Annotated in this window: 31 protein-coding genes; 15 read left to right on the top strand and 16 right to left on the bottom strand. The window is 36.2% G+C overall.

The features are described from left to right. Positions 1 to 215: hypothetical protein (locus tag F6K15_RS26990; protein WP_293066819.1), on the top strand; the 215-nt coding region annotated here is incomplete at its 5' end. A gap of 722 nt (positions 216 to 937) precedes the next feature. Further along, positions 938 to 1,759, top strand: coding sequence for an inositol monophosphatase family protein (locus F6K15_RS26985; RefSeq protein ID WP_293066816.1), 822 nt, complete (start codon positions 938 to 940; stop codon positions 1,757 to 1,759). 957 nt (positions 1,760 to 2,716) lie between these two features. Here the strand turns inward: F6K15_RS26985 and F6K15_RS26980 are convergent. Continuing rightward, complete coding sequence (locus F6K15_RS26980; RefSeq protein WP_293066832.1) at positions 2,717 to 4,513, bottom strand: N-acetylmuramoyl-L-alanine amidase; 1,797 nt, start codon at positions 4,511 to 4,513, stop codon at positions 2,717 to 2,719. Between the two features lie 987 nt (positions 4,514 to 5,500). Between F6K15_RS26980 and F6K15_RS26975 the strand changes: the two genes are divergently transcribed. Beyond that, the gene (locus F6K15_RS26975; protein WP_293066814.1) at positions 5,501 to 5,800 is read left to right on the top strand and encodes a hypothetical protein; all 300 of its coding nucleotides are present in this window, start codon (positions 5,501 to 5,503) and stop codon (positions 5,798 to 5,800) included. An 820-nt stretch (positions 5,801 to 6,620) separates the two neighbouring features. Here F6K15_RS26975 and F6K15_RS26970 read toward each other — a convergent pair. Beyond that, a complete protein-coding gene (locus F6K15_RS26970) occupies positions 6,621 to 8,318 on the bottom strand; it encodes a TrkA family potassium uptake protein (protein ID WP_293066812.1) in 1,698 nt (565 codons plus the stop codon). 1,365 nt (positions 8,319 to 9,683) lie between these two features. Between F6K15_RS26970 and thiL the strand changes: the two genes are divergently transcribed. Then, positions 9,684 to 10,709 (top strand): thiamine-phosphate kinase, encoded by a 1,026-nt coding sequence (thiL, locus tag F6K15_RS26965; RefSeq protein WP_293066811.1) that lies wholly within the window; start codon positions 9,684 to 9,686, stop codon positions 10,707 to 10,709. Positions 10,710 to 10,767: 58 nt separating this feature from the next. On the opposite strand, the gene F6K15_RS26960 is transcribed toward thiL, so the two are convergent. Further along, the gene (locus F6K15_RS26960) at positions 10,768 to 11,787 is read right to left on the bottom strand and encodes a type I glyceraldehyde-3-phosphate dehydrogenase (protein ID WP_293066808.1); all 1,020 of its coding nucleotides are present in this window, start codon (positions 11,785 to 11,787) and stop codon (positions 10,768 to 10,770) included. Positions 11,788 to 13,024: 1,237 nt separating this feature from the next. On the opposite strand from F6K15_RS26960, the gene murC reads away from it, so the two are divergent. From murC to F6K15_RS26940, 4 genes are all read left to right on the top strand, one after another. Next, entirely contained in the window at positions 13,025 to 14,695 is a 1,671-nt protein-coding gene (gene murC / locus F6K15_RS26955) for a UDP-N-acetylmuramate--L-alanine ligase (RefSeq protein WP_293066806.1), read from the top strand. A gap of 38 nt (positions 14,696 to 14,733) precedes the next feature. Continuing rightward, positions 14,734 to 15,705, top strand: a complete 972-nt coding sequence (gene murB / locus F6K15_RS26950; RefSeq protein ID WP_375341091.1) for a UDP-N-acetylmuramate dehydrogenase — start codon at positions 14,734 to 14,736, stop codon at positions 15,703 to 15,705. A gap of 577 nt (positions 15,706 to 16,282) precedes the next feature. Then, positions 16,283 to 16,630 carry a YbaB/EbfC family nucleoid-associated protein gene (locus F6K15_RS26945; protein WP_293066803.1) on the top strand — a complete coding sequence of 116 codons (348 nt, stop codon included), beginning with the start codon at positions 16,283 to 16,285 and terminating at the stop codon, positions 16,628 to 16,630. A 186-nt stretch (positions 16,631 to 16,816) separates the two neighbouring features. Beyond that, positions 16,817 to 17,293 (top strand): low molecular weight protein-tyrosine-phosphatase, encoded by a 477-nt coding sequence (locus tag F6K15_RS26940; RefSeq protein ID WP_293066800.1) that lies wholly within the window; start codon positions 16,817 to 16,819, stop codon positions 17,291 to 17,293. 68 nt (positions 17,294 to 17,361) lie between these two features. Here F6K15_RS26940 and F6K15_RS26935 read toward each other — a convergent pair whose 3' ends face one another. From F6K15_RS26935 to F6K15_RS26915, 5 genes are all read right to left on the bottom strand, one after another. Continuing rightward, positions 17,362 to 18,036 carry a DNA-binding response regulator gene (locus F6K15_RS26935; protein ID WP_293066798.1) on the bottom strand — a complete coding sequence of 225 codons (675 nt, stop codon included), beginning with the start codon at positions 18,034 to 18,036 and terminating at the stop codon, positions 17,362 to 17,364. 463 nt (positions 18,037 to 18,499) lie between these two features. After that, the gene (locus tag F6K15_RS26930) at positions 18,500 to 20,086 is read right to left on the bottom strand and encodes a glucose-6-phosphate isomerase (protein WP_293066795.1); all 1,587 of its coding nucleotides are present in this window, start codon (positions 20,084 to 20,086) and stop codon (positions 18,500 to 18,502) included. Between the two features lie 53 nt (positions 20,087 to 20,139). Beyond that, the gene (locus F6K15_RS26925; RefSeq protein WP_293066792.1) at positions 20,140 to 20,397 is read right to left on the bottom strand and encodes a cytotoxic translational repressor of toxin-antitoxin stability system; all 258 of its coding nucleotides are present in this window, start codon (positions 20,395 to 20,397) and stop codon (positions 20,140 to 20,142) included. A 37-nt stretch (positions 20,398 to 20,434) separates the two neighbouring features. Further along, the gene (locus F6K15_RS26920; RefSeq protein ID WP_293066789.1) at positions 20,435 to 20,677 is read right to left on the bottom strand and encodes a hypothetical protein; all 243 of its coding nucleotides are present in this window, start codon (positions 20,675 to 20,677) and stop codon (positions 20,435 to 20,437) included. 77 nt (positions 20,678 to 20,754) lie between these two features. Beyond that, positions 20,755 to 21,000: an HNH endonuclease gene (locus tag F6K15_RS26915; protein ID WP_293066826.1), complete on the bottom strand. Its 246-nt coding sequence runs from the start codon at positions 20,998 to 21,000 to the stop codon at positions 20,755 to 20,757. Positions 21,001 to 21,762: 762 nt separating this feature from the next. Between F6K15_RS26915 and F6K15_RS26910 the strand changes: the two genes are divergently transcribed. Together F6K15_RS26910 and F6K15_RS26905 are read left to right on the top strand one after the other, a co-directional pair. After that, on the top strand, positions 21,763 to 21,960 hold the full coding sequence (locus tag F6K15_RS26910; RefSeq protein ID WP_293066786.1) for an element excision factor XisI family protein: 198 nt from the start codon (positions 21,763 to 21,765) through the stop codon (positions 21,958 to 21,960). 91 nt (positions 21,961 to 22,051) lie between these two features. Further along, positions 22,052 to 22,357, top strand: coding sequence for a DUF4090 family protein (locus F6K15_RS26905; RefSeq protein WP_293066783.1), 306 nt, complete (start codon positions 22,052 to 22,054; stop codon positions 22,355 to 22,357). A 166-nt stretch (positions 22,358 to 22,523) separates the two neighbouring features. On the opposite strand, the gene F6K15_RS26900 is transcribed toward F6K15_RS26905, so the two are convergent. Continuing rightward, on the bottom strand, positions 22,524 to 22,793 hold the full coding sequence (locus tag F6K15_RS26900) for a KGK domain-containing protein (protein WP_363268793.1): 270 nt from the start codon (positions 22,791 to 22,793) through the stop codon (positions 22,524 to 22,526). 46 nt (positions 22,794 to 22,839) lie between these two features. On the opposite strand from F6K15_RS26900, the gene F6K15_RS26895 reads away from it, so the two are divergent. Then, positions 22,840 to 22,974, top strand: a complete 135-nt coding sequence (locus tag F6K15_RS26895) for a hypothetical protein (RefSeq protein WP_293066780.1) — start codon at positions 22,840 to 22,842, stop codon at positions 22,972 to 22,974. 436 nt (positions 22,975 to 23,410) lie between these two features. Here the strand turns inward: F6K15_RS26895 and F6K15_RS26890 are convergent, their stop codons facing one another. Next, positions 23,411 to 23,731 (bottom strand): hypothetical protein, encoded by a 321-nt coding sequence (locus tag F6K15_RS26890; RefSeq protein ID WP_293066777.1) that lies wholly within the window; start codon positions 23,729 to 23,731, stop codon positions 23,411 to 23,413. 553 nt (positions 23,732 to 24,284) lie between these two features. On the opposite strand from F6K15_RS26890, the gene F6K15_RS26885 reads away from it, so the two are divergent. Both F6K15_RS26885 and F6K15_RS26880 read left to right on the top strand, forming a co-directional pair. Next, a complete protein-coding gene (locus F6K15_RS26885) occupies positions 24,285 to 24,986 on the top strand; it encodes a glutathione S-transferase family protein (RefSeq protein ID WP_293066774.1) in 702 nt (233 codons plus the stop codon). A 528-nt stretch (positions 24,987 to 25,514) separates the two neighbouring features. After that, entirely contained in the window at positions 25,515 to 26,204 is a 690-nt protein-coding gene (locus tag F6K15_RS26880; RefSeq protein WP_293066772.1) for a glutathione S-transferase family protein, read from the top strand. A 2,381-nt stretch (positions 26,205 to 28,585) separates the two neighbouring features. Here F6K15_RS26880 and F6K15_RS26875 read toward each other — a convergent pair. The 4 genes from F6K15_RS26875 to F6K15_RS26860 form a co-directional block, all read right to left on the bottom strand. Beyond that, complete coding sequence (locus tag F6K15_RS26875; protein WP_293066770.1) at positions 28,586 to 29,584, bottom strand: J domain-containing protein; 999 nt, start codon at positions 29,582 to 29,584, stop codon at positions 28,586 to 28,588. 240 nt (positions 29,585 to 29,824) lie between these two features. Beyond that, positions 29,825 to 31,840: a molecular chaperone DnaK gene (gene dnaK, locus F6K15_RS26870; protein ID WP_293066767.1), complete on the bottom strand. Its 2,016-nt coding sequence runs from the start codon at positions 31,838 to 31,840 to the stop codon at positions 29,825 to 29,827. Between the two features lie 114 nt (positions 31,841 to 31,954). Further along, a complete protein-coding gene (locus F6K15_RS26865; RefSeq protein ID WP_293066764.1) occupies positions 31,955 to 33,130 on the bottom strand; it encodes a transposase in 1,176 nt (391 codons plus the stop codon). Then, positions 33,033 to 33,608 carry an IS607 family transposase gene (locus tag F6K15_RS26860; protein ID WP_293066762.1) on the bottom strand — a complete coding sequence of 192 codons (576 nt, stop codon included), beginning with the start codon at positions 33,606 to 33,608 and terminating at the stop codon, positions 33,033 to 33,035. The genes F6K15_RS26865 and F6K15_RS26860 overlap by 98 nt, the downstream gene beginning before the upstream one ends. A 517-nt stretch (positions 33,609 to 34,125) precedes the next feature. Here F6K15_RS26860 and pds point away from each other — a divergent pair. Continuing rightward, positions 34,126 to 35,583 carry a 15-cis-phytoene desaturase gene (gene pds, locus F6K15_RS26855; protein WP_293066759.1) on the top strand — a complete coding sequence of 486 codons (1,458 nt, stop codon included), beginning with the start codon at positions 34,126 to 34,128 and terminating at the stop codon, positions 35,581 to 35,583. After that, on the top strand, positions 35,567 to 36,505 hold the full coding sequence (gene crtB, locus F6K15_RS26850) for a 15-cis-phytoene synthase CrtB (protein WP_293066822.1): 939 nt from the start codon (positions 35,567 to 35,569) through the stop codon (positions 36,503 to 36,505). Before pds ends, crtB begins: the two co-directional genes overlap by 17 nt. Before the next feature lie 904 nt (positions 36,506 to 37,409). Here the strand turns inward: crtB and F6K15_RS26845 are convergent. Then, positions 37,410 to 37,883 (bottom strand): RNA-binding protein, encoded by a 474-nt coding sequence (locus tag F6K15_RS26845; protein ID WP_293066756.1) that lies wholly within the window; start codon positions 37,881 to 37,883, stop codon positions 37,410 to 37,412. A 1,331-nt stretch (positions 37,884 to 39,214) separates the two neighbouring features. Further along, complete coding sequence (locus F6K15_RS26840; protein WP_293066753.1) at positions 39,215 to 41,767, bottom strand: M48 family metalloprotease; 2,553 nt, start codon at positions 41,765 to 41,767, stop codon at positions 39,215 to 39,217. Positions 41,768 to 42,771: the final 1,004 nt, after the last annotated feature.

The raw sequence follows: 42,771 nt of genomic DNA, 5'->3' as shown, positions 1-42,771 counted from the left end.
TTTTAAAGGCTGGCCATGATATATTTGGCGATCGCCTGGGTTTTACTATTGATTTTGAGGAATGGTTTGAAGATTTTGAGTATGAGTTTCAGAAGAATTTGCCTTCGACAAAGAAGCCAGCAACCAGTAAATTAAAACCTTGGGGAAAGGAGGTAGCCAATAGACCCAAGAAGTTAAACCTGCTTACTAAAGAGCAAGCTAGAAAACAACGATAAAATGGACTATCACCTCCCCAATCCATAAATAAATTATTCTGGGGAATTTTTAGCTGTTGTTCCGATGGCTTTTTCACTCCACCAATACCTTCACTAAACTGAATATAAACCTGACCAAATAAAGAAGTTTCTACAGGAAAACCATATTCATAAGCTGCACCTCCAATACCTCCACCTATTCCTTCAATAGCAAAACAACTATTATCAACATTGCAGTAAATAATTCCATATTGAGGACCGAATCTACAAGTATTTTTAGCTGTTCTTTTTACTTCTGGTGGACAAGGTCATTTCAGTTATCAGTTATCAGTTATCAGTACCTCTGAAATAACGAGAGGAATATTATTTTTTTTATCCCCTTAAAAAGGGAGGCTTTGGACCACAATTTTTCGGTCAAATTGTTGGGCATTAGCAGGGTATAACATACAACTTACCCCCATAACTGCCAAAATAAAGTATAGAGAAACCCGCTTTTGATGATTCATAAATTTTATTTTTAATTATGCACTCTACCATTATAAAATATTGAAAATATTCATAGTTAAACTCCAGGTATTATTACTTAGGCATTATCTAGAAAATCTCAAAATGAAAATCTAAAAACTCAAGGTAGAAAATTCAACTAATAACTTAAGTTTAGTGACAACTGATAATTGAAATGACTGATTAATATTCTTTCAATAAACTTTCAAACAACAATCTAGTGGGATAAAAAAGCTAAAATGACAGAATTCTGGAATCAAGTTTTAAACTTCGCAGAAACAACAACTTTTCGAGTAGGAAATCAATTATTAAAAGACTTCGGAAATGTTACAGCAGATGAAAAAGCTGACGGTAGTTTAATTACTAAATCCGATAAATGGGCAGATAGAGAAATTAGAGAAGCGATCGCTCTTACTTTTCCCACTCATGGAATTTTAACAGAAGAAACTCAACAGATATTTCCTAGTAATGAATGGTGTTGGATTATTGACCCCTTAGATGCTACGACAAACTTTGCTCAAGGTATACCAATTTGGGGAACTTCTATCGCGTTATTGTATCAAGGTATTCCCATATTTGGCTATATACATTTGCCTCCATTAAACCAATCTTATTATGGTTTTTATTATCAAGAAAACCAGACTTATTTATCTAACCCACCTATCATCAGAGCATTTTTAAATCATCAACCAATTCAACCAAATCAAGACAAAATTAATAGTAATCATTTATTTAATCTTTGTTCCCGAAGTACCAAAATTTTACCTCAAATTCCCACAAAAATTAGAATGTTAGGCATAGCAAGTTATAACTTTTTACTTGTTGCTTGTGGTGCATCTATTGCAGGAGTTGAAGCTACACCTAGAATTTGGGATATTGCAGGATCTTGGGTAATAGCAAAAGCTGCAGGTGCAGTGTGGATACCATTAGAATCTACAGATATTTTTCCTTTAAAAATTGGCAAAGATTATTCAAGTCATCCCTTTCCTACTTTGGTTGTCGGAAATCAACAATTAGTGTCATATTTTTTGCCTTTAGTACAACCTTTAAGGAAGAAGTAAGAAGGAAGAAGGAAGAAGGAAGAAGGAAGAGGGAGGAAGGTTGATTACTGATATTCCGTTGTTTTAGATATTCCAGAAATCAAGAGTAGTAATGGCAGTTGCTATATACAGCAGTTTTCGAGTTGATAAAGTACAAACTTTTATGTTTTTAGGCAACTCTGAACAGAGAATAAAAAATGAATAAAAATTATAAATTAGTCTTAAACTGTACCTCACGCTTCCTGAAATTTGCTGTAATTAATAATCAACCCTCATTCCAACAATATAGAAGGAAAAATCGTTGAACTGATTAATGCTAAATCATACCAAAATACTCCATATTGCCAATTATATTAAATCCGTTTAATTGCACATATATCCAAATTAGACTGATATAGAATAGGGAATATTCAACAATTAATAATGAATAATGAATAATGAATAATTACCTCTCCTTGAAAGAAGAGGATTGACAAAGAGATGAAAATTTTTCTTTATTATCCCCTTAAAAGGGGAGGCTTTAAACCACAATTTTTCGGTAAAATTTATAGCAATACTAAACGTTTAAAGATTGAGTATCCTCTATTGACTCCTAATATCATGTCTCATTAAATAACTGTAATAAACAATCTTTGCTCAACCTGGTAGAGACGTTGCATGCAACGTTCCTACATTACGGTTAATTAATGTTACTTGATTATGACTTTTGACTACTTCTTCAAAGGAAATATTCAACAATTAATAATTAATAATTACCTTTCCTTCAAAAGAAGAGGATTAACTCAAAGGAAAAATTTTTTCTTCTCTTGGTCGATTGGATATGGCGAGGTCTCCTCGCCATCCCATCCTAACGGACTGTTCCGCAAACGACCGCTTTTTTCCCCTTAAAAGGGGAGACTTTAAACCACAATTTATCGGTAAAATTTCTAGCAATATTAAACGTTTAAAGGTTGAGCATCCTCTACTTATTCCTAACTCCTAACTCCTGACTCCTGACTCCTGACTCCTTCTTCTGACCCACTCAACAATTCCATCTGCTAATACCTTTGCTAACTTCTTTTGTTCTTGAGAATTCATAATCCATTCAAACTCATAAGGATTAATCATAAACCCTAACTCCAACAATACAGAAGGAGCTATTGTCGGACGAGCTAAAGCTAAATTATTCCAAAATACTCCATAAGAAGGTCGGTCTAATTTTTCTACTAAATAATTATGTAAAAATACTGCCAAACTATGAGCTTGAGAATGATACCAAAAAGTACCAATTCCCTGAGTTTTTAGAGCATCGCCATAATCAGGTAAAGCATTATAATGAACCGAAAGTGCTAAATCTGGAACTTGTTGATTAATCATTTCTACACGGTCTTTAGGATATAAATCCTCTTCTGCTTTTCGTGTCATATATACTGAAGCACCCCGTGCAATTAACTCATCCTGTAATAACTTCGACACAATTAATGTCACATTTTTTTCCGGATAACCAGTGGGACCTCTTGCACCTAAATCATTCTCACTACCATGTCCAGCATCAATCAAAATTTTCATTCCAGTCAGAGGTTTATTAATAGAATTAATCCCACTATTTACCGCCGGAGGATGTCGCAAAATTAATCGCAAAGTTGTACCAACATATTCTAATTTATAACCCCATTGTTGCTCTGTTTTTAAATAAAATTTATACCTAACTCCCTGCTCATTTTCCACTGTTGAAGTTAAGATTGGTTGCCAGTCTAATCGCTCAATTAAAGGGTCATCATCTAAACGAATAGTATCAGTTTGAGCCGTCGTATTATGCAGAATTAAAGTTAAATAACCATCTCCTTGTTCGACTGTAACTGGCACCGGTACTTGCAAAGGAAATCTGATTTCTGTTGCACCTTGAACTTGACGAGCAATAGCACCCCGAATTACCGAACGTGGTGGAGCAGCATCTGTAAATATCCTAGTTTCATCAGCTTTTATCCATCCACCATAGTCAAGACGTAAATAGTCTCCTTCCTTCCCTGTAATTAAAGCTTTTGTGCCTTTTGGCAGTGGTGTCAAACGAGAATAAGTGGTACTCGGTCCAGTTCTGGCCACACCTTCTTCTACTGTTACCTCTGCCACCTCAAATGTCGTGGGAGAAAGAATAGTCACTTTCCCCGGTGCTTTTTGAGTAACAGTTTGACCACTTACACTCAGTTTAAATTCAGGTTGACCTAAATCTCCCGATCTTTGCGCTTTAGCACAACCTTGATAATATTCTCCCGCAGAAGGAATTGGTTGATTTTCTCCTGTTAATACTGCTAAATTTCCTGGTAAATTTACTACTTGAGATTGGGAAAGTAAGGGAATAGTTTGTTCAGCTAATAACACAGAAATATTAGCATTTGGAGGAGCGATCGCCTGAAAACAAATTAATTCTCCAGGCATTCTAGAAATATCTTTTGCTGGAGTCAAAGAACCTTGACCAAAAGCTATTCCCACCGGTAAAGGTGGTTGGGTTGAATTGCGTGTTACCGTAATTATTTTTTCTTCGTCTTGATGGCGCACAGTAAATATATTTGCCCCCATTTGTAATGGAAAACTAGGGGCAAAATGACCAGACTTACTACGTTCATTAATTACTTTTCCATTAACAGTAACCTCTGCTTCTGGAGAAGCTGTACCAATTAAAAAAATTCGGTCTGAAGTAGTTTTTTTGTTTGCGGAAGGATAGGCAATAAATAGAGATTTTTTTGTGGTTTCTTCCGAGAGTTGAAGTGGATTTTCATCTCCATTGTTGTGTGACATGGCAAGAGGGCAAATACTTGTTATTACTCCTAAAAATACCATTAATCCTAGAGTTGATGAGCCAATCTTTTGACTAATTGCTTTAAGATTGGTAATTTTTTTTATCATTATTAGTAATTGATGAAAATTGCTAATATTATTTTGTTGTATTTTTGATGATTTATATTCTTTCATTGAACAAAATATAATCTTACTCAAGTTGATCTGAACAGTGATTTTAATGCCATTTAAAATATTTATGTAGCTAATCTTTATTTCTGCCAAAGTAGTAATTATAAAAATATCGACTTGACTTTACGTTTTTCTGTTTAAATCTTCATAGTTGCCGAATAATTAAGATTTAAAGCCTCTTCTTTCAAGAAGAAATAAAAGTCAAAAAAAAATTAGTCAATCCTATTCTTTTTAAAGAGAAGTAATTATTAATTTTTAAATTATCCTCCTGATTTTTGTCAACAGTTTTATCTAATTTACCGCAATTATGAATAATTGATCGACAAAATTAAAACAGATAAAAAGTTTAAAATCTTACCCATATTGTTTTTTTCTAGGATATTTTCTACATAACTCCAATAGGACTGCTATCTGTTATCCAATATACTTATACCCTAGCCCAATGTCACTATAGAAATATTTAAAAATAGCCTAACTTCTAATGATAACATGAAAAGCACAGTACCTCTAGAGATATAACTAAATCTATTTCATATTCAGACAATTTAATTTATTTAAGAGGTTGAGCAAAATAAATCTTGACATATTGTTATATATTGTTATGTATTATTGACAAAAATCCGAGCAATTATTAAAATTATACATAAATAAAATAGACAATATATATTCTTTCAGATTCTTAGTAGACCAGTTAACTAATCAGAGTTAGTTTTTCTGGAAATTCGCTAACTTTTAAATCTGCCTGACAATTCAAAGTATTAGTCTATATTTTCGATAAAAACATAGTTTTCAATTAAATCATATCTATTTAAAATTATGACAAATAAACCAGAAACAAAACAAGCCTACGAAGCTAAAACCAAAGCTCAACTTGATAAACTTAATGCTCAAATTGATGAAATGAAAGCCAAAGCTAAACAAGCTAAAGCTGATGCTGCGATTAATTATTACAAAAAGATAGAAGAATTGTCTACTAAGCGTGATGCAGTCAAAACGAAATTTAAGGAACTACAAAACTCAAGTGAACAAGCATGGGGAGATGTAAAAGTTGGTTTTGAAAAGGCTTGGAATGATTTGCACAACGCCTTTGATAGTGCAGTTTCTAAGTTTAAATAACTGATAGATAGTAGGTCAAACTAATCGGAGAGTATTTTTGACTACCCCCCGGACTAAAGTCACGGGGATTTTTAATGTGGCGTTGTTGAATCAAGCTATGAAACCTAAATTTAGCCAAATATAAAATGCTTTTCAGTTAATAGTTAGATAATTGCCATTAAAGCACAATCATAGCCACGCATCACCAACGCCTTTAATGTATATGTTAAATTAATTTAACATTTAGTAGAGTTAGAAATAAGGAACAGAAAATATACCTGAATACTGAGCATATAGCAGTTGAAGGAAAGGTGTTTGACAGTTCAAAAGTTTAAAACTCAGACAAAGTAAGACTTTTCCTTCTTTCCTCTTTCTTCTTCCTTATTCTATAAATAATACAAAATAAATAGGGCTTGCTGATTAAATCTAAAAGCATTGACATATAAAGACAAGTGCCTTTTTGGGGTCGAATTGCAGTGCCTGGTATCACATCTGAAACGCTCATGCATGGAGCGTATTTTAGGCGCATAGTTGGGTAGAAAAATCTTGGGACAAAACGCCCGCTCCTACCTCCTCGCTCCCGAGCCATTTCTCCTGTCTTCCCCTCCCCTCCTGGGAGGGGCTAGGGGTGGGTTGGGAGGGGCTAGGGGTGGGTTGGGAGGGGCCCGCGGGTGGGTTGTCTCCTGTCTCCTACCCCTACTAAAAGACTAGTGAAGCGCAAACCCTAAATAATTTTTCCTACCCACTTAATTAGGAAAAATTGAAAACTCCTGAGTTAAAACCCAGGAGAATAACAACGACATATTTCCAAAGCTCCCAATATATTCTGTGGAGAATTAAACTATTTAGTAGCATTACTTATTAGTTGTATAGGTGCATCTCTCCAGAGCTGGTCTAGTCTATTAGCTGGCATAGTTAAGTACAAAACATCACCAGAATTCAAGGTCGCATTTAACAATTCCCAACCATGAATTTCTCGACCGTTGCTTTCTATATACAAGGGTACAAAATCAGCACTGCTAGCTGCTTGTTGAACAATTTTCCCACAAAAAGGATGCCCCGGTGTAATTAAGGTAGCTAACGCTACCCACAAACTATCTGCCGTAATTCCATTACCAAGAATTCTACCGCCAATAGCTGCTGCTGCAAAAGCAGGAGAAGCTAATTCTGTGGGACTAAGTACAGACTCAAACTCAAAAACCTGTTGTACCATGAGAGCTAAGTGCGGGTCTTGACTTCTTACCACAACTGGCATTTTAGGAACAAGTCCTTTCGCACTCAGAGCAATTTCTAAATTAATAATATCATTACCAGTTACAGCTAAAAGTGCTTCAGCTTTTTCAATATTGGCAACTTCTAGAGTCGTAGATAAACTTGCATCCCCCTCAATCACAGGAATTTTCATAGACCTGGCAGTACTGAGAAATCGACAGTTAGGGTTACGCTCTATTACTACTACTTCATAACCACTATTAACCAGTTGCTGGGCAATATGTAAACCAATGCCACCAAACCCACAGATAATATAATGCTGTTTTAGTGGTATGCGGGCAGCATCCCAATACTCTTGGAAGCGAGTACCTAATACAAAATCATTCAGCAGCGCATAACAAATACCAACGATCGCCGTTCCTACAAGCATCATGATCGAAGTAAATACTTTGATACTACCTGGTGCTTGTTCGGCTATTTTTTCATTCCCCCCTGCTCCTGTAATCATCCCAACTGTAAAATAGAGAGAATCAACAAAGCTGTTATTCAGATTTATACTAATATAAGTAATAGTGCAGAATAACACAGTTACTAACAGAGCCAAGTTGAGAACTACTGCTGATTTACTGTGTCGCTGAAATTGCCTGAGTCTGCTAAATACCTTGAATAAGTAATAAACTAAATTTTGTCTGCGAGTTCGCACTTTTGGTTTGCTAGAAATAATCAGACGATCTCCTACCCGTAACTCTCGCTCTTCTACTACTGCAGAGACTAAATCTATTGGATTTGCCACTGGTATATAGTAGATCAACATTAGAGAGCGATCGTCCCACAAAGAACTCAGTTTACGACCTTTCCAAGGATGATTATGGCCGATAAATTCTTCTCGCATTGGCCAGGTCTGATTGTATATGTGTAGCTGGCCAATAGCATGATTTCCTAAAGCTGCAAAAGCAAACACTGGAGCTGCTAAAGCTGACACACTCATTGTTGTATGATCGGTTAGAGTGTGATCTAGGCGATCGCCTAAACTTGTATTAAATAGGCGATTAATAATCCGAATTTTTGGATTGAGAATTCTTGCTAACATTAAGACGGCCAAATTAACAGACTCATCTTTCCCTGCTAAAACCAGAGTATGAGCGCTTTGAATGCCTGCTGCTAATAATGTAGATGCTGAACGAAAGTTGCCGACAATAATCTCTGTACCCTCTCCACGGAGTGGGCGATCGCTTATACCTACAACTGTTGCACCCTGCTGTCTTAATAGACGGAATATTTTGTAGCCGGTACGACCCAAGCCACAGACTATTATTCTAGGTTTCATTAGACCGGGAAAGTTATTAAAGTAATGTTAAGAAGTCATCTTTTAGTTTTTCCTATAAACTATCATTTATTATTTATACTAAAAAAAATGTAACTTACAACACTGTTTATTTGCTGATATTGATCTTTAGTTTTTATCAATAGTTATTCTCTTTATTGATTTTTCTTAATTATTTGACACAAAAATTATTTTTTTTTATTTTGATAAATAATTAAATTTTGACTATATTTTTAGTTAGTTACACAAATCATTTTAAATTCAGCTATAGCAATATGATTTAAGTTGTGAGATATTGAATACTTCTAGGGAGCAGGGAACAGGGAACAGAGGAAAAGAAAAAAATGAATATATATGAATAAGATAACTGCTATATTGTATACTTTTAATGAAAAGTTAAATTCTCACATCTGATTCCTAATTGCTATATTTTTGTAAGCATTTCCTGCGGAATGCGCTCGCATTCAGCTATTAGCTGTCAGCTAGCCTCCTGGGGAGGAACTGCGGACTTCAGCAACAAGATTTTCTCTTTAAGAACAGTGTTTAAATTAACAACTGACTTTAAGGTCAAGGGAACCAACTTTTGTAGTAAAACAATTAATAAAGCTTTTATCGTCAACTAAAAGCAATAGCTGATAGCTGGGCGTTGCTGAAATGTAATGGTAATTAGCTGGAGATAACAATTGAAAAACTTATGTTTGGCGTTGATACTTAGTATCAAAATCATTACCATTCAGCAACGCCGATAGCTGACGGCTGAATGCTTACATATTTTTCAAACTAATCAATCTTGTTGATGAAGTAAGCATTTCCTGCTTCATAATTCATTCTCTAATAAAAAAAATTCTACTAAACTCATTAATATTATTACTAACTAATCCTAAATATGTCAGGATATTGATTAGTCAATCCTTTTTATGATTAGGAGGTAAGTGTTCATTAATGGATAATGGATAATGGATAATTACCTCTCCCTTTTAGAGAGAGGATTGACCAATAAGGGAAAAATTTATTCTCTTGGTCGATTGGATATGGCGAGGTTTCGGAACCATCGCTCAACCGCTTTTTTCCCCTTGAAAGGGGAGGCAGAGTCAGCTGAATTGTTTAATTATTTAATTATTTAATTATTAATTATTCGGTAAAAATTATGACTCATTTACCACTAAAAATTACTGATGACTTAAAGAGTAAGGTTGGAGATAATTACTGAATACATATTCTCCATATAACTAAAAAAAAAGTATTTTTTGACCGGTAATTATCCAAACATGATATAAAAACAAATAATGAATAAATTTGAGACTTTCAAAAGTAATTAGAGATGTCGATTTGAGTTGGAAATATAACTTTAGTATAGTATAGATTGCCATGACTACAGTTAAAGATATTAGCGAACAAGGACTTTTAAAAGTATTACACCGTTTTTGTCCCACAGAAGTGGTTGGGGATGATGCTGCTATTGTGCCAATTCAACCTAACAAGTCATTAGTAGTCACAACTGATACACTCGTCGATGGAGTACACTTTAGCGATCGCACCACTTCCCCTGAAGATGTGGGTTGGCGTAGCGCTGCTGCCAATTTATCCGACCTTGCAGCAATGGGTGCATTCCCTATTGGTATAACGATCGCTCTTGGTCTAACTGGCGATACTCCTGTTGCTTGGGTTGAAAAACTTTACCAAGGAATTTCTGAATGCTTACAACCGTACAATACTCCTATAGTCGGTGGAGACATAGTGCGATCGCCTATCTGTACTATCTCAATTACTGCTTTCGGACAAGTTGAAACTTCACAGACTATTCTGCGCTCAAACTGTCAACCCCAAAACGTGATCGTTGCTACTGGAGTACATGGAGCATCAAAAGCGGGGTTAGAATTATTACTGCATCCAGAATTAGGTCAATTTCTCACAGAAGCAGAACGTTCTTCCTTAATATTAGCTCACCAACGTCCTCGGCCAAGATTTGATATTTTAACAAATTTATGGAATTGCTTATCTTTAAATAGTTCTTATAGTCTAGAGAAAAACCAAAACTCGATCTTAGTAGGAGGAATGGATAGTAGTGATGGATTAGCAGATGCGATCGTTCAAATGTGTCAAGCATCTCACGTCGGAGCTAGGATCGATCGCAATCAAATTCCCATTCCTTCCTCTTTAACTAAACTTACCTCACCCGAACAAGCATTAAAGTGGGCACTCTATGGAGGAGAAGATTTCGAGTTAGTTCTGTGTTTGCCTCCAATTTGTGGCCAAGAATTAGTAAAAAAAATTGGAGTCGGTGCAGCCATCGTGGGTACAACCACAGACGACACCGACATCTTATTAATAGATAGCCAAGGAATTTACCCAAACGAGCAACTTACACTTAGCCAAGGATTTCAACATTTTTGAAAAAGTTATTTATCTTAGGTTTTTAATTCAATTGTCAGACAATCAAAACTCAAACAAACTAAGCAGTCCACTTCTGTGCGACAATTTCAGCCAAGTCTACAACACGCTGACTATAACCCCATTCATTATCATACCAAGCAATCACTTTCACTATATCACCACCCATAACCATTGTCAGACTAGCATCTACAATGGAAGATGAATCATTACCACGAAAGTCACTAGAAACCAAAGGCAGATCGCAGTATTCAATGATACCCTTCATTGGTCCATTAGCAGCTTCTTGTATAATTTCGTTAACTTGTTCAGTAAAAGTATTTTTCTCAACTTGAGCTACAAGGTCAACAACAGAAACGTTAGGAGTAGGAACACGCATCGCGATACCGTTTAACTTACCTTTCATTTCTGGAATTACCAGAGCTACCGCTTTAGCTGCACCTGTAGAAGTTGGTACAATATTTACAGCTGCTGCTCTGGCCCGCCGTACATCTCTGTGACTAGCATCCAAAATACGTTGGTCGCCAGTGTAACTATGAGTTGTAGTCATTGTACCTTTAATAATGCCAAAGTTGTCATTTATCACTTTGACCACTGGAGCTAGACAGTTGGTTGTACAACTAGCATTGCTGACAATATCATAATCATCATGCTCATAATCTTGATGATTAACTCCTACCACAAAAGTACCAACTTTTCCACCTTTACCAGGAGCAGTAATTACAACCTTTTTCGCTCCAGCTTGTAAATGCTTTGAGGCTCCTTCCTCAGTTACAAATACACCTGTAGCCTCAATAATTAGATCGACATTCCAGTCTGCCCATGGTAAATTTAAAGGATTACGGTCAGATACACACTTAATTGTTTTACCATTAACTGTGATGGAATTTTCGTCCGAACTAATATCTACACCCTTTAATGTGCCCAACATTGAATCGTACCTTAATAGGTGAGCATTGGTTTTAGGGTCGGAAGTATCATTGATAGCAACAACATCAAGTTGGCTATCTGTACGAGTGAGCCAGCAACGTAAAAAATTTCGTCCAATTCGTCCAAAACCATTTATAGCAACTCTAATCACTTTTTACCTCCTAATAACAGCAATAATCATGTATAATTAAAGTTTTTGACAGTTTTACACACTGAATTAATTCAGTTTCAGTGTTAACTAGCTATCAGCGCTTCAGCATTTTCCGTACCGGAATGCTCCGCAAACAGCTATCAGCTTTTTGACCTTGGGTTTATACTCCGGCAATTAATGCGCCGGATGCTTGAGTCGGGGTTGAAATCCTCGACTAGGGCATAAAAAAAACTCCTAAGGCTGACCGCTGACTGCTGAATTCTGACTTCTGACTGCTATTTAATTGAGCCTGGCCCCGTGCTGCCCCACTGGGTGCTTTTTGGTAGTTTCAGATATTGATTTCAGGCTTAAACTCTGCCATATCTTCATCTCAGATCCCTAACTTTTTCAGAAGTGATATGAATTTTAGAAAGGAGAGCTTAAAAGAAAATTAATCTTGACCATTATCATACAGCAAAATGGTAATTTAGTAATTTTTTTATAGGTTAATTACGATCCCTGCCATTAATCGAGTCAACTATGGCATTAAATTTAAGTTTTTGTTCACAGCTTGTTGTATAAAGGAACCTATGTGGATGAAGGTATAGAATTTGTGGCTATTTTTGTCAAGTGTCTAGCTAAGAAAGACATAAGTCTAAACAAGTCTGTCTTGGGATTCATTGAAGGAGAAAAATTTTTCTGCCCCACTAATCAACTCTGGGACAGTTTAAGTAGTAAGCAAATATAGAAGCTAATAAAAAACTTTTGTTTAATAGTTTTTATAGTAAGTTATTTACAACAATTTTTTTGGGATCAATAGCCTATACTTGACTGCTAACTATATCGGTGATTTTTACAAAAATTTTGCTGCTCAATTTAAGTAAGTTAGAATTAGCGACTTAATGAGTTATTAGTCAGTAATTTACTGTCCAATCACTAATGTTTGAATAGCAATCTCAACTGTGAATGATAATTAATAATTTATTTTTTCTCGTTAAGTTCCATAAATACTTATTCTTTTTTTTGTAAAAAATCCTGATGATTTATCCTTGATTAATTTTTCGAGGTATGTCCGGAAAAAGGTTGGCCAGTAGGTAAAGATTTGATAGAAAACAAACTAATTATTGCAAATGATAGAGCTTATTAACAAAGCTAACCAGTATTTTTGGTAAATTACTGCTAGACTCTATCTAAAAAAAAAAAATCCTGGTATGATATCGCGTGTTACGGGCGCAGTGTGGTTTATAAGGAGTAATTCATGTCTAAATATGTTGACTTCAGTGGTAGGCCGTTTCATTTTATTGGTATTGGAGGCATCGGAATGTCAGCTCTGGCTTACATTTTAGCCAAACGCAATTTACCAACTTATGGATCGGATATAAAATCAAGCCATATAACAAAGCGTTTGCAAGCAATAGGAACTCATATATTTTGGCGTCAAGATGCCAAAAATTTAGAATCATTTCAACAAGTTTCTCAACAGAAAAATGTATCTCCGTCAAACAACTTAAACTTAAATTTATCCCCTATAAATCTCCGTTTAAGTACAGAAACATTAATGACGGAAAAGCACAATAGTAGGATGGAGGATAAGCAAGAAATTTCGGAGCTGCCACAAGTAATTTGTTCAACAGCAATTAATAAAACTAACCCAGAGTATCAAGCCGCAATTGAACTAAAATGTCCAATTTTACATCGCTCGGATCTATTAGCAGCTCTAATTCAGGATTATCAAAGTATAGCAGTAGCAGGAACTCATGGCAAGACTACAACTAGCAGTCTCATTGGATTTATGCTTCTAGAAACTGGTTTAGACCCCACTATTGTTATTGGTGGAGAAGTAGATGCTTGGGAAGGTAATGCTCGTTTAGGTAACAGCACTTATCTGGTAGCAGAAGCAGATGAATCTGATGGCTCTCTGGTTAAATTATCTGCACACATTGGCGTAGTAACAAATATTGAATTAGACCATCCAGATCATTATGAAAGTTTAGATCAAGTAGTCGAAACTTTCAAAGTATTTAAAGAAAATTGTCAAACTTTGGTGGGTTGTATAGATTGTTCTACAGTCAAAAACTCCCTCCAGCCAACTATTAGCTATAGCCTTGACTCAGATAATAACTCAGATAATAATGCAGATTATACAGTCGATTGTGTAGATTATCAATCTCATGTTACCTTGGCTCGTGTTTGGGAGCGAGGCCAAATTCTGGGAGAGTTACAGTTGGGGTTATTGGGTAAACATAACTTAAGTAATGCTTTAGCTGCTGTAGCAGTAGGAAGATTACTAGGTTTAGAATTTGCTGCTATTGCTCAGGCGATCGCTAAATTTGAAGGCGCTCATCGTCGATTTGAACACCGCGGAGAGTGCAATGGTATTGTATTTATTGATGACTATGCTCACCATCCTAGTGAAATTAGCGCAACTTTAGCCGCAGCTGGCTTACGAAAAAACAGTCAAAAAGTGACTACAAAATCTCACATATCTAAAACCAGTTTATCTTTTACAAAACAAAATAACTCATTGCCGATCCAAAGAGTTGTTGCTATATTCCAACCTCATCGTTATAGCCGTACTCAAGCTTTTATTTCAGAGTTTGCTAAGTCATTTAATGATGCTGATATGGTGATTGTTACTGATATCTACAGTGCAGGAGAATCACCATTGGGTAAAATTAGTGGCCAACAAGTAGCTGAAGCAATTTCTGATGAGCATCAACAGGTTGACTATAAACCATCTTTAGAATCAGTAACTGCATTTTTACATGAAGTCTTAATACCAGGGGATCTGGTAATATTCCTCGGTGCTGGCAACCTCAATAAAATTATTCCAGAGGTTATGGCATATTATCAAAAACCTCACTATCCGGTTGTATCTAGTGAAACAGCTTATATAGAGAAACATTCAGTTGAGTTAGCTAACTCTTAAACACGATCTTCAAAATTACGATAATTCAAGTATTAGTTATGACCATGACTCTCTCTTATCACATAGCTAGTTCAGCTCAAAGGCCACAATATAAACCTATTCCACTACTTGGAACAGACTGTGTAATTAGGTCTAATGTTCCTTTGGCTCCTCTAACATCTTTCCGAGTAGGAGGACCTGCTGAATGGTATGTCACACCAAAAAAATTAGATCAATTACAAGCAAGTTTTCAATTTGCTCACTCTGAAGGACTACCAATTACTTTGCTAGGAGGAGGTTCTAATATGTTAGTTAGTGATAGTGGTTTACCAGGATTAGTTATTAGTAGTCGTAACCTTCGTCACATTAACTTTGAACAAGAAACAGGTCTTCTAACTGTAGGTGCTGGTGAATCATTACCACGTATTGCTTGGAAGGCAGCTAGAATGGGTTGGCAAGGTTTGGAGTGGGTTGTTGGTATCCCTGGTACTGTTGGTGGTGCTGTGGTAATGAATGCTGGGGCACAAGGTAAATGTATAGCTGATATATTAGTTAATGCTCATGCTATGTTACCTGATGGTCGGATAGAAATTCTGTCTCCTCAAGATTTGGAATATAGCTATCGTCATTCTAGCTTACAAGGTAAGTCTATTTTGGTTGCTCAAGCTACTTTTCAGTTACAACCAGGGGAAAATTCTGCTTTGGTGACTGCTATAACTTCTGAAAATTTTAATAAGCGAAAGACTAGCCAACCTTATCATTTACCCAGTTGTGGTAGTGTTTTTCGCAATCCTGGGCCAAAAGCTGCTGGTTGGTTAATTGAACAAACTGGGCTTAAGGGTTATCAAATAGGGATGGCCCAGGTAGCTCACCGTCATGCAAACTTTATTCTTAATTGTGGGGGAGCTACAGCTAACGATATTTTCCAATTGATATATCATGTTCAAGAGCAGGTGGAAAAGCAATGGTCTTTTTTATTAAAGCCAGAGGTAAAAATGATCGGAGATTTTTCAGGAGCAGCAACTTTCTAATACCAGTACACTTAACCTGTGCTTCTAGCTAGTTAAACAATCTAGTTAAGTACAAATTAGGTACACAAAATGGATAAATCAGCTTTAGATACCGAGTTTTTCTGTTAATTATTCAGATTTCTAACTACAAGTAAATTACCATCAGTTTCGATTAGTAATAGTCACTAAAGTTGGCAAAAGTTTCAGATTCCCCACCTTCTGAATTAATTACTATATTTTAGAGGCAGTCGATTGTCTATAAACAGCTTTTAACTAATATTATTGCCAATTATGGTATTGGGAAATCTTGAATAAATTAGGGCTGGAAATGGCAGGTTCGTCAAATTATTAATTTAATTAGGTACTAAAAATCTATTGCAGTGTTATGATTTTTATGTAAAGATGCCATGATGTTATATATAAGGTAGGTACGCATTTTGATCGGCTCCTACTAAAGCACAAAATCTAACTAGATTCTGCATAAATATATTGAGAATCTAGAAGAATTAAAATATGTGCTGCATAAATTATTAGGTTTCTAATGATTTAATGGCAACAAACAGATACAAATAAGACTTACCATAGAAGAGTAATCATTATGTCACAATCAGGAAAAGGCTTTGGCTTCGGGTTAGGTAAAATGAAAGAACTAACTGAGGCTTTTAAAAAAGCTCAACAGGTTCAAGAAGGAGCGAAAAAACTTCAAGAAGAACTGGATAAATTAGAGGTTGAAGGGGTAGCAGGTGGTGGTTTAGTTAAGGTTTTTTTGAGTGGAAACCAAGAACCACGGCGAGTAGAAATTTCACCTGATGCACTAGGAGAAGGAGCAGAAGTAATTTCTAAATTTGTAACAGAAGCAATGCAAGATGCTTATAGTAAGTCTACTGCTACTATGCGCGAGCGTATGGAAGATTTGACAGGCGGTTTAAATATACCTGGAATGTAATTTAAGTCTTAATAGCTAGGGCAGGTTTAAGTTAAGAACCAATTTATCATAGACTAATAACTAACCTGTATCCTAGTCTTAATCATATTTATAGAATTGTTAGAAGACTACTTCTAAAGTAATCGCTTCAATGTAAATTAATTTTCATTCTTAATTTATCGATATTTGCCTATTTTTGATTAATTTATGGAATATAAATTATTATTTGTTTGTCTTGGTAATATCTGCCGTTCTCCATCAGCAGAAAATATTATGAATCATCTGATAGAAAAAGCTAATTTGAACGATAGTATAGTTTGTGATTCTGCTGGTACAGGAGGTTATCATATAGGTAGTCCACCTGATTCTAGGATGACTTATGCAGCTAAGATGCGAGGAATTACCCTTAAAGGTGCAGCTCGTAAATTTCAAGTAGAAGATTTTGATAATTTTGACTTAATCTTAACAATGGATAAGGATAATTATCGGGATGTACTGCGTTTAGATACTGCTGGTAAATATCAGGATAAAGTCAAATTAATGTGCGACTTTTGTAGGTATTTTGATGTGCAGGAAGTTCCCGATCCTTATTATGGTGGTCAGGATGGATTTGACTATGTGATTGAAATACTTTTAGATGCTTGTGAGGGACTATTAGAGTATATTATTAATCAAAAAAAATAGCGGTCTATTAACGCTGAATTAGTCTGAATTTTTTGCAGAAAATCAACTAAAACTAACTAAATTTAAAATTAATTATTCAAGTAATTTTCCATTGTAAAACGAACTAATTCAGCTCGATTATTAGTATTAGTTTTTCTAAATAAACTGCTGACATATTTTTCAATAGTTCTATGGCTTAAATGTAGGCGATCGCCAATCTGAACATTAGAAAGACCGTTAAGCAGCAGACTCAACACTTGTTGTTCTCGCCCAGTCAAAATAATCTGAGTATTGGCTATTACTGACTGGGATGCTGCTTCTGAATAATGTGATTTTGATAGCTTTTCTGTCTCAGAATATTGGTTAAGCGTACTTGAAGCTTGGGCAATGAGAGCAGACCGCTCCAACAAAGACCGAACTATTGCTCCTAACTCTGGTAATTCAAAAGGTTTTGGTAAGTAAATATCACACCCCAAATTATAGCCTTTTACTCGTTCTTCTGTACTTGTACGAGCAGTTAAAAAAATTACAGGCAATAAACGAAAAATTGGACGCGATCGAACCTGTCGTACCAGGTCATAACCATCCATTTCTGGCATGGCAATATCAGTAATCATCAGATGTGGCCGAGATTTCTCTAATAAATCCAAAGCTTGTTGACCATTTTCAGCTTTGATTACCCAGTAACCTGAAATCTCCAGGTAATCACCAACACATAAACGAGTTCCCAAATCATCATCAACTACAAGAATTGTTAAGGGCATTGTTTAATGGGAATAGGGGAACAAATAAACATTGGGAGTAGGGAAATATCCAGACTATTAGTAACTAAATTTTTGTGCTTGTGAAGTTATTCCCTAGTGCAGGATAGCAGAAATAACTAGCCAGTTACAAAATCCTAAAAGCCTTACCAATCAATACTTTTGACTTTTAAATGCATGACTTTTGACTTCCGCTTAGAGGCACCAGTGACATCCTGATGATGCTGACCCTGGGTGTACGGCGCAGGTTCTCAAGATTATAATTATGTGGGTTCCTGTCCAACTCAACTTATGATCTGAGGTCAGAAAGCACCCACAAACTGACTTTACAGGCTATTTCCGTGCTCCAGAGTCCTTGAGTTACTAATTTTCTAGTCCACGAGTAAAAACCATATATGCTGCTGCACAATCTGGATGAGTCCAATCACCACCCCTAATGCTCTAGGCCAAATCACTACCTATAATACTACTGATAGCTTACAGCTAAATTAGCTGGTTGCCCAACATTTCCATGAAAAACAATATTCTGTTGGTTGGCTGCCAAATGGCGTAAAATCTTGTAGATGATTTCTATTTTGTCATCAGCACTTACTTTTTGGGCAATTTCTTCTAAAGATAGGGGAGAATCTTCTTGCTTGAGGACATTTACTACCTGTTGCTGTAACTCTAGCACTGTGGCCGCAGCTTTTTTACCTGCTTCTACTCCTGGTTGGTGATAGGCATTAATATTAACTAGAGAGCCATAAAAACTAACAGCTCTCTCATAAAGAGCAATTAAAGCTCCTACATTTTTAGGATTAACTTTAGGTATTGTAACTGTAATAGAATCTCGCTGATTTTCATACAGTGCTTGTCTAGTGCCTTGGAGAAAACCAGATAAGTAGTCACCAGAAGTTACTCCAGGTTCTACTTCGGGAGAAATACCTTGACGATCCTCTAGAACTTCGATAAAGGTAGTAAAGAAATTAGGTACACCATCACGCAACTGTTGGACATAAGCGTGCTGGTCTGTGGAACCTTTATTACCATAAACTGCAATACCTTGGTTGACTACATTGCCATCCAGGTCTTTTTCTTTGCCTAAAGATTCCATGACCAACTGCTGTAAATAACGGCTGAACATTAGCAGACTGTCTTTGTAGGGGAGAACTACCATATCTTTTTCCCCTCGTCCGTTACCTACGGCGTACCAACTCAAAGCTAATAGAGCAGAGGGGTTGCCTTTAATATCATGTTTGCGAGTGGCTATGTCCATTTCTTTCGCCCCATCTAACATAGCCTGGATATCAATTCCTTGCAATGCTGCTGGTAATAAACCAACGGAGGATAATTCTGAAGTACGTCCCCCTACCCAGTCTGCCATGGGTATAATATTTAGCCATCCTTCAGATTTGGCAATTTTACCTAGTTTACTATTGGGGGTGGTAGTAGCAACGGCGTGAGGGGCAAAATCTAGATTTTGAGCACCATAAGCTGCTTTGACTTCCATCATACCGTTGCGAGGTTCTGGGGTACCGCCTGACTTGGAGATTACTATGACTAGAGTGCTGTTGAGGCGGTCTTTGAGGTTGTAGAGTATGTGGTCGATACCTGCAGGGTCGGTATTATCGATGAAATGTATTTGCATTGGTGGGTCATTTGGACTCAGAGCTTCGGCTACAAATTGAGGACCGAGAGCTGAACCACCGATACCAATGGACAGAATATCTGTAAATTTGGGGGCATTGGGAGGTTTGATTTCTCCACTATGGACTTTCTTGGCAAAAGTCTCAATCTGTTCGATAGTCTGGACAATTTCTTGTTTGATTTCGGGGGTGGGCGCAAGTTCCGGGGATCTCAGCCAGTAGTGGCCAACCATCCGGTTTTCGTCTGGGTTGGCGATCGCTCCTTTTTCTAATGCTTCTATATCTTGGAAAGCTTTTTCAAATTTAGGCTTGATTGTTTCTAGAAAAGAATCGTCAAATTTAATGCGACTTATATCAACATAAAAGTTTAATCCTTCGTGGTAATAAAGCCAGTTAATATAGCGTTGCCAAAGTGCTTTTGAGTCCATAAAAATTACTGTATTTTTTGTTTTTTTTAGTCTGCTACCTATAGTTTAGAAGACTAAATTTGTGGCTTTGGTAAAATACGGATAAATTTAAGAATTTGACCTGTTACTTCTATTCCAATCAGATATTTGTCCACAGTAAATCTGTAGAAAATAGTACTGGTTCCAAGTTGTCGTAATTCTGGTAGTTCTTGTAAGTAATTTATTTGACTGAATTTGAGAAAAACAAAATCATATATTTTTTGGTAGGCAGCAGTTTCTAAAGTTTTGAGGTCTTCGATAAAAGACCGAGCATAACGCACTTCTAAGTTCACAATAATATGGTTTTTTTCTATACCTTATTTATTCTTATTAGTTATTTTTAGTTTGACTATCTTCTCGGTCAAAGTATAATATTTGTATAGCTTCTTCTTTGGTTAAGATATCTCCTGGTTTGTGAGTTATTTTAGATTTTTGAATAGCTTTTAACATGAAGCTATCATAATAAAGTGTTTGTAAATATTCCCAACCTCTTTCTAAGTCTACATCAGACATTCTACCTATTAGAGAGTACATTTTACTTTTGAGAAAGTTAATTCTTTTTGAATTTACCATATATTGCTCCTGATTTTATTGTGTTCTATTTTACTCAAAAATTGAGATTTTTCGGGGTTTAATAATTTTTTTTTGTCTTAGCTACTGAAGTTGCGTTTAAATCGTGGGTCGAAGTGATGTTTCTTTTTTTGATTACATTTATTACAGAGGGTTTGTAGATTACTAATATCATTACTACCGCCACTAGATAGGGGGATAATATGGTCTATAGTAAGTTGTGTTTCTCTAGTAGTTTGACCACAACTTTTACAATGGTAACGATCGCGCTCGAATACATATTTTCTGACTGCTAAAGGGATTTTTATTCGGGGAGTTTTGCTCAGAATTTATTTCTGATTAAATCTCTAGTTTTTGTTAATGAAGCATGATTAGATCACCAGTTAATAATTGATCAAAATACTAACATTATTTTACTGTGGATATTCAGTTATAATAAATCTTTAAGCATAATCTTTGATCGATTGAATAATGCTAGCAAAATATACTTATAAGAATACAGTTAAAATGTAAGCATTCAGCTATTAGTTGTCAGCTATCAGTAACAATACTCTCTCATATAGGACATTGTTTAAATTAACAACTGGCTTTAAGGACAAGGGAGGCAACTTTTGTAGTAAGACAATATATAAAGCTTTGATCCTAAACTAAAAGCAATAGCTGAAGTTCGCAGTTCCGACCATAGGAGGCTAGCTGATGGCTGACGGCTGTTTGCGCAGCATTCCGCAGGAAATGCTTACGTTAAAATGCTTTAATGAAAGATAGGTTGACTATTCTAGGCGCTTTTTATTTTCTACAATATTGAAGATACGGATGTCTTGACAGCTCTATTGCCAGAAAAGGTATTATTTGTCAATCAAAAAACTTCAAAAATTAATAATTAATAATTACATCTCCTGAAAATAGATAGGATTTTTTGCTTTTTTAAATCAGAGGCTTGATACGAAATTCATTTCTAAGCTGCATAGAATAATATATTAATCAGAGTTGATTGTAGATCGAGATAGACAAGTTAATAAATTTCATAATTCTGTGCTACTTCACATAAAATTGGTATAATACCAACACCTAAGACCTACGACCTACAAGTGATTAGTAAGGGAAAAAAGCTGAAATATACTCATGTTTATATTGAGATTAAAAATAAAAATATTTACATAGAAGAAGATTTTACTGAAGAAGGAATAGCTCATAAATTAATCATATTAGGTGTGATTAAAAGTGATATTATTTTTGCTTTTCAAGCTCCAGATATGAGAAAATTTACTGAGTTTACTATGACTTAAATTTTAATTGGAAAAATTTACTCCTATACAAACTTTTGAGGTGTGCCTTACAGGAGATAAAATAATCATGTAAACCCAACAATTTTTTGCTATGTCTTCAGAAAAAACTTCCACATCTGCATCAACTACTGGAGCAGATGCTGTGGATGAGGCGATCGCTAAAGGAATAGATTTAGATGGTTCTGTTATTCCACAAGAAAAGCTCGACCTTTACCACAAGGTAATGGCATTAGAAGGTCAACGACAACGTAGTGGGGTTAGTAATACAATGCGGTCTCGTATTGTGCGTATTGGGGCGAAGCATATTTCCCAGGAAGAGTTAAATCAAATGTTGAAAGATGCAGATTTTGCTCCACTTAAAGAGAAAGAAATTGCTTTTTATTATGGTGGCAAATAGAAATAGTTTCTAGAGAAAAGATAGGGGTTTGGTCTTCAAACCCTTAAAACAACCAAACTACTACCAAAAAAAATTCAAAAATATTGATTTTCATGTACTTCAGCTATTAAGCAAGATTTTTAATTATTGGCAGGTTTGATAGGAAATCATTTTGTTCTATTCTTTATTAATTTTCCTGATTAAATTTTTCTCGTAAATCATCTAGTGGGGATTCTGATTTACTGTTTTTAGATAATTGTTTTTCAGACATTTGAGAAGCTTCTTGTTCATCAGGGTAAAATTCTAAAGCCAGTTTTATTTTGCCTTTTACCCAACCACCGGAACCTAATCTTAATACTTGACAATCAAAACCATTAAAAATTAAATTTTCCTTGCTACTTATCCTTTCAGTCAATTTTTGCACTAACTCACTGACTTGGAAGGTTGTGCTTTTGATTATGTGTGGTTGATTTTTATGAAGCTCTTCTTCTACTGAGATGGTGGTGGTGCATAGTAATGGTAAAGGAGTGTGGGGAGATGGGGAGATGGGGGGATGGGGAGATGGGGAGATGGGGAGTATGAGAGAAATTAAAGAATATGTATCCTACCATTACCATGCAGGACTATCACTGAGATAACCTCATCATTTCTCAGGTGTTCAAATTTGTTTCCCATGTAATTTTTTCTTTTAACTCAACAATAGATATTATACCAGGTAGAAGTAATTTTTTGAGTATAAGTTTACTTTGTTATTACCTACTTAATTTTCGTAAGCATTCAGCTATTAGCGGTCAACTATTAGCTATTTCATAGATAATGTATATACACTTTCTCAGTCTAGAAAAACAAATTCTTGATTATCTGAATTTTCTGCCATTTTTAATTCTTCTCTTTCCAATAAATTATTTAGTGGGTATAGCAGTCGAAACAAAGGGCGCGGACATTTATAAAGGCTCAAACGAGCGTCAGGGATTACTTTTAACTTTTGACTTTTGACTTTTGCCTTGCGCGGAGCGCTATAACTGTAGGATGTCTCAACAAAACACCCTACATTTTTCTGAAATAAAACTACCCCTAACTATTCAAATTTATCTGCTGTCTTAAATCATCAAGTGGAGATACTTCTTCACTCTCCAATAATTTCTCATTTTCATCACTTACCACATCCAAATCATCCTCGCTTTTCCCAAAATTAAACCCAGAAATAATCGGTAATTGTCGCTCATTCAATAACATCGTCCATAAACAACTATTAATATTAGAAACCACCTGATTATAAATCCCCATCTTTTCCTCAACCTCAGTTTGTAAACGTAAATTTCGTTGAATTTTATCCCCAGCTTCCGTATCCAAACTTTTCTCTAAATATTCTCGTGCTTGATTATATTGCTGCATAATATCCTCTCCTTGTTTTTCCGCTATAGGTAATATGGGATTTATATTTTTTTGATTGTAGGAATAGAACGCAAATTAAGATGTAACTACCTTTTTTGAATTTGCTATGATAACAAACACTTATCAAGTTGCTATAATCGCCAAAAGTTTAGTTAATTATTGCTGTAAAAATAGCTCGATATTGACAAAAATATTATTTATTAACAAGCCAAAATATAGCAGGGAATAGGGAATAGGGAACAGAAAACAGTAGGAAAAGTATTTACCTTTCTCAAGATCGTTATCAGTCTATATCCTAATCGCTATGGCTATTGTTTTACAGCAGTTTTGGAGTTTATGAGGTACAAAATTTTAGGACTTTAGGGAGTAGGGAAAAAAAGATTAATCTTAAAACTGTACCTCACGCTTCCTCAAAAATGCTGTAAGTAGTAGAACAATCAAAGATTGCAAAAATTAGCTAATTATTGCTGTAAAAATAGCTGGATTTTGATAAAAATGTTATTTATTAACAAGCCAAAATACTGTTATATTTGATAGATAAGTTTCAAGTATTATGGCATCTATGAAAATCAAAATGTACGACCTAGTGGGCGCAGAAAATAACAGAGCTTTTAGCCCCTACTGCTGGAGAATTCGTATGGCTCTAGCCCATAAACAACTGGAAGTAGAAAGAATTCCTTGGCACTTTACTGAAAAAGAAACCATCGCTTTCTCAGGTCAGGAAAAAGTACCTGTAATTATTGATGGCGAACGAGTAGTTTTTGACTCTTGGAATATTGCCAACTATTTAGAAAAAACCTATCCAAATAAACCTTCTTTATTCGGCTGTTCTCAAGCACAAGCTCAAGCTTTATTTATCAAAAATTGGGATGAAAAAAATCTGACTCCAGCCTTACTACCAATGATCATCTTCAATGTATTTGAACATATAGATGCCAAAGATAAAGCTTATTTTCGAGAAACTCGCGAACAAAAATTAGGCAAACCACTAGAAGGATTTAAGGAAGTAAAACAATCTCAAATTGAGAATTTTAGAACCATCCTCTCTCCTTTAAGAGAAACTTTAAATCAGCAGCCTTTCTTAGCAGGACAAAAACCAAACTTTGCCGATTACATTATATTTGCTAGGTTTCAATTTGCCCGTTCTATTTCCCCCATAAAATTATTAGCAACCAACGATTCTGTTAATATGTGGCGGGAAAAAATGCTCGATTTATTTGACAGTCTGGCACGTCAAAGTATTGGTTACAATTAACTAACTATCAGCTATTAGTTAGTCTCCTAGGTCGGAACTACGTTAACAACTATCAGCCTAAAAATTTGCGCATATAATTAGGATTTGCTGATTAAATCTAAAAGCATTGACTTATATTGGTTGAGCGCATTTTTTAGTTAAAAAAAGTCCAAGCTTAATAGTTGTAATGGTTCAAAAAATTAGCATTTTAGGTAAAAGTTGCGCAGAATAATCCCTTGATTATTCTTCCTCCTACCTCCTCTATAATTCCCCGTTCCTCCTGTCTCCAGTATAGCTGTCTCCTACCCTTACCCATAAGACTTTTTCAACAAACCCTAATTAGGTATCTATTTGCGGAGTATTCCGGAACGGAAAAGCTTGGGTTTAAATCTCCGACTTCTATTAAATTGCTTAATTTTAGGAAAGTTTAAATCCCCTTATAAAAAGCTAACTGCTGATTGCTGAAGTGCTGAAGTGCTGTTTGCACAGCATTCCGCCAGGAAATCCTTTTTAATAGCAAACTCAAGAAAAATTGGAGCTTTTTAAACTATGACTATCGACTTATATTATTGGCCTACTCCTAATGGCTGGAAAGTTTCTATTATGTTAGAAGAAACAGAAACCCCCTATAACTTAATTCCAGTTAATATCACCGCCGGAGACCAATTTCAACCAGAATATCTGAAAATTAGCCCTAACAATAAAATGCCAGCCATTGTTGACCCCAATGGACCTAATGACAACCCTATTTCCATCTTCGAGTCAGGAGCTATTTTGCTTTATTTAGCTGAAAAAACAAGTCGCTTTATTCCCGATAACCCAGGCGATCGCTACACAGTAATTCAGTGGCTAATGTTTCAAATGGGAGGTATTGGCCCAATGTTAGGGCAAGCTCATCATTTTCGTCAATATGCACCGGAAAAAATTCCCTATGCAATTGAAAGATACACCAATGAAGCATCACGTTTATATGGAGTATTAAATCAACAATTATCTCAAGTACAATATGTCGCGGGAGATTATTCTATTGCCGATATGGCAATATATCCTTGGATAGTACCCCATGAAAAACAAGGGCAAAATTTATCAGACTTTCCTCATTTAAAGCGATGGTTTGAAACTATTAGTCAGCGACCTGCAGTGAGTCGTGGTTTAGCAGTTTTAAGTGAGAGTCGGACAAAGAAGTTTGATGAAAAAGCAAAGGAAAATCTTTTCGGCGCTCGCCAGTTTCAGCAGTAATTAATAACTATTAAGTAGAAAATGGTAAATTTTGGGCACTATTTATCAAATAGTAAATTAGCTCAAAAGTTTATATTAAATGGCTTTAGGGGTTTTTTGATTAAATATACAGTGTCTTTTTTTAGCCTGCTCTACTTAGTTTTGGTAGGGTAGGTAAAAATTTACTTACCCTAGCTAACCTAGTTTTGATAGTCGAATTTGCTACGGTACTATGTAACCCACATTCGGAACTTCAATTTGTAACATTAAAATTAGTATGCAAATCCATAGTTTGGTAGGTATTTATACATGCAAATCATCTCAATTACTTTTTTCGTTGATCAAATTCCGAGTCAAAAATTTACGCATAAATACTTGCTTGATTGATGACTCAATCACAGCAGCTATGATTTTCTTCTAAAATTCTGTCTCCTGTCTTTCCCTCCACGGTCGGGCCCCGCGGGTGGGTTGTCTCCTGACTCCTGATTCTATACCACTGGTGGTGCGGAATGTGGGTTTAAATATTTTCACCAGTTAAATTTTATGGCTAGTTTAAAAGGAGAAGTATTTATTTTTGAGGTAGTTACTATCAACAACTCTGGCAAAATAATCAACCGCACCTCTACCAGTGCCAGGCAAAAAATACCACAAGCAAGTTTCTAATAAAGATTTCCAGCTACATACCACAAAACAATCAATCTATCAATCTACTGAAAAATGAGGAGAGAAAAATTAGTCATTCATCGTCAAATAAATTCAGGCGATCGCCTCTAAAAACAACGACAATATAGGTATTTGCAGCCTCAAAATTCTTTTAAGCAATACTAACCCTTGGATTTTTCTACCATTTAGAGTATCACACAACCGAGTAAAAGCGCTAAAAATATTGAAACTTCGTGAGCTGATTGGGAAAACTTTTCTCCGATTTTGTCAGAGGTTGATGACAAAATTAAAAATTTTCAAACTAAAAGACTAAAACCTATAACTAAAACTTACATACCAGCCTAATTTTGAGACTTAGCAGTTTTTTTGATTTACTCATCAAAATTTTTAGGTAAGTGGGAAACCAACTTCTTTGACAGCACTTTTGAGGAAGCGTGAGGTACAGTTTATTAATTATCTGTTGCCTTCCGGAGCTGTTGCCTAAAGTCCTAAAATTTTGTACCTTACTAACTCCGAAACTGCTGTAAGGGCTAGAGAGACAAGATACCTGTTTATATGCCGATAATTCAACTGAATATAGTTTTAGTGGTAAGCGAGTTAACGGGACTTTAGCAAAAAAACGCCTTAAAAAAAGCCTTAAACTCTTGCTATGTAATACTTTAATGTCAAAATAGCTTATTTGTTGATATATCTAGGTTTTCCTGGGTCATGCTACCCAAAGAGCAATTTTTAGCCTGAGCTTCGTATTTTCCTTGCTACTGTTGAGTTTGAAGCAATTTTCACCGTCAAAAATATCAAAGTCTCGTTAAGCCTGGTTTGTACACAATTCTGAATTCTTTTCCAAAACTTCCTTCCGCTTCAAAAAAAATCATCCTAAATAAATAATAGACAAGTAATATCAAATCCGGTAGCATCGGTTTAATAAGATAGTGAATCAGAATTCAGAATTCAGAATTCAGAATCCAGAATAGAAGAGAACTCGGAATTATTTCCGCTCTGGGTGAAGATGGAATATTTTTTTATACCGAATTAAACGGATTTGATCTAATAGAAAGATTGCCCGATCGCTTCCTACTTCCTATGAGTATATGTAGTCAAAATATTTAACTTTGTCATTTTATGAAGCTCAAAAAAATTCAGAGGATAATTAGGTTGCATCCGCTTAAAAGTCGCGATAGGATATATATATTGGGGTTCGTTCGCCCCCCATAAATGACTTTTTATTCAACTAAAAAAGTGAAACAGATTCTATGAACTCCTCTGGAAATTTAAGTTGAATCTTGTCATTTTATGAAGCCCAGAAAAAATCAGAGGATAATTAGGGCTTGCTGATTAAATATCAAAGCATTGATTAATATTGGTTGTAGCATTTTTTGGTCGAAAAAAGTTTGAGCTTTTCAGTGGAAAAAGCTGGAAAAGCTAGTATTTTGAGACGATTATGGCAGAAAAATCACTCTTACAATTTTTCCGACCACCTCCTCTATAATTCCCATTTATCCTGAATTATGTTTGCGGAGCATTCCGTAGGAAATTCTGAATTCTGACTCCTACCCCTACCCCTACCAAAAGACTTTATTCAGCAAACCCTAATTAGGTTGCATCTGCTCAAAAACTGCGATAGGATATATATACTGGGGTGTGCTCGCCCATGCGCATGAAGTTTTATTCAACTTGAGAAGAATAAGACACATGAAAAATAGTTATCAATCTTCAAACCAACCGCACAGCTAAAACTCAAATTAAACAGGCAAATCCTTCCGAGGTTTAAACCTCTCAACCTCCCGTAACTTCTGATAAATCTCCAACTCCTCCTGAGTTGGCTCCTTCGGAGTCACAATCTTAATTTCCACCAACTGGTCGCCACGCTCACCCCTCCCATCAGGATACCCCTTACTCGCAAGTCGCAAACGTTGACCAGAAAAAACCCCCGCTGGCAACTTCATCTTCACCCAACCATCCAAAGTCGGCACCTCAATATCCCCACCCAAAACAGCCTCCACAGGAGTAATAGGCAACTCACAAAAAATATCCGGTCCCTCCAACTGATAAAAATTATGAGGAGCGATCGTAATCTTCAAATACAAATCTCCCCCACCAATACCCTGATTTTTCAGACGAATTCTTTGACCACTAACCATAGCCATCGGCATATTCACCTCTATCGAACGGCCATCCTCCAAACGTATTTTTTCAACCCCTCCCACATAAGCCTTTTCCAAAGGTAAAGTTAACCTAGCCTCAATATCCTTTTTTACTTCCCGTTCTGCTGCCTTATAAGTAGTCTTTTTCTGACCAGGACGATAAACATTAGAAGTCTGAGTTTTTGGAATTGTCGAAGCAACTGGAGTTCTAACTTCACGGCGACGACCCAATAGTTGGTCTACAAAAGTATTAAAATCTGAAAAATCACTAACATCTGAATTTTTTTCATTTTTTCGCCCATTTTCATCACGATTATCCCAATTCCTAAAATCAGGAACTCGTATCCCCACCCTACCCCCAATTCCTTTAGGTTTCCAATATCGAATAAACTTATCGTATTCTGTTCGTTTTTCTATATCCGATAAAATATCATAAGCTTCATTAATATCTTTAAATTTTTCTTCTGACTCCTTATCACCAGGATTCACATCTGGATGAAACTGTCGTGCCAGTCTCCTATATGCTTTCTTAATTTCATCCACCGAAGCATCTTTAGAAACATCTAAAATCTGATAATAATTCCGAAAATTTTGCATCTGCTAACTTAAACTTATAAGTTTTAACTATAAATATTTTCTATAAATCTTTGAGGCAAAATGGTAGGATATTTGAAACTTCTTAACTTTCTCACTTTTAGAGAAAAATCATAGAAAGTCACCAATTTACTCAGGACATTCTCCAATCTTCATCACTTATTCACAACAATAAAATCACTTTTTATTTTAACTATATCTTGTAACTAAGTACCAAACTATCTCCCGTAAAATCTAAAATAGTTATAGCCAATCATCATCATCATTCCAATCATCACTCTGATAATAACGATTTGGTCTAGTCGGTCTGTTATAACTGACTCGATCAGGAGGCCGACGATCTATCCTATTATCATAATCATAGCGTTCCTTGCGCTTGCGGTCCTCTCCAGAGATACTCCGACGCACAGATCCAAAGAAATCATCATCCTCTGAATCAGAGGTATAAATTGACACTTCACGATTCAGGTCATATAGAGCATCTTGTAAATCAACTCCTACCTGATCAATACCCCGCTCATCATCCCTCTCCAGGCTATCCCTTAGTTCCCTAATCAACATCTCAATCCGTTGACGACTCCTAGCAGCAAATTGCATACCATAATCTAAGGCCACTTCTCTGAGTTGTCGTTCAGCTTGAAAGGCCAAAGCCTCCGCACGATTCCGCTTTTCTACTTGCTCCCTTCTAAGTCGGTCTGTCTCAGCAAATTTTTCAGCATCCCGAATCATCTGATTAATTTCTTGCTGAGTCAAAGTCGATGCCCCTTGAATCGTAATACTTTGAGCCCTACCTGTAGTTTTGTCCATTGCAGTCACCTGCAAAATACCATTAGCATCAATATCAAAAGCTACTTGTACCTGTGGCACACCCCGTGGTGCAGGAGGAATACCCGTAAGCTTAAATTTTCCTAGAGACTTATTCTCCGCAGCAATTTCTCGTTCTCCCTGAATAACATGAATCTCAACTACAGTCTGGTTATTTTCTGAAGTAGAAAAAATATCAGAACGTCGCACCGGGATAGTAGTATTCCGAGGAATAAGTTTTTTCATCACCCCACCAATAGTTTCCAAGCCAAAAGATAAAGGTGAGACATCCAACAGCAACACATCTCGCACATCACCAGCTAAAATTCCGGCCTGAATAGCAGCTCCCACAGCCACAACTTCATCAGGATTAACCCCTTGATTTGGTTCCCTATCTATAAGAGAGTAAACTAAATCTTGGACAAAAGGAATCCGAGTTGAACCACCCACTAATACTACTTCATCAATCATAGAAGGACTAATACCTGCATCTTTTAATGCCATTTTGACAGGGCGTCCAATTCTGGGAATTAAATCCCCACAAAGTCCTTCAAATTGAGACCTAGTCAGTCTAGTTTCTAAATGTTTAGGACCCTCTTGTGTGGCCGTAATAAAGGGTAGGTTAATCTCAGTCACTCCGACCCCAGATAATTCTATCTTAGCTTTCTCCGCAGCCTCCATCAGCCGTTGTAACGCCTGGCGATCGCTTGTTCTTAAATCTATTCCTTCCGTCTCTAAAAACTGTTCTGCCAAGAAATTTACTATTCGTTGGTCAAAGTCATTACCCCCTAGTTGGGTATCTCCACTCGTAGATTTAACTTCAAATACTCCATCTCCTACCTCTAATATTGATACATCAAATGTACCTCCACCCAAGTCGAAGACCAAAATCACCTGATTTTCTGTATTCTCTAACCCATAGGCCAAAGATGCAGCCGTTGGTTCATTAAGAATTCTTTTAACTTCTAAACCCGCAATGGTCCCTGCATCACGAGTGGCCTGTCTTTGGGAATCATTAAAATAGGCTGGTACGGTAATTACTGCCCCTGTAACTTCTTCTCCCAGATAGCGACTTGCTTCATCTGCCAACTTCCGCAATATCATTGCTGAGACTTCTTCCGGAGCAAAATCTCGTTTCATCCGAGGACATTTGATTTTGACATTCCCATATTCATCTCGGCGAATTGTATAGGGAACCCGCTTTGACTCTGGAGATAGTTCAGAGTATTTACGTCCAATGTATCGTTTAACCCCGTAGAAAGTGTTCTGAGGGTTCAGAACAGTTTGTCTTCTGGCCATTTGTCCGACTATTCGTTCTCCTTCCTTAGTGAAGCCAACTACAGATGGAGTTGTCCGCATTCCTTCTGAATTAGCTATCACTATCGGTTTTCCGCCTTCCATAACGGAGACTACGGAGTTTGTTGTACCCAGGTCTATGCCGACTACTTTGCCCATGGCTTAGTTTTCTCTATTCTGTCCTTTTATTGATTATTCTATCGTTTCAAACTTCTCAAGCTTTGAGGATAGCCGATACTATTTTGCTAAATTTGTTAACAATGCACAGCTAGATTAACCTGCTGAGGGGGTATCTCCCAATGTGGTAGAAAAATTTTCTACCACGCTTTTGATCAAAATTCCACGCGCTCCATTTAGGTCACGATCGAGGCGAAAACCATCATTACCAATAACAACTTTTTTACCACCTAAATTATTCAGAATTTCACCAGTCCAGCTAACGGTTTTGCTAGTATAAGCTTCTGAAACATCTAAAACAGCTTTGTTATACTCAGCAGCTTTATGTTTCAAGAAAAGCTCAAATCTGTAATGTGCCCAATTCAGCATTTGTCTAACTGACTTACTTCTGAGTTTTCTACTTGATTTGATTATCATCTGAGAAACTTCAAAAGTTGGAAGTAAAATTACATCAAAGTTTTGGACTAGAAACAAAGCTGTTTTATGGTGCACCTCCGAAATAAGATTTCTAATTTTTAACCTCATTCGATTAGCTGCTTTTTTCATTCGTTGCTTGGTTTTAGATTTAGCTTGACTCAATCTAGAGATTAAATCATCTAAGTAGTAGCAAAGTCTTTGAACTTTACCAATCTCACCGGAACCTATCCAACCAAAACTATTCTCAGAAAATAATGTCAGAAAGTTTCTCACACCAGGGTCCAATGCCACAACTCGACCTTGATTCTCCAGATTGTACTTTGGTAAATCCACTGGCAAACAAAGATAATATTGACCCTGCTGTACAACTATTCTGCAATCCCCGAAAGATTCTGGTAATGGCTCAGAAAATCTAATTTGGCCTAGTTTAGTATGATAAATACCTTTAGATGAGACTGCCGACTTAGGTATGTAGCAAGACTGAATCGGGTTTTTACGAGATTTGAATTTGACCTGTTGTCGTTGCCCTGTCTTAGAATACTTAACTTTCGCTTCTCTCACTGCTATACAAGCATCACGAACAGCAATAGATTTTATCTGGTAAGGGACAAGCTTTGCCCACTCAGGTAAATTATTCAGGATACCACCTTTGATTGCTTTCCAATTAGCTTTGGTATCAGGTTGCATTAGATATTCAACAGTGCGGTTATAGGTAAACCTAGCCATACCTATCCATTGCCTGAGTAATTGTCTTTGTTCACGGCTGGGGTAAATCCGAATCTTCTTTGATTTTTTGTTTGTACTTTCTGAGTCCGTGGACTCTACAGGAAAAAATGTGGATGATAGAGAGAACATCGGCGACCATTTCTGATTCTGGACAGAATACAGTTTTGTCGAGAACCAGGATTTTTCCACCGTTTTGTTCGACCAAATACTGTATAAGCTCGAATCCAAATCTGGTAAGTCTGTCCCTACAGGTAACAACAATTGTGAGCTGATCCCCTCGCAAGAGTCTGTCCAGTATGGCTCTAAGACCTTTTCGTTTGAAGTTGAGTCCACTGCCGATGTCTTTGATAACTTCAGCTTCTGGGTACTGATTTTGCATGAACTCAACTTGTCTATTGAGGTCGTCTTTTTGTTTTGAGGATGAGACTCGGCAATAGCAAATAAAGGAAGCTCTAGTTGCACCCCTGATGTAGGATTGGGCATTGTACAGTCTTTGCCCTGCCTCATTTTTGATGATTTCGATTTTGCCTTCATCTGCATACTTACGTAATGTATTAGGATGCAAGCCAAGTATTTCTACGGCTTTCCTAAGTGGAACATAACCCATAATGCTATATGAACATATAGGAGCTTATGTGAACAAATGTTAGCAAATCAAGAATAGTTAGTCAACCTTACTGTCTGCCTATAAACTTAAAAATGGACTAAGGTTAATTTTTGTTAGAGGTACAACTACGATTGAGACTTCCTTGCTAAAACCCTCACATTTATTGAACTTATAGGGTTTGTATTATGCTCTCTACCTCCTTATTTCTTAACTTGGCCTTTTTTTTAGATTAATAAATTTAATTTTTTTTTAGCGATCGCCTCTGACCCTTAGTCTGTTAATCTTAATCTGTTATGGATATTCAAGAGCAAATTTAAATATGTATTTTTAAATTTTATTAAGATACTTAGATTATATTACTAATTTTGCTGTAACATTACCACACTTATCTACTTTTTGTCAAAAGTATATATAGCAAAAATTGAAAAAATGAGATGTTGCTGAAATTTGTAACAACTTGTAAAGTAATAATAATAAAAAAAAAGTAAATTGAATTAAAGAGGTTTTTACCAAGTAAATGCGAGTTGCGATCGCGGGAGCGGGACTAGCCGGTCTTTCTTGTGCCAAATATCTAACAGACATGGGTCATACTCCAATAGTCCTAGAAAGAAGGGACGTTCTTGGAGGAAAGGTAGCAGCCTGGAAAGACGAGGAAGGAGACTGGTACGAGACTGGTCTACATATATTTTTTGGAGCCTATCCAAATATGTTGCAGCTATTCAAAGAACTAAATATAGAGGATAGACTGCAATGGAAACAGCATACGATGATTTTTAATCAGCCAGAAAAACCAGGAACATACTCTAGATTTGATTTTCCTGATATTCCAGCACCTTTGAATGGAGTTGTGGCTATTCTCCGCAATAACGATATGCTAACCTGGCCAGAAAAAATTAGATTTGGCATAGGTCTGATTCCAGCTATGCTTCAAGGCCAGGAATATGTGGAAAAAATGGACAGATACACCTTCTCTGAATGGTTGAAAAAACAGAATGTTCCTCCCAGGGTAGAGAAAGAAGTATTCATCGCCATGTCAAAAGCATTGAACTTTATTGGGCCAGAGGAAATATCCTCAACCGTAATTCTCACAGCTCTAAACCGTTTTCTCCAAGAAAAAAATGGCTCTAAAATGGCCTTTTTAGATGGTTCGCCAACAGAGCGATTATGTCAACCTCTAGTAGATTATATTACTAACGGAGGTGGAGAAGTAGAGTTAAATGCACCGCTCAAGGAATTTTTACTGAACGATGATGGTCAAGTCAGTGGATTTCTCATCAGAGGATTAAATGGAGCAGAAGATCGAGTAATAACTGCTGATGCTTATGTATCAGCAATGCCAGTCGATCCCCTAAAAGTAATGTTACCCAAACCATGGCAGCAGATGGAATACTTCCAAAAACTCAATGGTCTTGAAGGTGTACCAGTAATTAATCTACATCTATGGTTTGATCGCAAACTCACAGATATAGACCACTTACTGTTTTCACGCTCACCTCTACTAAGTGTCTATGCAGACATGAGTAACACCTGTCGTGAATATGCTAATCCCGATCGTTCCATGTTGGAATTAGTATTAGCACCCGCCAAAGATTGGATTTCTAAATCCGACCAAGAAATAGTCGCAGCCACAATGGCAGAGTTGGAAAAATTATTTCCCCATCACTTTACAGGAAATTCTCCAGCTAAGTTGTTGAAATCTCACGTTGTCAAAACGCCCCGCTCTGTATATAAAGCTACCTCTGGTCGCCAAGATTGTCGCCCTTCCCAAGTAACACCAATTGCAAATTTCTTCCTGACAGGAGACTATACTATGCAGCGCTATCTAGCTAGCATGGAAGGAGCTGTACTTTCTGGAAAGCTGACAGCGCAGGCAATTACTAAGGCAAGTTCCGCTAACGCTTCTACTCACCTTGAATCTCATGCAAACCTGCAACCAACAACTCCAAAGCCAGCAAAGAATGCTGCAACGGTCTAAATATTCTCAGCACATGACTCGTTCATCCCTGGTATCACTAGAAGAGTCTTATGAGCTGTGTCGTCAAGTCACAGCTACCTATTCTAAAACTTTTTACATGGGTACTCAGTTAATGCCAGAAGTTAAACGTAAGGCGATATGGGCAATATATGTCTGGTGTCGTCGTACAGATGAACTGGTCGATGGACCCATGTCAAGTTCTACAACTACAGAAACTCTCCAAGAGTGGGAAAAACATCTAGAATCTATCTTTGCTGGCTATCCACTAGAAGATACAGATGTAGCTTTGGTAGATACCCTATCCAGGTTTCCTTTAGACATACAACCATTTCGAGATATGATCGCGGGTCAGCAAATGGATCTGTACCGCAGTCGCTACGAAACATTTGAAGAACTGGAACTTTACTGTTATCGAGTAGCAGGTACAGTTGGTTTAATGACTATGCCAGTTATGGGAGTGGTTCAATCGAGTTTGACTGCTCCCTGGAATAGAAACCAACAGATGAAATCTCCCGCATCAGAGGCGATCGCTTTGGGAATTGCCAATCAACTTACCAATATTCTACGAGATGTAGGAGAAGATGCTCGTCGGGGTAGGATTTATCTTCCTCTAGAAGAATTAGCTTTGTTTGATTATACCGAAGAAGATTTATTGAATGGTGTAATTGATCGACGCTGGCGAGAATTAATGAAGTTTCAGATTAACAGAGCACGTAAGTTTTTTGTTGATGCAGAGAAAGGTATTAGGCGTTTGAATCCTGATATTCGTTGGCCTGTTTGGTCAGCTTCTATGCTTTACAGTAAAATTTTAGATGCTATTGAGCGCAATCAATATGATGTGTTTAACCGTCGAGCTTACGTTTCTACCCCTCGAAAGTTAGTATGTTTACCCATAGCATTACTTAGATCGAAAGTGTTATAAGTTTTTATTTTGAGGAGTCAGGAGTCAGGAGTCAGGAGTCAGGAGGGAAGAAAGAAGAAGAGGAGGAAAAGGAGAAAGTTTTTTTATCACTAATTATCCAGACACGATAAAATAATGCTATACTTCCGATGCGACTTCAGTTATTAAGTAATAATAATGCTTCAGTAATGTTTGCATGCGATTATCGGCATTAAACCAAAATATCTTATGTCTTTTAACCCTACTCCCTACTCCCTACTCTCAAGCAGATGTAGCAAGAATGCGCGAGAAATGGTATAACTAATCAACTGAAATCTTTCTTGTCTTAGTCAAAAATTAAACCATAAAAATAGCCTTTGATTTATTTATTAAATCGAAGGCTTCAAAGTGACTGTTTGACATCCTCCCAACGTTGCACATAGCGCGACAACGCAGGATTCCTAAACCTCACGGTTCAGGACTTTCTGCTTCCTAGCACCTGCCTCCGAGGCCGAACCTCTTTCTGGCCTTATGGTCGCTCCACAGACTGAAACTGCTAGCCCAGCAGCCTTATTTAATATTAACACACATTAACACACTAATTGGCAAAACCGCAAAATTGATTGGTTTTCCCATGCGACGCTCCCCCTTTGGGAGAGCGTGGGTCTTCAACCAACGTTAAAGATTTTATGGTAAGCATACTGTCGCACACCCAACTTAATTGCTTGTTTGGCGTTGGTGATTTTAGGTATGATATCATGTCCGGATAATTTAGGGATAGAACTCTGTTCCGCTTACGCAACCAACAAACTTTCTCCTTCTATTCCTCTTTCTTTTTCTTTACTTCGCTCCTGACTTCCCCTCCTGGGAAGGGTTAGGGGTGGGTTGACTCCTAAGTAATTAAGATGAATATCATACACGCGCTTCAGCAACACCGTTTGTTTTCTTAAGAATTAGTAGTAGCTGCTAAACGCTGTTTCAACTCTGCTAAGGCATCTGCCCAACGAGGGTCTGGCTGAACTGCATCATTTCCGCTAGAATTAGGAGTACTACTGGTAGTCTTAGATCCTCCTTTATCCTTTTCACGACGAGACTTTTTAACCTTGCCACTGCTTTTGTTAGCTGGTTTTGACTCATCCTCAGTCTTTTCTGACTCGCTCTTATTCTTAGAGCGGGGCAAAGCTTTTTCAATTTTTAAAGGACTTTCTTTAAACTGATAACCATTGTACTTTTCAATAATTTGGTCAGCTTGTTCATCATTTTTGACTGTTACAAAGCCAAAACCACGACACTTACCAGTTTTACGGTCTGTGATCAATTTAGCGGTAACACTATCACCTTCTTGGGCAAAAACTTCTTGCAGTTCTTGACGTTCCATTACTTCTTTAGGTAGGTTACCTATATACAAACGAATTGACATACTAATTTCCTCCAGACTTTGACTTGCTTAATTACAATAAAACAAAAACTTTGTTAACTGAGATTGACTGAACACAAACAAAAGAAGAGGGCGCTCAAAAAAAACTGCTCTTGACTCTGAAGTGCAAAAAACCTGAAACAAATATTACTATTTACCTTAATAAAAAGTGAAATGATATCCCATTTTCCAATTTGGTTAACTTTAGCAGATAATCTGATTTTATCAGGTTGTTTTTAAACTTTATTAGTCACCACTCAGCAAACAAGGCTATAGGTCTTGCTAAATTACTTCTTTATTGATATTGATTTGCTAAACGCTTATAACCCTAATTGATCAATATAACTTTAAAGCCTGCTAAATTCAAGCAAACCAATTACTACATAGTATATTTATTTTTAGTATACTCCCTACTGTTAAAGACTAACTATTAACTATAATATTTGCGTTATTTTCTTAGCAAACCGGAAATGTTCATATCAGATATTTAATTTTTTAACAGACAATATTGTGTCTTACCAGTATAAACTTATCATAACCATAAGTCAATAATCTACATATTTTTGCAAAATTTGGCTACTAATATTTTTTTTCCACTAAATTCGGTTGAAAGCCCTATCCTAAAAGAAAAGCTCTATATTATTATCAAGGATAGCTTGTATTTTGTGAGTGTTTCATTAAGATTCAAATAGGATTGATACACCTAAATCCCAAAATCTTACACTAAAGATACATCAAGATTTATCGATCATGGCAATCAAGAAAAACATACTTGAGATATTTTTAATATAGGAGTTGTCTGTTCAAAATGAGATGCACTAGCGCTAACGCTAAAAAGCTAGAAAAGAAATGATGTTACATTTTCATGGAATGATGAGGATAGAACTCCAGCTTAGGAAAAGACAGATTAAATTAGAATAATCGCACAATCGCACATAATACCGCAAATATGCAAAGTCAAGAAAAATCACACAGATCAACTATTAAACAATCTCCAATTCTAAGACCGCGAAGTTTCTTAATTTAAAAAAAACAGCCGAAAGATGTAGCTGGCATAAATTACTGTGTTGGGAGATTGATTGACACTTACCATACAAGAAGTTTAGCCGACAATGAGTTTTTGAGCTTTATTACTAATTAACAAAACTATACTTAATATTAAATAGCATAAGTTTATATCTTTAAAAAGATGTAATATCTCTACAAGTTAATATAAACCTACATCCTGAAGTTCTGCAAAATTATGAAGTTACTTTAATTAAGCAAACTTAATTTATAGACAAATTTAACACTGTTTGTTTAATAGTGCAAGCTTTCTTTACATAATCTGATAATTACAACCTGCCTACATATATCATATAAACTCCCCATATAGAAAAAATACAAGCTACGACCGTTGACCAGACTGGATGGCCATTATTAATAGTTTGACCATTATCAGTTTTTAAGTTATCGATATCTATCCAAGGAATAGCCCCTCTCCTCAACCAACCAGTAACAGTTATAGGCTTACCAACAAGACCGCCAGGATTAGTTAGTCCAGGCCACAAGTTACCAATAGGACCTAATTGAGAAGAATAATGTAACTTTATCAGTCCTTCTGTTGTTTGTAGAATCAAATCTTGTCCCAACAAATTACTCATCCCACTCTTGCCGAGCAGTTGGCCTTTTAACTGAATTGGCTGACTATCTAATGGCAAAGCTTCTGGGTCGGTTAGCAATTTTAGCAAATTAGGATGTTGCCAAATTTTAGCTGGTTTAATATCGGGAAAAAAGTGATTAATTCTAATCAAAATACCAATACTAAAACCTATAGCTAAAGAGCCAACTAAAATCGAAATATCCCCCAATAACCAATCCAGTCTCCAAAGACCAAAAGCAGATGAAATTCCACCTATTAACCAAAGTAAGCTAGCAAAAAGTAGACCTATTAACATTCCGAAAAAAGGCGCTCCCTGAAGTAAAAGTTTTTGTAAATCAAAACTTGGTGGAGTTAAATACTTCCCTTGCTGATTCCTACTTAACTGATTTTTTTCAATTGTATTAGCATTGATATTTTCTAAATTTATCTCAGTCTCTAGCTTCCAAAATTTAGCATATAATTCTAACATTTTCAACCGATTGCCAAGCAAAGGATGAGTATCATTAATTGCCAACCAATTACGATATGGGTTAGTAATATCCCTGTTAAAAATTGATGCAAAATTACTATCTGAACAAATACTACCAATAGTAATAGTTTGATTTATTCCGACTGGCATTAATAGTTCAAAACTTTCTAATAAATTTCTAATTTTGCCTTGATTTTGTATATCATTAGCCATTCCAATTGTGATTTTAAGAATAGCTAGTGTCAGACCATTAGGATTTCCTGTTAAGTTACAAGCTAGGCGATCGCTATAATATACTCTTCGACGAGATAACCATAAAACAGGCAATCTTAGCAACCGATATAAGCCATAACTAAGGGTGGAAATTATTGCAGCGAATACTCTAAAACCGGATACTAAAATAGGTAAACAAGATTTGATAAATTCTGGTAAAAAATCGGGTAATCTGTGGTCTACAAAATCTAATACCCAGTCTGCCCAAAAAGTTAATTGCCAATAAATAGTATAGGGAATTTGAAGTATCAAAGTAGCCATAGACATTAACCAAAAGGCTCCTGTTTTAACATGACTAATTTCCCTGGCATAAATAGTGGCAATTTCATCTTCTGTTAAATTATCTAACAATCCCTGACTAACAACTATTCTGAAAAAACGAGGCAACCATCCATAACTAAATGCTATAGGAACATCTATTGGTAAAATTTTCAATTTAATTCCTCGTATTTTTCGTTTTTGGCAAAAGCTACGGAGCAGTTTATTGGCTTCTTTACTGTAATTAATTAGAGTTGTTGTTGGTAATTTTTTTAGACCGTAACCAAGAATTAATAATCCATCAATTAACCAAGGAGAGAAGATAAATAATGCTGTGATAAAAATTATAAAATTTCGAGTAGGGTCTCGGTAAAAAATTTGAATTGGTTGGAAATAAGGCAGCCAAACTAGGAAATCATTAGTAAAGTCTAAACTCAACTTTAATATAGTCAGACTTAGCCAATATAGACCAGCAACTACAGCTATTTTTTCTAACCAGAAAAGACTTAAGTTAGGAGATTTAAGTTGACGACCTCCTTTTGCTCTTCCCGCTTCACGCCATATTATTTTTGGCGAGCGATCGTCTATATCTTTAGCAATATCTGTTGATTTTTTGTCGGGTTTATTTGAGGGTTTTGAATTGGAGTTATTAATTTCTGTTGATAAAGGTAGTGTTTGATTTTTTTCTGTATCTATATCATTTTGATTTGACTGAGGATTTTCGACAATATCTGAAGGTTGACTAGAATTTTTTACCGAGTTATTTATGTTCGATAAATTAATATTTTTTTGAGATGGTTTTTGATGATTTTTGGCTGAGGCATTTTGCTCTGAAGTGGGATTAAATGGAACAAATCCTGTTTGAATTTTTTGTTGTTGATGTGGGGGAGGTAATGGTGGAGGTTTAGGAGCAGGAATAGTTGATTTTTTAGGATTTTTTTGCGGATATCGCTTTAATAATTCTTGGAGATGACGATGAGCAAAAGTTTGAATTTCATCATTAGATATTTTTGTTAAATTACGGCATAGGGTAATGGCTTTATCTATTTGTTTAGTTCGTTCATAAGCTACTATTAAACCCATCTTTGCTTTTAACTTTTGCTTCAGGGTTTCTTGTTGAGAAATTATTTCTAGATGAGCGATCGCCTGTGGATAATTTTGTTGTTTAAGAGCAAGTAAGCCAGCTTTTAGGGATGGTTTTTCCGGTACAGAATCACCTGTAGCAGAGGATGTATTATCTGTCATTTTTATTTTTGATATTAATATTTCGGATAACTAATTAGTCACCTGGAAAAAGTAGAACCACCTTGCCCATTTATTATTTTCATGTCTTTCTTTAATTTGAAATTTGACTTAAAATTTGCTGGCTCTACTCACTCTTTTTTAGTAAGCATTTTCTTTCCGAAGGAAAGCTAAGATAAATAGAATGCTGCCTCTTATACTAAGAGTGGAAAAAGGGCATTGCATAGTGACGAATGATTTTAGATTTTTGATTGAATGGGGTTTGGGATTTGAGAATTACTAGAATGATTAATATTAGATTTTTTTAGTCACAATCTAAACTAATTTTTGGCAATATCATTCCATGATGTGCAACCCCTCAAATTTTTTTCCTTCTTCCTTCTTCCTGATCATTCCATAATGTGCAACCCCGAAAAAAGAATGCTTTTCTTAGGTGAAAAAATTATTAACTAATTAATACAGGAAGAATGACCTTTTTGATAATTATTAACCACTTAATGTGTTAATTATTTATATTTTCTTTTGTGGGTTTAATACCCCACAATTAACAGGGGTACTTAAAATTGTTTGTGGTTATAATACACGGGGGTGGCATATCAAAGACTATCCATAAGTAATTATACCAATTCCCATGCATTAATGCTATACTTAGGTAGCACTTCAGTTATTAAGTAATAAAAAAACCGAACATTTTTTTTGCTAATTTTAGCCAAGTTAATGTTAATCTAAACCCCATCCTTAAGAGCTATGCTTTATAAACATCTTTCTTAACATAAAACGTAGACAAAAAAGACAAGTTATGGGTAAGTCTAAGAGCGGCTTTTTCGGGAGAAAATTGTATTGAAAAATACACTATAAGTGAGGACTGTAGACAAAATTCTTACTTCCCCCTCTTCCCCCTCTTCCCCCTCTCCCCCCTCTCCCCCCTCTCCCCCCTCTCCCCCCTTTCCCCTCCTCCCCCCCTTCCCCCCCCTCCCCCACCCCACCCCCCCATCCTCACCCTCCTC

Origin of the sequence: Okeania sp. SIO2B3 (assembly GCF_010672525.1) — a bacterium.
Taxonomy (GTDB): Bacteria; Cyanobacteriota; Cyanobacteriia; order Cyanobacteriales; family Microcoleaceae; genus Okeania.
Note: the sequence above shows the minus strand (reverse complement) of the source record. Positions and strands in the feature narration are given on the sequence as shown.

Coding starts and splice junctions, on each gene's coding strand:
- F6K15_RS26985 (WP_293066816.1), top strand. CDS start 938: ATGACAGAATTCTGGAATCAAGTTTTAAACTTCGCAGAAACAACAACT.
- F6K15_RS26980 (WP_293066832.1), bottom strand. CDS start 4,513: ATGTCACACAACAATGGAGATGAAAATCCACTTCAACTCTCGGAAGAA.
- F6K15_RS26975 (WP_293066814.1), top strand. CDS start 5,501: ATGACAAATAAACCAGAAACAAAACAAGCCTACGAAGCTAAAACCAAA.
- F6K15_RS26970 (WP_293066812.1), bottom strand. CDS start 8,318: ATGAAACCTAGAATAATAGTCTGTGGCTTGGGTCGTACCGGCTACAAA.
- thiL (WP_293066811.1), top strand. CDS start 9,684: ATGACTACAGTTAAAGATATTAGCGAACAAGGACTTTTAAAAGTATTA.
- murC (WP_293066806.1), top strand. CDS start 13,025: ATGTCTAAATATGTTGACTTCAGTGGTAGGCCGTTTCATTTTATTGGT.
- murB (WP_375341091.1), top strand. CDS start 14,734: ATGACCATGACTCTCTCTTATCACATAGCTAGTTCAGCTCAAAGGCCA.
- F6K15_RS26945 (WP_293066803.1), top strand. CDS start 16,283: ATGTCACAATCAGGAAAAGGCTTTGGCTTCGGGTTAGGTAAAATGAAA.
- F6K15_RS26940 (WP_293066800.1), top strand. CDS start 16,817: ATGGAATATAAATTATTATTTGTTTGTCTTGGTAATATCTGCCGTTCT.
- F6K15_RS26935 (WP_293066798.1), bottom strand. CDS start 18,036: ATGCCCTTAACAATTCTTGTAGTTGATGATGATTTGGGAACTCGTTTA.
- F6K15_RS26930 (WP_293066795.1), bottom strand. CDS start 20,086: ATGGACTCAAAAGCACTTTGGCAACGCTATATTAACTGGCTTTATTAC.
- F6K15_RS26920 (WP_293066789.1), bottom strand. CDS start 20,677: ATGGTAAATTCAAAAAGAATTAACTTTCTCAAAAGTAAAATGTACTCT.
- F6K15_RS26905 (WP_293066783.1), top strand. CDS start 22,052: ATGTCTTCAGAAAAAACTTCCACATCTGCATCAACTACTGGAGCAGAT.
- F6K15_RS26890 (WP_293066777.1), bottom strand. CDS start 23,731: ATGCAGCAATATAATCAAGCACGAGAATATTTAGAGAAAAGTTTGGAT.
- F6K15_RS26885 (WP_293066774.1), top strand. CDS start 24,285: ATGGCATCTATGAAAATCAAAATGTACGACCTAGTGGGCGCAGAAAAT.
- F6K15_RS26880 (WP_293066772.1), top strand. CDS start 25,515: ATGACTATCGACTTATATTATTGGCCTACTCCTAATGGCTGGAAAGTT.
- F6K15_RS26875 (WP_293066770.1), bottom strand. CDS start 29,584: ATGCAAAATTTTCGGAATTATTATCAGATTTTAGATGTTTCTAAAGAT.
- dnaK (WP_293066767.1), bottom strand. CDS start 31,840: ATGGGCAAAGTAGTCGGCATAGACCTGGGTACAACAAACTCCGTAGTC.
- F6K15_RS26865 (WP_293066764.1), bottom strand. CDS start 33,130: ATGTTCTCTCTATCATCCACATTTTTTCCTGTAGAGTCCACGGACTCA.
- F6K15_RS26860 (WP_293066762.1), bottom strand. CDS start 33,608: ATGGGTTATGTTCCACTTAGGAAAGCCGTAGAAATACTTGGCTTGCAT.
- pds (WP_293066759.1), top strand. CDS start 34,126: ATGCGAGTTGCGATCGCGGGAGCGGGACTAGCCGGTCTTTCTTGTGCC.
- crtB (WP_293066822.1), top strand. CDS start 35,567: ATGCTGCAACGGTCTAAATATTCTCAGCACATGACTCGTTCATCCCTG.
- F6K15_RS26845 (WP_293066756.1), bottom strand. CDS start 37,883: ATGTCAATTCGTTTGTATATAGGTAACCTACCTAAAGAAGTAATGGAA.
- F6K15_RS26840 (WP_293066753.1), bottom strand. CDS start 41,767: ATGACAGATAATACATCCTCTGCTACAGGTGATTCTGTACCGGAAAAA.